We start from the raw sequence: 57,671 nt of genomic DNA, 5'->3' as shown, positions 1-57,671 counted from the left end.
TCGTCTTAGGAAGCGCAAATGCAACTTTAGAGGCTTACGGAATAAGTAATAGAGCGTTTAAAAATGATGAAGCTGTTATTACGATACGAACTAAAAAAGCCCAAGACTTTATAAAAAAATTGGGTATTCAAATACCCAAAAAAGGAACGCTTGACATTAAAAACACTGTAAATGCAGAGTCAGAAAATGTTGAAATCACAATAGACTTATTGAAAATTAAACACATAGAGTTAAGTGATAGCATCGTTACTATTTCCTTGGGCAAAAGCTTTACCAGTGAATGTGTATTAAAAACGTTTGATAGTAATAATGCTTTACTTGAAAATATAGATGTTTCAGTAAACTCTAAAAAAATCCAGACACCACTTAAGGTAACTGAAAGTATTTTTAAAGTTGCCTTATATAGTTCAGCTACAGAAGAACGTATCTCAACCTTTGGATTGATTCAAAATGTAAACGTACTTAAAAAATCAAATCCTGACGAACGATTAGCTAAACTCCAAAGCTTTGAACATCTTGACATATTCAATTCTTTAAACTATGAAATGGTATTAGATTTCTTAGAGCAAGAACAAGTTTTTAAAGATAGTGGGGGATCACAAGCTCCTTTATTGGCAAACAATGAAGTTGCCGAAGATGAAGGCGAAGTGATTTCTGAAAATGAATACAATAAAAATGCAGGCCTAACTCTTAAAGAAAACGTTACAAGCGACAACATAGCATCAATGGTTGAAGAGTTTTTAGACGTTTTAAAAATTAGAGAGAATCCAGAAGAACTTTCTGATAATGCAGAAGAGTTAGCTACTGAAGCTGGCGATGATGGTATGGACGAAGAAACAAGTTTAAAACATTCTCAATCATTTATCAATGCTAGGGAAGGTCAACGAATAGCTCGTAAGATTGAGAAAACAATTAAAGCGGTTTCTACTTTAATTAATAATAGATTTATCAACCAAATACCACAGGACACAAAGAGTCTTAATGCGCTCTTTGTTGGCTTTCATATTCTGTTGCATTTTTGGGAAGAAGTCTATGTTGAAGAACTATCTCAAGTTAAAGTTCACTATAAACAGCTAGATGAACTGCGCAAATTGGAACGTAAATTTGGATTGAAACGATTGGAATCTCAAATTAACTCATCAAATTATGAGGTAAGTTATTATGTCGATCACGCGCTACTAAACACATTTATCCTATTCGTAGAAAACAGTAATAAAGCCTTTAGATTAGTTGATAATCCATCAGAGCCTATAACTTTTAAACATCCAATAATATTAAATAAATATATTCAAGACTATACATCTAAGAATTGGTTGTTTGATTTTATAGATTTAGGCTTGAGCCAAATTATAATTTCATTGAAATCTTTGGAATTTACTATTGATGATTCTCAAAAATTAAAGCTTATGATCCTTAGTAACCAATTAATTAATAAGCTAGTATGGAATAGTAAGTTTAATTACTGGAAAGAATTGGTATTACTCAATATCTATGACACTCTTAATCTGTCTACATTACAAATTGAGGATAAAGGCCTACCTAACAAATTGTTAGACTGGAGTTTTTGCAATGACTATTTAAAATTTAAGCAAGGTTTAATTGAAACCTCAATAAAGGGGACACAAGTAAATGCCCAATTAGTTAATAGCATTATTTTCAGTAAAGTAATGGGCTTCGGAATGATTCGTAAAGTCCTAAAAAATGGGAAATTGGAATTTTATTCGTCTATCTTAAATAGGGACTTAAAAGAAGATGACGGAGGTGTTTATAAAACTGTATACATATCAAAACAGGTGAAAGTCTTCTAGTTAAAATTGGAAGCTATTTACACATATTACTCGTATTGCGGTTCTGTCGCATTAATTCTACTATTTCAAATATACTTAAGTTTGATGTTTTTAAAGTAGTTCCATGTACAAACACCATCGATATCCTTACATCATCATACAACAAGCGGTATATTTCAAATTTCGATTTAGTTTAAGTTACCGTGATATTGAAGAATTGATGGTTATTCGGGGTGTCAAAGTTGATCATTCCAAAATCCAGCGTTGGGTGTTTAAGTTTTCTAAAGGCATAGAGAAAAATATGAACATTCGTAAGAAGTTAGTCATCGATAGTTGGAGACTTGATGAAACGTATATCAAGGTAGCAGGTAAGGATAGGTATTTATACCGAGCGGTGGATAAGCAAGGAAATACGATAGATTTCTTACTGACCAAACGAAGAATGAAGGGTTCTTCCCAAAAGTTCTTGAATAAAGCTATAGGCAACAACGGAAAACCTCGTATTATTAATATTTATAAGAGTGGAGCAAATACGGCTGGGATACGAACTTGGAACAAAAGGAATCTGACTTCAAAAAAGATAAAGATTCGGCGAGTCAAGTATCTAAACAACGTCGTAGAATAAGATCATTGAAGTATAAAAAGGAGAATTACTATTACCACAGGATTTAAAGAATTCGAATCAGCACAAAGAACACTAGCAGGAATAGAAATTGTACATTATTAGAAAAGGGCAAATATTGATTCCTAAAACTTCAACATTTAAAACGTTTTGTTCACTGGCTGCTTAATCTTTATGTTTCTTTTCAAAATTATATAGTCGTCGAAATAATGCGACAGAACCTGCTTTTTACCCTATCCATTTTCTCATCGACCATTACTCAAAAATGATTCTTGGGTATCAAATAGAGAAAGGCTCATCTGCAATTGCTATCAAATCTTTAATCCAAAAAGCGTGTTTAGAACGCCAACCCTCAACATTTCAGTTTCTTACCGATGGTGGAAGTGAGAATGTGAATAGTATTTTTTCTGAATTTATTAACTCTTCTGATATCCCAATCCAACATATTATTGCTCAAAAAGATGTGGTCTTCTCAAATTCTATGGTGGAAGCTCTGAACAAAGTCATTAAACACCAATTTATGTATCACAAAGAAATTAATAATGAGAATCAGCTTATAAGTGTAATGGCAGATACGATCCCCATATATAATATGATACGTCCACAAATGATCCTTGGTGGAAATACACCTGAAGAAACTTTTAGTGGATTATCTATTGATATTTCCAGATATACTCACAATTTTAAAGATCAAAAACAACTAAGATTAACTCATAACAAGAAAAACAGCTGTAAAGTATGCTTCTAAAATCAATCAAGTTTTAAAAACGTTAAAAGTAAAGCTAATAAAATAACTTAGCTTCTAATTTAAATTCTAGTTTTTAAAGACTATTTACAACTATTTCATTTTGTGGCGAATCCCATATATGGGACACATTATTGTAAAATGATCGTAGGGATAGCATCTCACAGCAAAATACCTTTTTCAATCTATTTATCAAAATTTAAAATCTTACGTTAGATATATTACATTTTTAAAAAAGAAGCTGAAACTACTGAATACTAAAACCTACAATTTTGTTAGACCTAACTTTTAAGGTTACTATTGTACTTTCTTTCATAATAGTAGTTCTTTTCAATCATGAAGGTTTCTGAAGAACTAACTAGCTATTTTTAATTAAGGGTTAGTCACATACGCTGTGATTGACCCTTTTTTGCTATTTTAATACACTCCCAATTTCAAACATAGGCAAGTACATCGCGATTAAAATAATACCTATCATAATTCCTACAACCAGAATAATGAAAGGTTCTAAAATGGTAGAAAACGTTTTTGATTTTTGTAAAACCTCTTGATTATATTGTTCACTCAGTCTTTCAAAGACATATTCTGTTTTATTAGTTTCTTCTGCAACGCGAACAAGGGCAATCATCTTACGATCAAAAAAAGAATGCTCCTTTAAACTTTCGCTCAGGCTTTTTCCTTTTTGAATATCCGCTTCTACTTTTTCTAATACGTTTTCTAGTGGGTAAAAGTCAATCATTTCTTTCGCTAGATGAATACTTTGAACAATCGATACTTTAGTACTTACTAGCAGAGAAACCGCCTGTGTAAAACGAGCTATATTCGATACTTTTATAAAAGAACCTATCAGTGGAAGCTTTACTAAAAAAGCATCTTTTCTAGCCCTGTACCATTTTCTTTTATTGAGTTGTTTCTGAAAAATGATAAATAGGAGTAAGGAGGCAAAAACTAGCCAACCATAGGTTCCTAACCAATTAGACACCCCAATCACAGATTGTGTAATGACAGGCAGCTCTATATCGTTTTGTCTAAACATATCTTGAAACATCGGCACCACAAATCTGAGCATAAAGGTAACGGCTAAGAGTGCTGTAATTAATAAGATCACGGGGTAGGTTAGTGCGTTTACAATATTACGTCGCTGCTCATTTTTACGTCTGTAAAATTCGGCTAATGATTTTGTGACTCTTTCTAATGCCCCACTTTCTTCTCCTATTCTTACAGAATGCTCTTCATAGGTAGTAAAGTGTTTATGTTCTTTCAAGATTTTAGAAAAATCATCCCCCGCTACAATACGATCTCCAATTTTTTGAAACAACTCAATATCTTCTTTCTTTTTCTGGGATTCCGCGATAAGAAATAAAGCATCTTTCAAACGAATACCTGAGGTGAGTAATACACTTAATTCGGTATAAAACTGTTCTTTCTTTTTAGACCCAAAAGAACTTCCAAAAAGAGTTATTTCCTTTTTTAGAATACTCTCCAGAGAAGATGGTTCTTCTTTGCGCTCTTTTCCTTTTTTAAGATCGTTTATCTTTAGTCCCATACCTCCTTGATTGTTTGTTGGGCATCTACTTTCCTAGACACAAAAAAGACAACAGGACGATTTGAGATCATCAGAGTTAGTTCAAGCCCATCGGTAACTCCTTCTTCTATTTCATCTCCTTGGTAATAAAAGCGTGTATTTTGAACTGTAAAAGGAATCGTATCACGATCTCGTAGAACATAATCTGGTGCTATTTCATATTGAATAGTTTCGTCTTGAACGGTAATAGCTAACTGTTGTTGTTTTTCATTCCAAAGCGCAGTAGATCCTTTTTCAAAATCAAAAAGTAAGCGCTGTTTAAACTTTGTTACTTCCGTATGCTCTTCGTAGCGTGCGCGCATGGTTGTAAATTGTTTGGTTACGAGACGTAACACTGTAAATGCAATGGCAATGACAATACTAGTAATAGCCAAAACCACTAAGATTTCACTTAAGGTAAAAGCGGGTATTTTGTGTTTTTGTGTCATTGGATTTCTCGCAAAATTAAAGGTGTTTTTTGACCTGCTTTTTTTGCTTTGTAGATCGTGTACTGTATGTCCTCTTCTTCTACGCTTTCTATCGTTATTTCATACGCTTCAAAGGTTTCATCATAAGGGAGTGTGATTTTTTCATGTGTGTTGAGGTATTGCAAGACTTCCAATCTGTTTTGTACGGAGAAGGTATCCCTTTGTACAACGGACTTGAAGGTATTCATTAAAATTAAAGAAGCCACGACAAACACAATAAGAATGATGCTCGTAGCCACCAAGGTTTCCATGAGAGTCGATGCGGATATTTTCTTTTTTAATACACCCATTGCACAAGATTCGTTTGAGTTTGGGTGGTTTCTATACCACAAAAGGCTACTGGAAAATTTCTCGTATCTATGATCGCATCAAAAAGATGGTTTTTATATACCGAGCCTCTGGTTTCTATAGCAAACTGACGCGTATATATTGAGCCTTTTACATTTCCTTCTAGTTGTACAATATGATCGCTATAGACCTCGCCTTGTACGATAGCATTTTCTTTAATCGTGACCAGCGCTTTTTGATAATTATCACTAGGACTTTCTAGATGTATCACGCTCCCTGAAACGATACTCCCTTCTTCCAAAGTAATACCTCTTCGTAGTTCTCCATTGGAGGTCTGTACTTGGTTTTCTTTTTCCTGAAAAACTAGTGCAGAGGGATAGGTCAGCCGTGCATTCTTTCCAACAGTAATACTTTTAGAAGCAAATGCTTGGAAAGCCCCTATCGCGTTATCAGCTATTTCAATATGTGGTGCTATGAGTATGATATTTTCCGCTTTCGCGAAAGCGGACACACGAATAAGTGTATCTGATTTTATAATGATATTTTGAGAGATCGATTGATCATCGATCTGTATGACATCTGGACTATAGATCCACTTAGGAGCTGTCTCAAACGTAGAAGAAATCTCTGAAGCAAGCGAACGAATGAACAAAGAATCTTCTTGTGGCAGATTACCAAAGAGTAAGGTTTTTATATACTCTTTTTTCTCATTTGATATCTGGGGCTTTGCAGAATTGTTTTGATTGATATTTCCATTCACGAGCGTTTTGCCTTGATAATAATTCCCTGCAATGTTTCCTGGCTTGATGCCTTGTCTTGGTAGTGATACATCGCCATAAATACTCGTTTCCCCAACAACAACCAAAGGGGAGTTACTATCTTCTAAAAAGATAGCAGGTCGTTCTTTTTCGGGGGTTTGCCCTCCTAATAGGGCTATTTTTTGGGTTTTAAAGTTTCTGCTTTTTCCTATGGAAACCATCTTATCAAAGATGCCCCAATGTGTTTTGAAAATGATGACTTCTTCTTGAATTCCCTCCTCTAGGTTGATGCTAATACTATCCCCATAAGGAATTGATTTTTGTTTAGCATAACCAATGCCATCGTGACTCAGTTTTATGGTGTTGGTAGAGCGCTCTAGTTGTTTTGCAAATTGTAAATGGGAATAACTAATAAGAATAAAAGCACTAAGGATTACAGCAATCACTACGCTTATCAGAATAGCAAATTGCAAGGCTCCCGCTTTTATTTTTGTACCTACTGCTAACATCAACCTGAAATATTGATATTTTTACGTTTTCCTTTGTAAGAAACGGAAATGTTTTTTAGATTTCCTGAAATAATCTGAACGCTATCAATCACACTTCCTTCTTTGGCAATATATTCTTTTGTATTGATTTCCAAAGAGAGTACTTTTTTACCAGAACCTGTGTCAGAAATAAGTCCTAAATATTTAATTGCTGGAAAATAAGCATCTTCTTGATTGGATGCATTTTGCCTTGATATATTTTTTTTGCGAGTTTGATTCCTGTTGACTATCGTTCCTAAAAAAGGATCTCTATAGTTATTATCAATGGTAAAACTTTCTTTCACGGTATAGCTAGCAGGTTTAAAAGAAGTGATGGGTTCTGAAGTTATCATAGCATCTACACCATCGTCACTAAGCATAAAAAAACGAACAACTACAGCGCCGTATATTAATATAACTGCTAGTAATAAGTATCGGGTTCGTTTCTTCTTATTCATGGATTATAGAATGGTAATGGTTTGTTCTGTATAGGGTGTGTTTTGCGTATCGTTTTCTGCACGTACCGCCCAAGAGTACATTCCTGAAACAAACTCAATGGTAATATCTGTCGTGGTTACCGTTTGCTCTAAGAAAATACTATTATCTGATAGATCGGTAATGATGATTCTGTAGAGTGTGGCTTGTTCTATTGCTTGCCATGATAAATTCACCATCGTTTCTGAGGTTTCAAAACCATCTTCTGGAGCTATGATTTCGACTATCTGATCTGATAAATTTACCATATCGTCTATAACAGAGAGGCTTTGTGTGGTATAAGCTGTTTCATAAGAAATATTCATCGCTTTCACGCGCCACTGATAGTCATTACTTTCTAGGGTAGTGGTGTATAAAGGTGTTGTAATCAAAGTATCTCTTACGATCTGAATAGGCGACTGAAAATTTGGATAGGCAATTTGCAGTTGATACATGGTTGCATTTGCCACAGCTTCCCAATTAAAGTTAATATTTCCTGCGGTGATCTCAGCATTATCAACAGGTGCTATGGCCGTTACTAATTGATCTGATATATCTACATCGGTTTGCAGCGTATCTATCTTGAAACTTTGTGTGGTGTAGTCCGTTTGAAAATTATCATTAAAACCTCTTACACGCCATTGATACATATTGGGAGCTAATGTGGTGCTAAAGCTTCTAAAACTCTGCACAGAGTCGCCTAAAATCGTATCGAGCACCACTTGATTGGCATTTGTAAAATTAGGCTGTGCCACCTGAATTTGATACTCTTCTGCAAATTCTATTTCTTCCCAAGAAAATGTAACGTCTATATCCTCCAAGACCGTACCATCTGCGGGTGCGATTAATACAATAAAATCTTCTGATATATCGGGTACACTTATAATCTCTTCACAGCTATAAATAAGTGCCATGGCGAAAATGAGTATGATGAATTTTTTCATAACATCTATTTTAATAATCTACTAGTTTTTTAATCTTTAGGAGCTTTTGTGCTTTTCGCTCTAAAGGTCGTTTGCAGGCTTTCCCCTCCTCGGTGATATCCATGACGACTACTTGATTCCGCTGATTTTTACCATAGCAGAAAAATGAGGTTTGATAGTCAAAGACCACCATCTCAGAAAAAGGAATCGTCGTTAAAAGTTCCTTCTCGTTATAGAGCGTTAGCGCATACGTCTGATTTCCTATCGGCTCTAAAAAGGCAGTGGTCATTTTAGTCATATCAATCACTTTTTCTGGCACTACAGCAATCTTACTGATAACCCCCGCTTTTTTAGAGTTTCTAATGTATTCTCTAGTGGTACTATCTTCATTAATAGCTTGTGCATATCCGATATCATCTATTAATTCTACTTCAAGATAGATAGGCTTTTTGGCAATCGTATCGTTGTAAGAGAATTTAGGCTTTTTGGGATTAAATACCGCTGAGTATTGAGTAAAAGATGCTTTTGTAAATTCTTTTTCAAGAATGTTGACACGGAGCTTTTGATCCAGTAAAGGCATCCCTTTTACTTCTATATTATTTTTTAAGGTGCCTTCTTTTTTTACAATAGCGCCTAATGCTATCGCATTGGTATTTTCCTTGGTCAGTTGGAACTGTTTTGTAGCACTACATCCTATAAAAAGAAGTGTACACGCTATGCATACAATCCTTGGATTTATTCTATGTAAATACTGTTTTATATTCTTCATGGCAAGTATACGTTATTGAACTAATTGCAATACAAACGCTCCTTCTAAGGATGTTCGTCCTGTACGATAGTTTTTAAGTTTTTCAAATTGTAAGGATGCGATCATCCCAAATTTACTGCGTTGTTCTAATTGATATGCTAATCCTAAAATTGAATTAAAATCTCCTGAAACTCTAAAGGCATAGGAATTGGTTTTCTTCCCTTTTTGAATAACACTGTGAGGCTCATCAAAGGAAATGATTTTAATGTTATGATTGATGGTATATCGGTCTATGGTCTTTAGCAGATTGTTCTGCAAAGACGTTTCTGTAATCTGATAATGTTGTAAAAGAGAATCATAGTATTTCTCTTTTTGACTCAATACTTGTAATCGTTTCGGGATATTGGAATAGATCTGTTCTTGCGTTTTTAGGTTATCGTAATTATTTTTTAGCGAAAGCGTCATAGAAATAGACAAAAAATACCCCAAGAGTAGCATTCCAAAAAAGCTGATCACTAAGGTGGTATTTTTTTGTTTTATGGTCATTCTATGCTTTGATTAAAATTGCGATGCTAAAACGTATGTTTCTTCCTTTTTCTTCTAGGTTGTCAATAGACACGCTATCTGTAAATTCTAGATTTTCCAGTGATGAAATCCAAGAGGATAGATCAGAATTTTCCGAGGTTTCTCCTGTAATAACAATCATATTTTCTTCGACTTCAACGACTTTATTTTTGCGAATTTTCTTTTGTAAAGGATGGTATTGAAGCCCTTCTAAAAGAATGGTCTCTGGCATTTCTTGGATAACCTCATCTATAAAATAGGAAGCAGAAGAAGATGCCGATGCAATGACATCTTCAAACAGTTTTTGTTTTTGGTTAACAATGGAGTCTTTTTTTACCAATAGCTTTTTTTGTAGTGTGTTGGTACTGCCTATTTCTTGTAAAACAGCCACTTCATCATAATAGTGACTATAGAATAAAAAGTTGACTAAAAAGATCACAAACAAGACCGCTATGGCAAGGGGTAATCCAATGGCAAATAATCTGTGTTGTTTAAAATAGGATTGTCGTTCTTTTTCTTTGGTCTCAAAATTATTTGACACGTGTTTTTCATCTATCCCTGCGATTGTTTTTATAATACTTCCTAAGCCGTTTATATGTTCTCCATCTATTTGCAATCCTGCTACATCATACGTCTCATTTGAATAGCTTTCTGATGCCATGTGATCTATAGAGGTAATCTCTCCCTCTTTAAGCTCTAGGGTAGTGGTAGGGGTTTGAATATGAGATGTATCTTTTAGAAAAGGAAGTAAGGATACTATAGGCGTATGTCCTAAACTCCAATGGGTGATAAAAATAGATTGTGATTCGTATTCCTTGATCAATTCCTCTACGTAGGATTTTCTACAGATATACACAAACGCTTTTTCTTTAGAACGAATGACTTCATAATAAAAAACATCTAGGTCAATATCTGAAAATGTTTGATTCAGTAAGACTTGATCCGAAAGACTGTTTACATTTTCGATTGTTTTCTGAAGCACTTGGTTATTGTTAATGACCAAGTGAGCATATCTTAGTTTTGAAAAAGAGGCTCGTACGTCACTAATAGTCGAAGCTTTCGTTTTGTCTACTAGCGTGAGTTCTCCTTTATGCTGTTTGCAGGCAAGAACAGTAATCGTAGCCAGCGTATCCGTTCCTGTATGTTCGAGCGAACAATAGGTGTTGCCGTAGATGATATTTCGCGAAAGCGTGTCTAACATTAGTAAATAACTGTAGGTTTTATTAACACAGTGAGTTTTGATTTTGAGGCGGTACGAACCCGTTTGCTAAAAAGCCATTTGATAATAGGGACACGTGCCAAAAACGGTACTCCTGATCCTGAATTGCTCTTACGATTCTCTTCCAATCCTCCCAATACCACAATATCATTGTTACGTGATTTGATAATGGAGGTGAATTCGCGAGAACTAATTTCTGGTGGTCCTGTGTCTGTAACACGTTCTCCAGTGAAACTGGATTGTATGACTTTAATATCCATAGTTACTTCTCCATCGGCAGATACGAATGGAAGGACTTCAAGCGACAATTCGGCATCTATGGGAATGAAATTTGTGCTTTCGCTCAATATTGGATTTTGAGTGCCTACAAATTGGTTTTGAGTGACCTCAAAATAACTGGTTCTTCCATTTGAAAAATAGGCGCGATGCCCATTTAAGGTCGTAATACGAGGAGAGGATTTTATCTCAAAATTTCCATTAGACTCAGATGCTCTAATATTAGCAAAGAAATTAGGCCCCACTTGTCCAATATTAAAAAAACTTGATCCGTCGATCCGTCCTAAAATTCGATTTACTGTATTAGCACCCAATGAAATATTGGTTTCTGGAAATATACCCCCTTGTGTGGTTGTGGGTTCTGAAGCAATACCCCATTCAATCCCTGCATCTAGCGTTGAGTTTTTATTTACTTCTAAGATCATCACTTCGATAATCACAATAGGTACTTTTTTATCAATCTCTTTGACAAAGCGTTTGAAACGCTCAATATCAGAACTAGCGCCACTTACGATAAAACTATTGAGCTCTTTATCTGCAATGATATTTAGGTCTTGTTTTATATCATCAGGAATAAGCGTGCTTATATCTGATCGTTTATCGTCTTCATTTCTTTGGGTTGATTGCGTGCTTGTCTGATTTTGGTTAAAATCCCTTGAGTTATTTCCAAGGCTATTATTTGCCCCAAATCCAGTATTAAACCCAAAACTTGTATTAGATCTCCCTGCACTTCTGCCTGATCGTTCAGGATCTGTTAACACCCCTATAGATCTATATCGTAAAGGAACTATTTCTGCTGAACGTAATGTGAGTTGTTTAAAAGTTCCAAAATAATAGACGTCCTCTTCCTTCTTAAACGTAAAACGATTCGATGGATTTGTTAGAGTTATATCTTGACCTTGACCTGCTGCTAATCTAGAAGATTGACTGGCTGTGATATTAGGGCTTGCAAAAGTAGTATTCTCAAAAATCTTAGTAAGTAGTTGATCAAATGAAATATTTTTTGCAGTCACTGTAGCGTAGCCAGCACTTTCTAGAGGGGAAGCAGTAAAAATATCTAGTTGAAGTTCATCTCCAATACTATAGATAATATCTGAGATAGCTACGTTTTGAATATCAACATCAAGTAATTTTGATTCTTGATCTAATACTTTAAAAAAGAAATTAGCGCTTCTTGACCTAATAGGTCGTACCACCGCAGCTTGTCTATCTAATGCATTAGCATTTTGTGAAATGGCAGGTTCAAACTCAAAAGAACCCTCTTTTGTTTTAGAGACTAAAAGATTATTTGAAAATGCTATTTTCTCCATAGCAATATCAAAAGGGAGTTCTTTGATAAAGGCAGAAATTCTATTTGTACTCAAACCTGGAGTGTAAAATATACCTTTACCTGTTTGGTCTGAAATCAATCTAAAAGCTTCCGAAAGAATATCATCTTTTAAATCGACAGAGAGTTTCTGATCACTTGGATCATAGGTAATATCAATGGTGTGTTCTTCAGGGACAACTTCTTTTTGATACGGTTTTATGTATAAAATAGTTCCTGTAAAATCAATGGTTGTGTTATGCGTTTTACAAACGTACAAGAGGACATCAGAAACGGATACATCTTTAAAATTATTGAAAATTTGTATAGCACTTAACTCAGGATTTACCTCAATATTAATCTTATGCACCTCTGATATCGCCAAAAGAAATGTAGGCAAATTGGCTTGTTGTATGGTGATGTCTATTTTTTCTAAAAGACCAGGGACATCGGTGGAAATAGCGGTTAATTTATTTTCTAATTGTCGTATTCGCTCTTCATCATACTCCTGTGCTATGATGCTTTGTGTCATAAAGACACACATCCATATAAATATTATCCTTTTTATCATGAATTATTGATTTGCTAATAATGCAAATACATCATCTACAGATGTTTCTCCTGTTTGAATTAAATGTATCGCCTGATCGCTTAATTTTTTTATGTGTTTTTTTTCCAGATACGCATCGATCTGGGTTTCATTATTCTTGATATGAACTGATAACTCCTTGGTTACAGGAAGGAGTTCATAAATGGCTTTTCTTCCCGAATATCCTGTGTGATAGCAATGAGAACAGCCTTGTGCAATGTAATGTTTTTTAAGCTCTTTAGGGACACTATAGTGTATTGGGAAGGTGTCTTTTTCTATATGAACTTCCTTTTTACAGTGAACACAGAGTTTACGCACTAAACGTTGGGCTACGCTTAAGTTTAAAGTACTTGCAATTAAATGAGCAGGCACTCCCATATCAATAAGTCGAGAAATCGTTCCCCATGCAGAATTGGTATGAATGGTTGATAACACTAAATGCCCCGTCAATGCAGCACGGATTGCCATATTGGCGGTTTTTACATCGCGTATTTCCCCTACCATGATAATATCAGGGTCTTGACGTAAAAAGGTTTTGAGTGCTGTTTCAAAATCGAGTCCTAAATCCTCCCTCAATTGCATTTGCATCACCCCTTCTAGAGTGTATTCAATAGGATCTTCAATCGTTAAGATTTTGGTATCTATTTTATTTAAGAGTTTAAGAGTTGCATAGAGTGTGGTGGTTTTTCCTGATCCTGTGGGTCCAGATATTAATACAATCCCATTAGGATTGCGTACGCCTTCTTTATAAATCAAGAGTTCTTCTTCGGTAAACCCTAATTGATCCAGTTGTATGTTTGAGGTGTCTTTGCTCAGAATACGCAATACAATACTCTCCCCATCCATCGTAGGTAATGTAGAGACACGAATATCAAACTCGTCTATTTGTGTTTTGACAGTAATTCGACCATCTTGTGGTAAACGAGTTTGAGAAATATCTAAGCCTGCTTGATTCTTGATCTTATTGATGATCACAGGATATTCTTCTTTTGGGATACTGTATTGCTCTTTTAATTTCCCATCTAAACGAAAACGAATACGACAGGTATTTTCAAAGGGTTCAAAATGAATATCACTACTCCCTATGGATTTAGCCGTTAATAGTATTTTTTCTAAAAAGTCTTGGGTGTAGGTGAGGAGCTGTTTTTCTGTACCAAAGGCTTTTCTGAAATTAGTGCTTAAATAGATATCGAGTTTTTCTGTATCTATCTGCTTTATCTCTACTGCATACCCTAAGAAGATGAAGAGTTCTTGCGCTAAGGTCTCGGGCGTATCGGTATCTGAATAAAAAACAACGGTAGCACCTTGCTCTTCAATAGGCACAATACGATATTGATAGGCTTGTTCTGCACTTATGCGTTGTTGTAATGCAACAGGGATGGTATACGTTCTTGTGTCTCCCATTACATTAGATATAACTCATCATAAAAACCTAACCAATGCACTAACAAAACACCTGCAAAAAATAGTGCTAAATAGCCTGCTAGGGGTATGGTATCTCTACTATGCTTTAGTTCGTTTTGAGTAGGCTCCTGCCTTCTCGGCAGGCTGGTTCGCGAAATGTCATACTGAGCCTGTCGAAGTAGCGTATACTCAGAATTCTGAATGGTGACTTTAGATTTCATCTTTTTTAGTACGAAATGTAGAAGCAAAGAAAATAAAAGTCCAAATACTAACAAGGTGATGAAAGATACAGTTGTAAATCCTAGCGATAGTGCAATTAAAAACAGCATATCACCAAGACCAAATACGCTTTGTAAGTCAAAGGTTTGAAAGCGTAGTTTTACATACCCAACTAAAAGTAATAACATACATCCTACCATCCCTATGTTGAAAGCACTATGAATACCAAATTGTAACCAACCGACTTCAACGATGTGTAGTACCGAGAATCCTATAGCTCCTATTAGAAACATCCACCAGTACACCATACGCTCTTTTTGATCTTGATAAAAAATGACTAGTAAACTAGTCATTAAAATTATTTTTATGAGCATGGAAATGATCAATCTTTAATGATTTGTTTAGGGTTTCCATTTTCATCAATTTCCCATACATTAAAGATACCATCTCTATCAAAATCTGTAATCGCAGTAGCTCTTGCCTTAAAGCCGTCGCCATCAACGGAGATGATGGTATATTCATAATTTGCTGTGCCGCCATCTTTTACTGTTTTTGGAGCTTCAAAATCAATTTCATTAAAATCGCCCGAAAATTTAGAATACGAATAACTATACAACGTCTGCATATTATGGATTTGCTTTAACTGAGCTTGCGCTTCTATACTCTTGGCTTTGGAAATTAAAGGCATTAGTCTAGGCATGGATAGCAAAAGTAATATCCCAATAATCGCTAATACAATAAGTGTTTCTTGTAAATTATATGCAGCGACTTTATGTATAGAAGTTCGTTTCAATTTATTTTTTTTTGCATCAATAAATATACTAGAAAATGTTTACTTAAAAATTCATCACTCTCCTTAATTTATTAGATTAAAATCTTAATTCTTATTTGGGTGAGTATGAATTCTAGCATCCACATGATTTGATAACTTAATAAAGTTATCATTAGTGAATTTATAATCCCATCTTTCAAACTTTATATGTCGATTAATCTCATTCATTTTCAAGCTATCAGGGATAATTGATATAATAGATTTATCATTCAGTATTTCTTTAAATAAATTACCCTCATCAAAAAATACCAATGGATACTTTTCTTTATACATATAATATCCTTTAGATTTTATAGACTTGTATATAAAATCTTCTTTACCTATTTTTTCCTCATCTAATGCTAACTCATTTAAGTGAGGTGATAAAACTATAGAAATAATTGTATCATTTATTTTCTCAGATACATATAAGTGATAAGAAGGATATGAAAGGCCATCTTTAACGACGTTAATTGATGGGACTATTAAGGGGTTATCATCTATATAGTCATCAATCATTACAAAAAACGATTGATTTAAGGCTTCGTTGCTAAATAGTGGTTCTTGATTTTTCGAACAACTAATTAAACATAGAACTAACAATACTAAAAGTTTTTTAATCATTTTTTAATCATTTTTTAAAATTTAAAATTGCGTAGCCCTCGTTTAACAGTCGCTCCTTTTGATTGGGAGTTTTTTGGAAGACCTATTCTTGATGTTGTATTATTATCTGGAAAATAAATTAAATAAGGATTATTTGCACCGTATTTATTTAAATAATTTCTCCCAGCTCCTCGATCCCCAAAAAGACTTTCTTCCCTAGCAGTTGCTGTAGGTTGTCCAGGATGTGAGTGAACAATTCCTAGGGGAGCCGACCCATTAGGTAGGCTTTCAGTTCCTGGAGAGAATGCACCAGCTCTTGAGTTTTCATTTAAATTATATGTTCCTATCTGATAATTTATATTTCCGTCACCATCTGCGAATTTATTTACACTCCATTCTACATTAGAATTATCTGCTGCAAATTGAAACACATTGAATATATCATCTTTACTACTTTCATCAGCTATCGCTGCATTCAAATTTACATCAACTGTTGTGCCTTCAGAATCAACACCCCACTGTTTTGTACTACTAACTTCGGATAGATCTTTCAATATACTTCCTCCATCAGCATCTTTACTAACATTAACAGAACCATTTTCTGTATTAATTTTAGGTTCACAATCTCCAGTGCAAACAAGACTTCCGTCATTATTTGTTGTAACAGATACTAATGTATCAAAATCATCATCAGTCTTTTGCAATAAACTGATTTGACCGTTTTGATCTATCCCATATATATCTTCAGGACCCATTCCTGTAGGATCAATAAAACTAAGTGGATTATTGTACACAAAGTTATATGGTGACCAACGATAAAAACTATCTGCTAGAGGATCAATGTTCATCCACCTGCCTATTGCAGGATCATAATTACGTGCGTTAAAATCATACCAATCTAATCCAAATACTTCATCAAATTCCTTGCCATTATATTTGTAACCTTCTATTAGATTACTATTTGAGCTTATAAGATTATTGTACCCTTTATGCTCAAGTCCAAATGGGTAGTAGTTATTTTCGTCTAATATTTCTGATGCTTCTTCAATAGTCCCATTTCCATTAATATCTGAATATACAACTCTATTATTCCCTAGATGATCTCTATGAATAAACTTATATCTAAAATTAGTGTATGAACCATTAAGAGGTGTTATAGCTCCTTCTGGATGTATAATATCCTCTAAGATATTTTCTTTATAATATATTCCTCTATCATATAAAAATGTCGTCGTCGTCCCTGCTTCAGAATCTTCCACTCTTTTTTCAATTTTTTCTCCAGTTGCATCATACATATAATAAATAATACCAGAGATAGTACTACTTGATTTAGATGTTCTAGTCGTATTTTCTCTTGCTTCATTATCTTGAATTAAAAAGTCGTCTATTCTTAGGTAAAAATTATCATTCTGACCATATCCACTTTGATTAGATGTAAACCGTATAAAATGATTTACTGCTGACCCTGTCGTAAAAGTAAAAGTATGAACTCCATTGGTATTAATTACATATTCATGCTCTGACTTTGTTTGATCTTGACGAACTTCAAGAATTGCTGTATATCCACTTGGTAAATTTTCAACATTAAATGAAATAGTATGCTCTCGTTTTCCTTCTAAAAAAAGTTCGGTATACGCACCTGGATATGCAACTCCTCTTACTAAATTCACTTGCATTTGATTATTCTGAATAGAAGGTGCTTGCATCCCGCTATATGCTTGCCAAGGATCTATCGAATCGTCTGAAAAATCATCAATATATAAAGCCTGTGAATATTTACTTCCGGTACCTGTTGACTCTACAAAGCCATCTTCCCCATTAAAATGAATCTCTGTAGGCAAATCCAAATAATTATATTCAATATTAGTAATTTGTTTATTTCTATCTAATTTCAGATTACCATTAGCATCATAAAAATAGTCATTCCCGAAGGTATTCCCGTCTTTAAAACCTTCATCTAAAAAAGAACTATAATCATTCATTGCATTTCCTAGTGGTAGGTCATCTATTGATTTTAGCTGATTTCCATCATAATAATAATCTGTGTTATCCCATAGTTTTACAAAATTGTTATCATCTGTTTCTTCTCCTGATCTGAATATTCCCAATATATTACCATTTTTGTCATATCCTTTTATACGCTCTTCAAACCTCAAATCTTCTGTAAAACTACTTCCCTCGGTTAACCTCTGATGAAAAGTACTTTGTTTTATCCTATTTAAATCATCATAAGAATGAGAGTACCCTTTTACATTACTCTCATCTACATTTTTAGTACGCCATATAGTTTCTGCTATATTTCCATCATATAGTGGTATTGAGTTTGATGAGCTTGTTAAATCAGTTTGATTATAATTTATTTTTAAACTAAAAAGATCTTCGGTATTTACTGTTGGCGTATTTATATCATTAATACTTTTTAACCAACCTCTGACGTTATAACCATAATCAACTTCTTGAAGTGCATTGGTGCTAGACTCAAGTCCTCCAACTTCTTTTTGAGTTAATTGACCAAGATCATCATATTGATTTTCATTAATAAGCTGTAAAGAACTGTTGTTGATACTTTGTGTATGCTTAATAGGTCTATTTTGGTTATCATACGTAAAGTAATCTCTGACATTTATTTCTGGTTTTCCAGTTTTTCTATGAATATTTTGATTCTCTTCTACAATCCCATTGAAAGAAAGTTTTGAAATGTTAATATTTGTCGTTTGAAGGTATTTATTATGTGACCCAGTCCAAATATTTCTTGATTTCTTATCATATACAGTAAAAGTAACGATCCAATCGTTTGTATTTAACACTCGTGTTTTTATTCCCGTAAGTAATCCTTTTGTATTGGTTAACTTCTCTTGACCATAGGAGTCTACACTTAATGGATCGTAAATAAACCCATTGTTATAATCAGTATCAAAATTATAATTATCATAATAGTTTATCTTATATAATTTCTCTACCGCCCCTACAGGGAATGTCTGGTTAGTATAATATACCGTTCCTGTATCTCCAACGGTATGCGGATTAGTTAGTTTTTCCTCATAACTTTTAGGGTACGCTACTGTATCATATGCTGTCGTTTGACACCAAGAACGAGTTTGATTTATATCTGCAATTCCTGTATAAACAACTCTTCCAAAAATATCATATTTCGTAAAAAGCCATTTATTATCCGCTCTGAGATTTGCATCTTGATTTAATATAGGTCTATCAAGTTTATCATAAACGATGTATTGCCATCCTCTTTGAGGCACTTTTTTCTCTATCAGACGGTTTCTTGTGTCATATACATATTGATAACAAAGCTTATCTAAAATCTCTTGGTTAATTGACACTCCAGTATTTACAGCAACTGAAAAGTTTTGAAACACATTTTGAACAGAACCACTGCCTGTGATAGTAAGATAATTATCGTCAATACTAAGGGTATAACCACTTCCAGTTGTACCTACATTTATAGTACCTATTTGAACATCAGGCACAGCGAATGGTATCCTTACAACATGTCCTGTATTTAACGCGGGACCATAGCCGCCTCCAGCAGTAATATTCATAGTGATTTGAAGAACATTTTGAGATATCTCCATAGTAACATAACCATTGTCTATGACTGGTGGTCTCGTGAAATTAGGAGCATATATCTCCTTTCCATCTGCTGTAAAAACACCACTTGTTATAATAGCATCACTAGCTTTTGGGGGAATCACGTATGTTAAATTTCCTAAATCATCATAGATATAATTGGTGTCATGTGGTATCCCATCATCGTATGTCCTTTTTAAGATAAGTTGCCCATATTTATCAGTATAATCTTCTATAGTATGATTTTTTCCAGAAGTAGGTGTCCAATTTTCATCCTTATAAACAACTTTATATAATTCATTGGGCAAGTAAAAGTTACTATAGGTAAGTTCAGGCTTTTCAATATCACCGTTAATATAATCCACTGTAAATTTAATTACTTGATCACTAACTTCATTTACTAAATAATCGTATTTGATTGTATGGTCATTAGCATTTGTTGTGTTGATTGCCCAATCTGACCCTGCCGATCCTTGCTTAGAAACTCTATTTAAAGGAGAATTTTCATATAGATTTTCTTGATAAGTGTTATTTATTCCAGAGGTAAAATCATCTGGATATTTATTAAGAATAAAACTTTGTTGTGCTGATGCAGCCGTTGTTGAAGGAATGAAATTCAGATACCCAGAAGTAACTTCACCTGAAGTAGCATAAGGCAGATAATTCTTTGTAGTTCTTCCTAGACCATCATATGAGTAATAAGTGATTATATTTTCCTTATCTCCCCCTGCTTTTGCTCGTACAGTCTCAGAAGGTCTACCAAGTCCATCGAAATAGGAAATTTCTTCAATTTTATCTTCTATTGGTACTGAACCATTAGTAGTAGCAACATTATATGTAGTACTATGAACATGGTTTTCAGTAGTAGTTTGTCCATTTACAGAACTGCTATAAGAAATTAATACCAATGTAGTTATGATGTATATAATATTTTTCATAGTTCTAGAAGTATGAGCGTGTTATATTAATTGAACTTGGGCTTGCTGTTTGACCAATACTTGTTGTGGTCAATGTTACATTGACTGATGATACTCCAGAGTTTGAGCCACCCCCATAATTATTAATAACACAATTAGCAGTTCCATTTGTAAGTGTTATTTGTCCCGAAAAACTTTGTCCCGTTGTTGTATTAAAAGCTTGTCCACCAATAGAAACAAATCCTGTATGATTTCCAGTATTATCACCTCCATGTACAATTGAATAGGAAACTACTGATCCTACGTCTCCTGTTAAGGTAGCTGTTTTTTGACTCTCACTTTGTGTTACAATATTATCAAAGAAAACGTCTCCTCCAGGAATCGCTCCATTATAAACTCTCACATTTATATTCCCCGATAATACCTGTCCATTACTATGATATGTGAAGATTCGAATAGGTTTTAATCCTGTACTGTGAAAAGTATAGTTAAACGAAGATGGGGGAGCTCCAGACCCTTTATCTATATAATCATCTCCATAATATACTATCCATTTTGAGATAGAAGACTGACCAGAAGGAATAGAAAGCGAAAAAATTATATTTTGATTTACATAAGCTTCATATCCTACGTTTGACGATACATCTAGAGTAGGTAAACAATCTAAACAAATATTTTCATTATTTGTATTGTTATATGAATATTCTTGAAGAAGATTCCCTTGATAATCCCTTACTTTTTGTAATCGTTCATTAGGGTCATATTCATAAAACATATTCTCCTCTCGCTCATTTCGTATTTTATTTACTCCAATACCAGAGATATAATTATAGTCTGTTATAAAGCTATTTGAATAATCTTGATGATCACGAATTTTGTCAATTTCCTCTCTAATTAAAGTTTCATTAGAAGAAGGATTGTCCATTACCATTTGGTCAACTATCATTTCAGGCTCAACGGAGTTACTATCATAATTTACAATACGAGCTAATACATTTGAATATTCGTTACCCCATACATATCTAGAGGTGATACCATCTTCTATAGTATATTCTTTCAATCGTCCATATGGATTGTAAGACAGATAGATAATTTCTGTATCCATCTGATTAAAAGAACCATCTGTGTTTGAATATTTAAGGGTATTAGGGAGTATTTTTGACCCAAAATTACTGAATGTATAAAGGCTATGATCAACAAAACGTCCGTTTCTATAGCGTCTCTGATATACAGGACTCCCTATCCTATTTCTATCAACTAATGCTGACATTCTACTGAGTTGATCAACCCCAAATTCAATCGAATTAGGATAATACAGTAATTCTTTTGACTCAAAATTTGGATCTTGGGCTGAAGTCAATACCCTTTCTTGTAATTGATGTTTATTGGTATAAGAATAAGAAGTGATTCGCTCCATAACTCCATTATTATCAAAATGATCTCTAACAACTGACTCCGTAAGTAATGAATATGTTCGCTTTGTATCGTAACGAAAATAATCGAAAACCTTAGCAAATTGTACAGCAGTACCATAATTTGAAAGAGTAAGGTTAAGAACTGAATAATAGGGTTTCCATGCCCAACCTGCATGGCTACTAACATTTTGATAGGTGTTAATCGTTTCTTTGACTAGCTTAGGTGTGGTATCACCATCATAAACATATTCTTTAAGGAGTTGTCCATTTCCTTCTTCAAAAATTACAGGTGCTGCATCTGTTGCATTGAGGTTCTGAGAAGTCGACTGTTGCCTTATATTTGGTTTATTTATAAATTCATGTATAACTTTCCCATTGTTCTGGCCGTTAACTAAGTCAAATCTAGCCGTCTCAACTCTTGAATAACCGATATGACTCCCTAATGCACTATTTACTGGATATACTTTATTTGAGCTAGATATATTTAAATGAGACTGGATATAATCATTTTGAATCCAATCTTCTAAAGTATAATAAAAGAGTAAATCATTCATTAATACTCCGCTGGACTCTAAATTTTGACCATTAGCCACTTCATAAGAAAAATCAGTTTTAGTTACCAATTGATTATTTTTATCATAATTATTTATGGATTGAACTCTTAAGCCACCTACCGCATAAGTCTCACTTCCTTGAGAAATTGCATTTTTAGGGTATCCTATTTCATTATTATTCGTTTCTAAATACATCGAAGTGTATTGTCTATACTCAGCATTAGAAGAATTAGAAGCAATAGTAATCGTATTAGGTTCATAATCGAAAGTTGTATATCCTGAGGTTGGGTATGTAATTCTAGTCAAAGAACCTATTTTTCCATATGAAAACAAACTCCCTTTATGCCCTCCACTATAAGCAAAACTAGAGGGTAAACTTCCATTACAATTAGCCCAAGCTGACATTGTTTGATCCCATACCATGCTGGGATTACGTATATCGTTATCTCTACCATTATAAAAACCCCAGAAATCACTTCCTGTAGTTGTTTTTATTGGTAAATCATTGGGGCTATCATATTGAAAATTATAATTCTGGTTGTCGATAGATACTTTGTCCAATTTCAATCTTAAATAATTGTCTTTATACACCTCATTAGCATCATCTTGGTTGAAATAACTAGTATGAAAATCTATATGTTTGATAATATCCCCAGTATTAGAATAGTGTTCTATAGCATTGATTTGTTTTGCTCTATTGTCTGCTCCAATAGGAATATTAGGTATTTCCGTATTTTGAGCATATAGATGTTTTGTCTTGTCATAGGCAACTATATCATCTCTATCTCCTAGTTTAAAGCCTATACGTTCTCCAGTACTTAAATTAATAATTTCTTGTAAATATTTAACTTCAAGAATACTTCTACTCCATTGTTTAGAAACATTTGGAACAGGGTTTAAATCAGCCCCACCTTCATCACAGATCGCTAGTTGACTCATGGTGTATTCATTTGAAGTACTTAGTATAAGATGAGGAGTATAATTATTTAGGAATTCACGCATTGGATCATACTTTTCTCCTGAATAATTAAACTTAACTTCTATGCCATTTGGAGAGGTAATCTTTGTGATATACCAACTTGTTATAGTATTAATATCTTGGCCTAGAATCCAAGAAAAATCACCGCTATGTCCTTCAAAATTCCAATACCCACTAGATAATGGTACTTGAAGATTGGCATAAGAAAAGTTTGATGCGTATTCTTTATCTTCAAAAAGATATATATACCCACTATCGTCTGTAATTGTAAAATTCTTTAACTGATTATCAAACTCAATAACAGCTCTACTTTCATCAAGTAGTATTCCTGTGAAATCATCCAACGGACCCCCTCTGGATAGCTGAAATTTAACAGATCCGTTAAGTAAATTGGCCGTAAAAATGTCTGGTTGAGTGTCGACAAACATACCTGCGGCTCTTAAAGGAGAATCCTCAAGATATTGAATAAAACTTGGGCTAGGATACCCAGGAATATTTGCTTGGTTTTGAGCATATCCTTGTGTTGTTGGTTGTGTTTTTTTTGAACCTATATCACTACTACCATTAATTGTTCTTGTAACAATAGGCACACCCGTCATATTCCAGCCAAGACCTACCCAACTTGCCTCTTGATCGGTACGTACTCCACCTGAATCATAGTTAAGACTTAAATTAATAGACGTGAAGTCAAACGGAAGTGAAACTAACGGAATATTAATATTAGCTTTCCCTGTATACTCGTTGATACTTTGATTATCAAATCTTGGCATGGAAGCAACTTCAGGGCTTTTAGGACTAAACTCTGTATTACGACTTAGTCCTTGTGCAAATAATGAAGCAGAGAAAAGTAACAAAAAGAGAATAATGGTATTACGAGTGTTCATAAGTAACTGCGGTTAATTAAAATTTTACATACTAATTTATTAGCCAACTCATAGTTTTGTATCATAACATTATGATATATAACTATGTGCAGACGTATCTGTTATTAAAAAATAGGGGGTGTGGTGCTTTTTAAATGTATTGAAATAATCGTTAGCTTGACAATTATTTCAATTTTACAAGTACAAACATAGATAATTATTTTAAGTAATTTATCTAAAATAGCTGATATTGAACAATATATTGATGTCAATTTTACTTAAAAAATTAATAGTCAAATTTTTAAGTTCCGATATTTTTTTAAAATAAACATTCATATAAATGACTTTGTTTTAATTCAGAACAAGACAGTATATTTACTCTATTTCAGTCTCTAGGTTTTGATTTACCATTTTTTTATTTTTTTAACCCATAGTAGTATTTTATGAAATTAAACAAGTTTTAAAAACATTAAAAGCAAAGCTGATAAAATAACTTTACCTCTAATTTAAATTCTAGTTTTTAAATACTATTTGCTACGATCTCATTTTTGGCGAATCCCACAAATGGGAAACATTATTGTAAAATGGTCATTGCAACAGCAGTGCGAAACTCGTTAACAGGCAGATAATTAAATTATAAAAATTGTGCAGATGATAGCCATTATTTATTAACGGCCCTGTACCTATAATCTTTTAATGAGTCCAACTCCTTTGCTATACTATCTATCCATTCTTTCTGTTTTATTTCATTAAAATAAACTTCTGAATCATATTGAGAATTCACCTCATTTGCTTTATTAATCAACTTAGATGCTTCTTCTACATAAATTCTATAATCCTCAATTAAATTATTATTTAAACTGTCAAAAATTTTTCTAATTTTTCTTGCATATAATTCCGAAATATCAAAATGAACTTGCTCATGTTTGAGAGTGATTGAATCTTTTACAGTCGTCCAAGATTTTTTTGTGAAAAAATAAGAGCCAATTCTATATTTTGGAATTCTACCATCTAGATACCTATCTATTATTCTAATATTACTGTAGGTTCGTGCTATCGTATTATAGGGTGATTTTTCAGGATAACCTTTAAAATCAGACCATTTAAGAGGTCTGTCATGTTGCCAAAGTATACTGTCGCTTACTACTTTTTCTTGGCTATAGCAAGAAATAGAGCTATTTAAAAATATAAAAACAGTGATTATTTTATATAAAATAATATTGTTACTAATCTTTCTTTTTACCATTGTTTCTAATTTCAAAATTTTGATTATCTATTCTTGATCTATCTGTTCTGTCAGAAAATATTTGTTGGTTATCAAAATCCCATTTAATTCTATTAGCATCTATCCCTTGATCTATTAAATAGGTCATTATTGAGGCAGCTCTTTCCGATATAATTCGTCTTCTTCGATTGTCATCGAATCCTGATCTAGTAATAGGATCATCACTAGCTAATCTATTTATATACATGAACAAACTCATTTCAGGATACTGTCTTAATGTTGCAATAATTTGATTTAAAGTAGTATTAGTTGCTGCATCTTCTCTATCTATTATAGATGTCTCTCTAAATTTAATTGCAGTAGGAACATTTAATCTATCTCCAGGATCAATGTCACCAAAACCTCCTGGTGGTTCATAGGTTACAACCCCTAAATTAGGAATTGAATTTTCAGGAAGTTTAATAAGAGAGACATCTATGTCAGTTGGTATATCTGGTATGCTAGGTCTTGTTGGGTTTGTAGGTGAGGGAGGGGTAGGTTTTGGTTTTGGTTTTTTTTCATCTAGCCTTTCTCCTGTACCTCTTGATTCTTTAATAGATCTATTACCATTTGGATTAAGAACTGCATTAGGATTAATAATACTATGATATAGCTTTTTAATCTTACACCAAAGACTTTCGCATTTGCTAGCAAGCCCATAAAAATCAATATTTTGAATAGGATTGTTATCAGCCATTACATATGGAGATTGATATGTGATAAAATCTGCCATTGGATCAACTGTAAAAAACCTTCCTAAAGCAGGGTCATAATGCCTAGCGCCTAAATCATACGTATTCATATTAAATACTTCATCAAATTCCTTGCCATTATATTTGTAACCTTCTATTAGATTACTATTTGAGCTTATAAGATTATTGTACCCTTTATGCTCAAGTCCAAATGGGTAGTAGTTATTTTCGTCTAATATTTCTGATGCTTCTTCAATAGTCCCATTTCCATTAATATCTGAATATACAACTCTATTATTCCCTAGATGATCTCTATGAATAAACTTATATCTAAAATTAGTGTATGAACCATTAAGAGGTGTTATAGCTCCTTCTGGATGTATAATATCCTCTAAGATATTTTCTTTATAATATATTCCTCTATCATATAAAAATGTCGTCGTCGTCCCTGCTTCAGAATCTTCCACTCTTTTTTCAATTTTTTCTCCAGTTGCATCATACATATAATAAATAATACCAGAGATAGTACTACTTGATTTAGATGTTCTAGTCGTATTTTCTCTTGCTTCATTATCTTGAATTAAAAAGTCGTCTATTCTTAGGTAAAAATTATCATTCTGACCATATCCACTTTGATTAGATGTAAACCGTATAAAATGATTTACTGCTGACCCTGTCGTAAAAGTAAAAGTATGAACTCCATTGGTATTAATTACATATTCATGCTCTGACTTTGTTTGATCTTGACGAACTTCAAGAATTGCTGTATATCCACTTGGTAAATTTTCAACATTAAATGAAATAGTATGCTCTCGTTTTCCTTCTAAAAAAAGTTCGGTATACGCACCTGGATATGCAACTCCTCTTACTAAATTCACTTGCATTTGATTATTCTGAATAGAAGGTGCTTGCATCCCGCTATATGCTTGCCAAGGATCTATCGAATCGTCTGAAAAATCATCAATATATAAAGCCTGTGAATATTTACTTCCGGTACCTGTTGACTCTACAAAGCCATCTTCCCCATTAAAATGAATCTCTGTAGGCAAATCCAAATAATTATATTCAATATTAGTAATTTGTTTATTTCTATCTAATTTCAGATTACCATTAGCATCATAAAAATAGTCATTCCCGAAGGTATTCCCGTCTTTAAAACCTTCATCTAAAAAAGAACTATAATCATTCATTGCATTTCCTAGTGGTAGGTCATCTATTGATTTTAGCTGATTTCCATCATAATAATAATCTGTGTTATCCCATAGTTTTACAAAATTGTTATCATCTGTTTCTTCTCCTGATCTGAATATTCCCAATATATTACCATTTTTGTCATATCCTTTTATACGCTCTTCAAACCTCAAATCTTCTGTAAAACTACTTCCCTCGGTTAACCTCTGATGAAAAGTACTTTGTTTTATCCTATTTAAATCATCATAAGAATGAGAGTACCCTTTTACATTACTCTCATCTACATTTTTAGTACGCCATATAGTTTCTGCTATATTTCCATCATATAGTGGTATTGAGTTTGATGAGCTTGTTAAATCAGTTTGATTATAATTTATTTTTAAACTAAAAAGATCTTCGGTATTTACTGTTGGCGTATTTATATCATTAATACTTTTTAACCAACCTCTGACGTTATAACCATAATCAACTTCTTGAAGTGCATTGGTGCTAGACTCAAGTCCTCCAACTTCTTTTTGAGTTAATTGACCAAGATCATCATATTGATTTTCATTAATAAGCTGTAAAGAACTGTTGTTGATACTTTGTGTATGCTTAATAGGTCTATTTTGGTTATCATACGTAAAGTAATCTCTGACATTTATTTCTGGTTTTCCAGTTTTTCTATGAATATTTTGATTCTCTTCTACAATCCCATTGAAAGAAAGTTTTGAAATGTTAATATTTGTCGTTTGAAGGTATTTATTATGTGACCCAGTCCAAATATTTCTTGATTTCTTATCATATACAGTAAAAGTAACGATCCAATCGTTTGTATTTAACACTCGTGTTTTTATTCCCGTAAGTAATCCTTTTGTATTGGTTAACTTCTCTTGACCATAGGAGTCTACACTTAATGGATCGTAAATAAACCCATTGTTATAATCAGTATCAAAATTATAATTATCATAATAGTTTATCTTATATAATTTCTCTACCGCCCCTACAGGGAATGTCTGGTTAGTATAATATACCGTTCCTGTATCTCCAACGGTATGCGGATTAGTTAGTTTTTCCTCATAACTTTTAGGGTACGCTACTGTATCATATGCTGTCGTTTGACACCAAGAACGAGTTTGATTTATATCTGCAATTCCTGTATAAACAACTCTTCCAAAAATATCATATTTCGTAAAAAGCCATTTATTATCCGCTCTGAGATTTGCATCTTGATTTAATATAGGTCTATCAAGTTTATCATAAACGATGTATTGCCATCCTCTTTGAGGCACTTTTTTCTCTATCAGACGGTTTCTTGTGTCATATACATATTGATAACAAAGCTTATCTAAAATCTCTTGGTTAATTGACACTCCAGTATTTACAGCAACTGAAAAGTTTTGAAACACATTTTGAACAGAACCACTGCCTGTGATAGTAAGATAATTATCGTCAATACTAAGGGTATAACCACTTCCAGTTGTACCTACATTTATAGTACCTATTTGAACATCAGGCACAGCGAATGGTATCCTTACAACATGTCCTGTATTTAACGCGGGACCATAGCCGCCTCCAGCAGTAATATTCATAGTGATTTGAAGAACATTTTGAGATATCTCCATAGTAACATAACCATTGTCTATGACTGGTGGTCTCGTGAAATTAGGAGCATATATCTCCTTTCCATCTGCTGTAAAAACACCACTTGTTATAATAGCATCACTAGCTTTTGGGGGAATCACGTATGTTAAATTTCCTAAATCATCATAGATATAATTGGTGTCATGTGGTATCCCATCATCGTATGTCCTTTTTAAGATAAGTTGCCCATATTTATCAGTATAATCTTCTATAGTATGATTTTTTCCAGAAGTAGGTGTCCAATTTTCATCCTTATAAACAACTTTATATAATTCATTGGGCAAGTAAAAGTTACTATAGGTAAGTTCAGGCTTTTCAATATCACCGTTAATATAATCCACTGTAAATTTAATTACTTGATCACTAACTTCATTTACTAAATAATCGTATTTGATTGTATGGTCATTAGCATTTGTTGTGTTGATTGCCCAATCTGACCCTGCCGATCCTTGCTTAGAAACTCTATTTAAAGGAGAATTTTCATATAGATTTTCTTGATAAGTGTTATTTATTCCAGAGGTAAAATCATCTGGATATTTATTAAGAATAAAACTTTGTTGTGCTGATGCAGCCGTTGTTGAAGGAATGAAATTCAGATACCCAGAAGTAACTTCACCTGAAGTAGCATAAGGCAGATAATTCTTTGTAGTTCTTCCTAGACCATCATATGAGTAATAAGTGATTATATTTTCCTTATCTCCCCCTGCTTTTGCTCGTACAGTCTCAGAAGGTCTACCAAGTCCATCGAAATAGGAAATTTCTTCAATTTTATCTTCTATTGGTACTGAACCATTAGTAGTAGCAACATTATATGTAGTACTATGAACATGGTTTTCAGTAGTAGTTTGTCCATTTACAGAACTGCTATAAGAAATTAATACCAATGTAGTTATGATGTATATAATATTTTTCATAGTTCTAGAAGTATGAGCGTGTTATATTAATTGAACTTGGGCTTGCTGTTTGACCAATACTTGTTGTGGTCAATGTTACATTGACTGATGATACTCCAGAGTTTGAGCCACCCCCATAATTATTAATAACACAATTAGCAGTTCCATTTGTAAGTGTTATTTGTCCCGAAAAACTTTGTCCCGTTGTTGTATTAAAAGCTTGTCCACCAATAGAAACAAATCCTGTATGATTTCCAGTATTATCACCTCCATGTACAATTGAATAGGAAACTACTGATCCTACGTCTCCTGTTAAGGTAGCTGTTTTTTGACTCTCACTTTGTGTTACAATATTATCAAAGAAAACGTCTCCTCCAGGAATCGCTCCATTATAAACTCTCACATTTATATTCCCCGATAATACCTGTCCATTACTATGATATGTGAAGATTCGAATAGGTTTTAATCCTGTACTGTGAAAAGTATAGTTAAACGAAGATGGGGGAGCTCCAGACCCTTTATCTATATAATCATCTCCATAATATACTATCCATTTTGAGATAGAAGACTGACCAGAAGGAATAGAAAGCGAAAAAATTATATTTTGATTTACATAAGCTTCATATCCTACGTTTGACGATACATCTAGAGTAGGTAAACAATCTAAACAAATATTTTCATTATTTGTATTGTTATATGAATATTCTTGAAGAAGATTCCCTTGATAATCCCTTACTTTTTGTAATCGTTCATTAGGGTCATATTCATAAAACATATTCTCCTCTCGCTCATTTCGTATTTTATTTACTCCAATACCAGAGATATAATTATAGTCTGTTATAAAGCTATTTGAATAATCTTGATGATCACGAATTTTGTCAATTTCCTCTCTAATTAAAGTTTCATTAGAAGAAGGATTGTCCATTACCATTTGGTCAACTATCATTTCAGGCTCAACGGAGTTACTATCATAATTTACAATACGAGCTAATACATTTGAATATTCGTTACCCCATACATATCTAGAGGTGATACCATCTTCTATAGTATATTCTTTCAATCGTCCATATGGATTGTAAGACAGATAGATAATTTCTGTATCCATCTGATTAAAAGAACCATCTGTGTTTGAATATTTAAGGGTATTAGGGAGTATTTTTGACCCAAAATTACTGAATGTATAAAGGCTATGATCAACAAAACGTCCGTTTCTATAGCGTCTCTGATATACAGGACTCCCTATCCTATTTCTATCAACTAATGCTGACATTCTACTGAGTTGATCAACCCCAAATTCAATCGAATTAGGATAATACAGTAATTCTTTTGACTCAAAATTTGGATCTTGGGCTGAAGTCAATACCCTTTCTTGTAATTGATGTTTATTGGTATAAGAATAAGAAGTGATTCGCTCCATAACTCCATTATTATCAAAATGATCTCTAACAACTGACTCCGTAAGTAATGAATATGTTCGCTTTGTATCGTAACGAAAATAATCGAAAACCTTAGCAAATTGTACAGCAGTACCATAATTTGAAAGAGTAAGGTTAAGAACTGAATAATAGGGTTTCCATGCCCAACCTGCATGGCTACTAACATTTTGATAGGTGTTAATCGTTTCTTTGACTAGCTTAGGTGTGGTATCACCATCATAAACATATTCTTTAAGGAGTTGTCCATTTCCTTCTTCAAAAATTACAGGTGCTGCATCTGTTGCATTGAGGTTCTGAGAAGTCGACTGTTGCCTTATATTTGGTTTATTTATAAATTCATGTATAACTTTCCCATTGTTCTGGCCGTTAACTAAGTCAAATCTAGCCGTCTCAACTCTTGAATAACCGATATGACTCCCTAATGCACTATTTACTGGATATACTTTATTTGAGCTAGATATATTTAAATGAGACTGGATATAATCATTTTGAATCCAATCTTCTAAAGTATAATAAAAGAGTAAATCATTCATTAATACTCCGCTGGACTCTAAATTTTGACCATTAGCCACTTCATAAGAAAAATCAGTTTTAGTTACCAATTGATTATTTTTATCATAATTATTTATGGATTGAACTCTTAAGCCACCTACCGCATAAGTCTCACTTCCTTGAGAAATTGCATTTTTAGGGTATCCTATTTCATTATTATTCGTTTCTAAATACATCGAAGTGTATTGTCTATACTCAGCATTAGAAGAATTAGAAGCAATAGTAATCGTATTAGGTTCATAATCGAAAGTTGTATATCCTGAGGTTGGGTATGTAATTCTAGTCAAAGAACCTATTTTTCCATATGAAAACAAACTCCCTTTATGCCCTCCACTATAAGCAAAACTAGAGGGTAAACTTCCATTACAATTAGCCCAAGCTGACATTGTTTGATCCCATACCATGCTGGGATTACGTATATCGTTATCTCTACCATTATAAAAACCCCAGAAATCACTTCCTGTAGTTGTTTTTATTGGTAAATCATTGGGGCTATCATATTGAAAATTATAATTCTGGTTGTCGATAGATACTTTGTCCAATTTCAATCTTAAATAATTGTCTTTATACACCTCATTAGCATCATCTTGGTTGAAATAACTAGTATGAAAATCTATATGTTTGATAATATCCCCAGTATTAGAATAGTGTTCTATAGCATTGATTTGTTTTGCTCTATTGTCTGCTCCAATAGGAATATTAGGTATTTCCGTATTTTGAGCATATAGATGTTTTGTCTTGTCATAGGCAACTATATCATCTCTATCTCCTAGTTTAAAGCCTATACGTTCTCCAGTACTTAAATTAATAATTTCTTGTAAATATTTAACTTCAAGAATACTTCTACTCCATTGTTTAGAAACATTTGGAACAGGGTTTAAATCAGCCCCACCTTCATCACAGATCGCTAGTTGACTCATGGTGTATTCATTTGAAGTACTTAGTATAAGATGAGGAGTATAATTATTTAGGAATTCACGCATTGGATCATACTTTTCTCCTGAATAATTAAACTTAACTTCTATGCCATTTGGAGAGGTAATCTTTGTGATATACCAACTTGTTATAGTATTAATATCTTGGCCTAGAATCCAAGAAAAATCACCGCTATGTCCTTCAAAATTCCAATACCCACTAGATAATGGTACTTGAAGATTGGCATAAGAAAAGTTTGATGCGTATTCTTTATCTTCAAAAAGATATATATACCCACTATCGTCTGTAATTGTAAAATTCTTTAACTGATTATCAAACTCAATAACAGCTCTACTTTCATCAAGTAGTATTCCTGTGAAATCATCCAACGGACCCCCTCTGGATAGCTGAAATTTAACAGATCCGTTAAGTAAATTGGCCGTAAAAATGTCTGGTTGAGTGTCGACAAACATACCTGCGGCTCTTAAAGGAGAATCCTCAAGATATTGAATAAAACTTGGGCTAGGATACCCAGGAATATTTGCTTGGTTTTGAGCATATCCTTGTGTTGTTGGTTGTGTTTTTTTTGAACCTATATCACTACTACCATTAATTGTTCTTGTAACAATAGGCACACCCGTCATATTCCAGCCAAGACCTACCCAACTTGCCTCTTGATCGGTACGTACTCCACCTGAATCATAGTTAAGACTTAAATTAATAGACGTGAAGTCAAACGGAAGTGAAACTAACGGAATATTAATATTAGCTTTCCCTGTATACTCGTTGATACTTTGATTATCAAATCTTGGCATGGAAGCAACTTCAGGGCTTTTAGGACTAAACTCTGTATTACGACTTAGTCCTTGTGCAAATAATGAAGCAGAGAAAAGTAACAAAAAGAGAATAATGGTATTACGAGTGTTCATAAGTAACTGCGGTTAATTAAAATTTTACATACTAATTTATTAGCCAACTCATAGTTTTGTATCATAACATTATGATATATAACTATGTGCAGACGTATCTGTTATTAAAAAATAGGGGGTGTGGTGCTTTTTAAATGTATTGAAATAATCGTTAGCTTGACAATTATTTCAATTTTACAAGTACAAACATAGATAATTATTTTAAGTAATTTATCTAAAATAGCTGATATTGAACAATATATTGATGTCAATTTTACTTAAAAAATTAATAGTCAAATTTTTAAGTTCCGATATTTTTTTAAAATAAACATTCATATAAATGACTTTGTTTTAATTCAGAACAAGACAATATTCTTACTCTATTTTCAGTCTCTTGGTTTTGATTTACAATTTTTTTTACCCCTAATAGTATTTTATGAAATTAAACTTTCTTTAATTTTTTTGATGAAATTCTGAAATCAAAACTATGTCAAAATAAAATATAAAAGGTGGTCTAAAACCGTAAAAAATGAGGGGTTTTCGACCACTTATAATACATTGTTTTTTTGTAAAATTGTAAAATAAAAAATATTGTAACTAAAAGATAGTTAAATATATAACCATAAAATTTTTACGGTTATACCATAATAAAAAGTAAAATTAAAAATGTAAGTTTAAGGTTGCTTTCACAATAAGAATCGGTTAATAAAATTTGATAACTACGCAAACTATATTTATGTAAATAAATCATCATTCATTTATCTTCTAAGATGTTTAATCTTAAAATAAATAGAATCATGAAAAAAGTATTAAAAGTTGTGTTTGTAGTATCAGTATTAGCCGTATTTACACCGTTATTTAACTCATGCACACCTGTATCACTAGATGAAGAACAAGAATTATCACAATCAGACAAAGACGAAGAACCAGACGAAAAGCCCGACGCTTAAGAAAGTTATTAATACAGTAATAATGGTTACAGGCGCAATATTGATATTTATTGCGCCTTTGTTACATATATATTTTCCAAAGAAAAATAAAAAGGTAGTAGCTTACGAGCTAAATTTGAATCAAAAAATTGCAGACATAGATAATCAGTTAGCGGATAATTTTTGTGATTTTGAAAATAATTTAATAGATAAAGGTGATTATCTATTAAATCTACATCAATTAAATAACAAAAAAGAACTAACGATAACACATAATGATCAAGCCTTTCAACAATTTGCTAAACAACATAGAGTTTTTGGATGGAATACTCTAAGAGCTTTTTTAATAGGCTTTGGCGTTAGATTACCATATCTTCTCCTATCCGTTATCATTAGTTTTCTAGTTTTTAAAATTAATACTAGAGATAAATACCTTAAAAATTGGTTTTTTTGGATACAAATATCCTGTTACACTATAAGTTTTTATTTTATGTTTTGGGTCTTTTGGACTTCCCAAGATTTCCCCCTCAAAACATATCCTCTGTTCTTTATTCTATTTTCCTTATTAGCATCTTTGGCTACTGTGTCATTTATAACGTATAAAGAAATATTTAGGTTGAAAGCATCAAAAAGAATAGAAAAACTTATTGTACTTCTAATCACTAACAATAAGTACATAGAGTCTAGGAAAAACTCAAAGAAAAATGTGATGGAGAATATGGAAGAAATTGAGAAAATTATTACTTAAATAGATGACATAAGGGGAAAAATGCAAATAAAAAGGGGAGAAGAGTTTTTAGAAAATTTAATATCAGCAAATGCAGTAACTAATGAAGAAAATCTGAAAGTTATCGCAAGCGAGGTTGATTTTGAAATAGATGAGATTACGAAGGATTTAAAAGTATTAATTATTGAAGACCACAACCTAATTATAGAATCGTATGAATTAATATTCAACAATACTTCAGATTCATTTCCTAATTATAGTTTCACCATTCATATTGCTAAATCATGCAAAGAGGCAATTCTTAAACTAAAAGGAGAAAATGTTTACGATATTATTTTATTAGATATCCGTTTGCCCCCGTATCCTGAAGCTAATATTTATTCTGGAGAAGACATCAGCCTATGGATTGATAAAAAACTCTCTATACGACCTAAAATAATTATAAATACAACATTTGATGATGATTATAGGCTTTATAATTTATATAAAAATATTAATCCAGATGGTTTTTTAACTAAGTATGATGCTAACTCTAAGCTATTATCAGAAGCTATCCTAACTGTTTTAGACTCTACTACACCGTTCTACAGCAATAAAGTCCTTGAAATGATCCGAAAGAATTTCACTAACAAAGAAATTTTAGATGATATAGATAGAAAAATGTTATATCTACTGTCATTAGGGGCAACAGTGAACTATTTAGTTTCACAATTACCTTATGGCAAAACTAGCGTAGAAAAAAAGAAAAAAGCACTCTTTGAATTTTTAGATGTACCAGATAAAGATTTAAGAGCGCTTATTGAAGAAGCTAGAAGAAGAGGATTCATTTAAATCTGTTCAAAACACCCATATAATGAGAGGGTTTTGATCACTACTTATTACTATTATTAATTTAATTTTGTCGTTGATTAGTAATTTAAACACTCAATTCAGTGATTGATACTATATCCTTTAAGTCTGCCTTTTTAGGGGAAGAAAAAGCGCTTATTGGGTATAGTTTCTTATCGAGTTTTTCACCCCGAAAAGTAGGACTATCCGCCCATCACATCCAAAGTCATTGCATCACATTTTCTATTGGAGTTTTGGGTATAGTTCTATGATATTTTAAAGAAAAATAAACATGACAATACAGTATTACGCACAACAATTAGAAGCCATCAATTATAAAGCATTGTGGGTTGGTCAAAACGTGATGGAAAAGATAGATGGTATCTCTGATCATACTGCATTTATACGCCCCATACCAGAGCTTCACAGTGTTGCAGAAATTATAGGACATCTAATAGCTTTACAGATAGAAGTTATTAATAAACTAAGAGTGCATTTTAATTTACAACAAAGATATCAACCCTTACATTGGCGATCTAACGAAGAGCTTAAAACGATTGGATGGAAACAATTAAAAGAAGACTATGAGAAAAGTATTCTATCTATCATTGTTCTTATTGGAGATAAGGATGATTCTCTGTTAGAAAAGACATATAGAGAAGAAAACTATAAAAGCATCTACCCTTTTGAATTTGCCCTAGAGGGCGTAATTCATCACGCTATATACCATTTAGGACAGATAAGTATTACTATCAAGTTGCTCATTAAGAAAGAGCTTCATGTTCAACCTTAAACAAACGGATTGATTTCAGGGGAAGTTCCTGAAGGATATCCCCAAGCCACATATTGCGCTTTAGACATATCTACATCCAGATGTACAAAGGTTTTACCAACCCCAATACGAGTAAAACCAAGATTATATGCTTGAACTACCAACAGATTACGAATGGTTTGCGTGGGGGCGTGAATATCAACAGCTTTACATTTCGTGATCAAATGGGCGGAATTACTCACTCCGCCCACTTTTTTATTCCAAAAATGACTCCGTACTGCTGAATTGATATTTTTAAGCACTGGATAGCCTGTTCTCTTTTCTAGGAGTTGTAATCGCTTCAAAAGTGACCTATCAATGCAGCGCCCAGAGCCAATGATATCCTTGCTGTCAAAAACAGAAAAGTCAACTGTTCTTGTCACTCTCTTTGTTTTTGATCTAGTTAGATAACGTACTAAAACAGCACCACCCACTAGGAGTGCTACTGTTCCAATACCTACATAAATATGTTTATAAGAAGATATCATATTTATTCTTTCTTTAGACCGTCATTGCGTTTTTTAAATTTCTCACATACATCCATACTTACCTTTACAATGCTAGCAATCATAAAAAGCCCAAAAATGGCATTAAGAAAAGTGTTTCCTTTTTTATCATTCATCTGTAGTGGTTCTATAAGGTTTGATTTCTTCTTCTAATTGATCTACATATTTTTCTAGTTTTTCAATTTTTTTTCGCTGTTCTGTAATTATTTCAGTCATTTCTGTATTCTTATCTTCTAGCTCTTTTAATCGTTTTTCCATATTCTCCGACCACATCTTATAATTTTCGATGATTAGGCTATTGCCCTGTACTTGTAAATTATGTATCTCTGCATCTTTTAAGCGATTTTGACCTTTAAACTGTACTAACAGTTCTATGAGCTTCCAAAACCCCGTAGCGCTAAATATGACAATAATGATTTTTGCAATATCCATATTGTGTATTTTTAAATTCTATCGGCGATGACTCACCTAATTGCTTTAAAATAATTCGGGATTCCCAAAGGTTTTAAACCGAAGCGGAAGCTCTACGATGTATGGGTTTATATTTAAAATCAATTCATCTTGTTCATTTACAAATGTTCCGCTTATAGTGACTCTTCCATCTATATCTATAGAATAGAAAAATTGACTTCCCTGTACACTAAACAATGTTCCTGTATAAACACCTTGATCTACTAATGGGGCAGGCAGGCTTACAAGCCAATCCCCAATTTCTAGTTCAGGCGAATTAGGAAGTAATCGAATGTCTTTAGCGACAATCAAATTTTCGTTAATAAGACTATAGGTATTTTGTGAAGGTAAATGTGTAAGACTTGGGCTTAAATGCTCTGGTGAAATTTGTTGTAGTGTTACAGTATTACGTGATGTTTGAGTGCCTGAATTTTGAGCTACATCACTTTGATATCCTGAAATTGACATAGGCTTTTATTTAATGATTAATACTCCCACCAAGACGAGAATCGCCCCACCAAAGACGGTGTTTGTAAATCCTTGTCTTTTTACTTTTTTAGTGAGTGCTTTATTATCTATTACAAGCGCCTTATAGGCTAAATTCTTATTGTCAATCACTAGGGATTGATTGGTATTTTTCTTTTCTAAAAATAGAATGGTGGAGTCTTTTACTTCTTGCAAAAGGAGTAACTCTTTTTTTTGATCTTCTAATAGGTTGATAATTCCTTGCTGAAGTTTTGCTTTTTCAAAAGTCTTCGCAATGTATTTGGATTGCCACAGGGTAAAGCAAAAATAGGACTCCCCATCAATGGGGTAGACTATCGGTTTTAAGCCTTGCGAAAAACTGCTCCAACTCAGTAGTAGAATAGTTATTAATACGATTAATGTTTTCATCTAACGTTATTTTTAAATGATAGATCTGCTGATCTTTCTCGTTAATGATTTCTTGTAGGTTCTCTGCTCGCTGTTTCAAGTCTTGCACCTTGGAATCTAGTTGGATATTGCGAGCAAATAGCTCTTTATTCTCTTGTTCTAATAGGTAAGGGAATATTGTTTTGGCTTGTATTCTATTATCCGAAAACAAATAGGTGCTGACTAGCACAATAACAAGGACGATTCCTATGAGTAGTTTCCAATTATTCTTCACTATAGTCATCATACTGTGTATCTACAGGGTTTAACTTTAGTACCGCGAAGAGTCTTTCTACAACGAGCTTATGGAAAACCATCGCAAAGACAAAGGACTCAAATAAGCTTTCTATGTTAGATAGGGTATAGCCCCTTAAAAGGTAGACCATGACTCCATAACAAAATCCAATAAGTAGCACTCTGTATCGGGTGCGTATTTTTACGTTAGTGACCTTATAAAACCAAGCGGTTATTTTTGTTTGGTTCACTAGATGTGAGATTAATATAAATGTGATGATATAGCCCCAATCAAGGCTCGATAAATAGTTTATGAGATATTCAATACTTGTGATCATCATAGTATCTGTGTTTAATTATTCATAGTGTTTTTTAATTCACGTAAGTCCGATCCAATCGCTTCAAGCTGTTTATTTGGAAACACCTCTTTTAGTAATCTTTTGATAACAATAAGACTTACTCCAGAGATAAGCAACGTAAGGGCTATTTTTGTAGCGGTTGTATTGGTAATGGTAAGAGTCACTTCCGTTTTAATCCCATCTTTATCAATAAGCGCATTTAAAATACCCCCGCTTAGTCTTCTATTTTCAGACATTACCTTCTTCTTTTGTTTCTGCTCATTAATTTGTTAAATAGTCTTTTGTCTACCTCATTTACTTTTAAAAGGTGCAAGACTCTATCTGCTAGTTTTTGGTCATACTGATCCGTTACATTACCACTCCAACCGTGATACTTTAATAAATACTTTTGTAAGGCAAATACTCTTTCGCCTTTACTGCCTAATTGGAGTGGAAAATCATCAGAGACCGTGGGTAGTTCAGGCGTAATTTTATCTGAAGTATCAGACATAGTTACTTCGTCTATTTCTGTTTCTTGTTCTAGTGTTCCTACTACTTTTGCTTTTCCTTCTTTTATCTTAACCTCTTTTACTTCGGAATCAATAATCGCTTCTTTTTGAATAGCCATCATTGGAGGGTCAACTATTTCTGTAGCTTGTTTTGGTTTTGAAATAGGCTCATTTTCAGGAACAATCTTCATTTGAACGACAGGGGTGGTATCCTTTTTAGAACTTGATTTTTCAGGAGCCTGTTTTATGGCAATAGTCTTATTTTCACATAAAGCCGATATACATCCAATGACAAGTCCGCTTCCAAGGATCAAAAGACCACTAATTCCTATTTCTTTGCTAGTTATTTTCATATTCCTAAAAGTTTTAAAGTGTTTTTCATGGACTGAATATCAGACCGTGTGAAGCTTGTTTTTCCTAATTGTTTTTGAGCGCCTTTAGCGGTTAGATTACCAAAAATACCATCTACCCCGTCTCTTTTTGGTCCACTACGTCCTAATGGCTCTTTATAGTATTTTAAATAGCGTTGCAGAATCTTTACATCTGGATGCCTACTTCCTTTTTTAATGTAAATAGAAGAAGATGATGACGAACTTGAACTTGAATTTGAAGATGTGTTACTGTTTGAAATGGGTCTAAAGGGCGGGGTGCTAAATACGTCGGCATCTAAAATGTCGTCATCTAAACTTGGAGTACTCTCTTTCTTCTTCTTTGAGAAGTAGTACCACGTAAAACCTCCCACTGCTAGTACCAGAATAATACCGCCTACCACTAAAAGCTGTGTTGAACTGTTAGGCGGGGTCTGTGTTTCATTAATTTGCTCTTTCATAGTCCTCAAGATTGATAGTTAGGGAGTTTTCGTATGGGGCTAGTCACTAGGGTTTGCATCTCTTTTCCGCTTAAAAAGCTATCGAGGTGTTGCCATAAATCCTTTTTGTAGGTGTCGTAAAAAGCACGAGAGACACTACATACTTGGGTTTTATCTCTAAGTTGTTTGCCAAAGACATTACCAACGGCTTTTTCATCATCGTTAAAAGTACCTTTCGCATCTTTCAAGACTTTGGCTAATTCCACTGATTTCGCTCTTGGTAATTCCTTTATAGCTCTAGGGGCTACCCACGCTTTTACATCATCGATATATCCATAATTAAAAGGCTTGTTCCAATTCGGCTCTTCTTTAACCGTTGCTTTTTGAGTGACCGATTGTGGGGTGCTTTGTTTTGGAGAGACTCCGCCTGTCATAGTCATCGATCCTTTTTCAGAGAACTTCTTTTTTTTAGAAAGTAAAAGGTAAATCCCAATACCTGAAACAGCTAATACACTGCCCCCAATCATCCACCAAGTTGTTTTTGATAATTTCATTATATCTTGTTTTATAAGGTTCTATAGGGAGGTAACTTTGCTACAATCCCCATAATAATTTTAATTTCAGAAGTGCTTAAACGATCTTTTAATACATCAATTAAGTTGCTTCCGTATTCCTCTTGATATGCGAAAACAAGTTGTGATACTTGCACTTTATCTTTAAGGCTTCTAAAAACACCATAGATTTTTTCTTCATCGTCATTTAGATACCAAGGGTTTAAAGCACTATAGATTTGAGACGCATACCCTATAGCGGTTTGTGTCTTCAGGGTAATCACTGTTTGAGATACGCTTTGTAAAACCCTGTTTTTATATTGCAAATCAAAAGCTTGACTTGCATCAAGTCCTCCTTCTATATTGGCTAATACCCCTGAGATCGCTTCTAAGAATTGGGCATATCGGGTGTCCCTTTTCTTAGCTCTTACACTCACAAACCCTATAGTGATCACTATAATTCCTAATGCGCTTGCTACGGTTATTTTATGTGCTTTTGTAAATCTCATTTGGATAGTAATTTGCTTGCTCTTCCAATAGGAGTCAGCATTTTTAAATCCTCTACATCTGTACTATCCACTGCTTTTTTACCAATAACAAGGATTCCTATGATAAGGGCAATTAAAAGTATTGGAATACCTATGGCTATAGCTTTAGTTAGATTCTTTCCAAGTCCAAAAAGGTTGCCCTGAATTTCAGAGAGATCAGAGATCGTGCGTGTTGCGATATTGGATACATCTAGGCCTTGTTTGTCCATCCAAGTGGTAAAGGCAGGACGTGTGGTGCAACTCACAGCACCATTACTTTTCCAAGTAATGAGCCACAAGGTTTTGGCATGAGCGCTTCCCACCGCTTTTTTCAAGGCATCAAAATAGCTGATCCATAAATCGCACGGATCATCCTTTTCAGGGATCACAAAGGAGTAGGTATTTACAGTGAGAGCTTTAGACATTTTTAAAAGGATATGAGCTTATTAAACAGTTCTAACTAATGGTCTTTTTTGATATTGATTTTGGATGGGTATTCCAATGGATTCCAACCACCCTTGCATATCAAAAGCAGGGTTTTTAGATTCCTCTGTGCGGATAGGATCATCAAATCCTAAGACTATTATCTTTGGAAAACGAAGGGTATAAAACCTGATAATCGCTTCTAGGGTTTTGGTTTGTTCTATGGTTCGTGTATCCTTCCAAAAGGTTTCTTTGAGCGTTCGTCCCCCAACATACCCAATGTGCTTTACCCGTCCTAAAATGGGATGCTTTCCGCCAGAGATTCCCCATAGATCAACATCGGTGGGACTCTTTTCATTCACTAAAGTTTCGAGTGTTCCATCTTGTAAAACGAGGTAATCAAATCCTGGTCTATTAAATCCTAAACCTCCACTTGAGATAGGGCGGGTATGATGGGTTACAATATCTTGACTACTCAGATTCTTAGCCTCTGAGCTGTCGGTAGAATGTAGTACCAAATAATTGAGTGTTTCTATAATTTCTATGTTCCTTGTTATCTATTATCTATTTTAAATGCTGTCCGTTATAGATTTTATAATCTTCTGAAACCGAGCAATCGGTAGACTGGGTAGGCTTTGATATTTATCTGATTGTTTTGATTGCCTCCTAAACAATAGATTTTTGTTCGATCCTCAGAATACCCGATAAAAAAGCCAACGTGACCTTTCCATGAGTTTTTTGACTCTCTCCAAAAGACCACTACATCTCCCACAGTGGGGGTTATGACTTTTTTCCCAACATCTAGCCAAGAGCGTGCATTTAGCTTTGCGCTCCCTTGCTTATTCGCTTTTAATGCCACCCAATTTGCAAAGGCACTGCACCAAGCTGTTTCATCATCTTTTACCCACTGATGTCCGATCTCTTTAAAATAATTGACAATAGCAGGGCTATGTAAACGCCCTACCTTTTCGGTAATTCCATATTGACTAAGGGCTATAGTGATAAGTGTATTCATTTGTTTAAGGGATTAAAATGTTTGTATAATTTGAGGTATTTCTAGGAACGATCTAGCTCATTTTCTAAAAGGTCAAACCAATCTAGTTTGGTGTAATAAATAAGTAATGTGATCGTGGTTTGTGCAGGAATGGTAAAGTACCATCTGTGAAGTCCGTCAATGACGGTTCCCTCTATTTCGTGGACTTCTGCTACATTTAAAAAGTTTTGAGGGCTGTTATAATTTCCAATGCTTAGAGAGCGACGATCACTTTTCCCACTGACTGAAATATCTTCGAGTTCCAAAGTATTCATAAGCCGATCACTACTAATGATTTTTAAATGTTTTACTTGTGCTGGATTAAATTGAAACTCCTGACGATACTCATCATAACCTTCTTTTATGCTTACCTCTTGATTAGTAACCCGTCCAAGGGTTACACTATTGAGCGTTGCTTTTGAAACAGCTACCAAACCGCTAGTGGGATGGATCGCAATACCCGTTTCAAAATCTGCTATAGGGTAAGGAGTGATAAACTCATTATCTGCATTTAATCTCAACACCTGATTATTGGTGGTCTCCCCGATATATAAAAGTCCTTCCGATTCGCTATAAGCGATACTACCGCCCACACCTTCTAAGGGAATTTGACTGGCTACAAATGATGTGGTATCAATAGCAAGTAAAGAAGCGTCGTCTGCAAGGATACCATAGATGTGTTTTGCTAGAGGATAATATGCCCATGAGGTAATATGCTTTGTTATCTGATCTATAAGTCCTACACGATTATGTGCAGTATCATAAATGAATACCTCTCGTGAAAGAGGAATATAGATATATACATTTCCTGTATCGCTATCAAGTCCAATGCTTAAAGGAATACCCTCAATAGATCGCTGTTCTACCACTCTAGTTGGGGTATCGATCACAAACATATTGGCTTCTGTAATTCCAATCACATAAAGTGAATCATCGATAGGGTTATAGACAAAGCCCGTAGGGCGTTTGATAACCGATAATTCCTCACTAATGGTAAAATCCAATGCAATAACACTTATACTATCTCGAATGGAACTCAGTACATACACCTCTCCATAATTTGGACTATCTGCTCTGGTATGTACCGTTATAGCAATAGGAGAATAAGAGATGGTAAAGGGAATGCTAGAAAGGGCGATGGTATGCAAGACCATTCCTTCGCTATTAAATACGCTCACATTATCAGAGAGCTGATTGACCACATAAAACAAATTATTGGCAGGGTTATAGACCATCCCTTGTGGATAACTCCCAACAGCAATGGTTTGAGTATCGTTAAAACGATTGGTAAATTTCTCGGTGGTAGTGAGCGATAAATCGCTATTTGCGCCCCATAAACGCACCCGCTCAGAAGTATCAGTCGAATTACAAATAACAAATTGAACAGACTGAAACTCTTTTGTAAGAGTCTTATAGAAATTTCTATAGGTATAGTACGAATCTAAAGGGTGTGTCATGACTGTTTTTGTTTTATGTGTAACGAATCGATTCTTTCTCATGGGTATAACTTTCTATAAAGTCAAGAACCTCACGGGTGCGTTCTAACTGTGCCTGCCCAATAAGCTGTGGATAGCTTCCAAATATTTTTGTCATCGCATAGACCGCTTCGATCTTTGGAAAGCCATAATCTAAATACTGCTTGATCCCACATACATCGGCGGTGGTTTGGCTTCTCGTATTTAAAAACCAATGGCATCCTTCATGTGCTAAAATCGCTACGCGAATAGGAATGCTATAACCTACAAACAAGCGCTTTGAGATTTGAACTCTCGGCATTAATCGGTGGGTTCTCGCTGGGGTAATGAGTTCTTTTCCCAAGGGATCGGTAATAGAGGCCACGTAATGAAATAAAAACTCTTGGTTTTGGCTATCATAAAAACCCGTTGGGGTATGTCCTGCCTTTTGAGCAAATTCAATGGCAAATTTCAAGAATCGATGTTGTGACTCAGATGCCCATACTAGGGCAGGTTCCATCTCTGCTACTTTAAATGAGATTACCGAAAAATGCTGATCGTGTACTGCGTTTTTATCAAAAAGAAACAGCTCCATTTTTTTTGAAGACACAGGAAATTTGAGTTCAAAATCACGCTGTTGTGAAGGGTTTAAAAACCGAGCTTTACGACGCAAGTAATACGTATGAGGGTATCTAGGATCATAGGCTTGAATTCCTAACTCCATAGCTCGGTGCGCCCTAATCCGCAAGTGGATCACAAATCGCTTCTTATTTGTTGGAATTGGAATAATCATATCGTTAGTGTGATTGTCTTTTTTTATAAATAACCACCCCAATGATCCCAACAACCAAAACACCACCGATGACAAAAAACAGCACAGGAATACCACTTTTTTCATCCGAGGTGTTATCCTGTTCTTGCCCAAAGGAGAGTCCCAATTCAAAATCACTTGAAGACTCTAGGCTATCGGTTTGAACAGGGTTTAACAAAGTATCTACCGCTTGTCCGATAGCTGTAGCGCCCCCTATATCACGATATACATTCCCTATTTTTTTTGCAAATACTTTTTGACGTGCCTTTCTAGCAATCACTTTAGGGTTTGCATTTCGCACGGCGCGACGTGCCTTTCGAGCTTGACGACGTGCTTTTCGTTTTTTCTTACTACCAAAAAAAGCATCTTCTTGGAAGTCCTGTTCTATATAAGCATCTATCATTTGTTATAGAATGTGTAAGATTCGTAAAGTGCTGTCTACCGCATCATAAGCAATGGCATTATAGGCTTTGCCAACAAAGGGATACCCCTTGGCTTCTCCAGGGGGCAAGATCACGCCATTGACTGTGGCATCTGTGATACCCGTATTTTTAAAAGACGCAAATAAAAAACCCGCCTCTAACTGTCCTTGTCCGTCAGTTTCAATCTCTATTGGATTTGCTTGTGTATTCATAGTCTATCTTTTTTTTGCCCTTTCCATACGACATACCCTACAATAGCGGTAGTGGTTATAACAAGGGCAACAATGAGTATTTTTTTCTTTGAACCCTTCCCACTTTCAGGCTTTTGAGTTTCATCTTCTTTTTGAGCGACTTCCTCTTTAAGGGCTTTTACTTTTTCCTTGGTGACTCGTCTTGCAGAGGCTCTCTGAGAAGGTGCTACCTTCTTTTTAATTTCAAGTGACTTCTCAGTGGTGGTCGCCATTTTTACTAATGGCGATCTCTTTAAAGGGGTTTGTCTTGGCTTACCAAATTGAATTGCTTGCTTTCTTGATAATAGAATTTGTGGTTTTGCTCTGCCTTGTGTTTGCCAACTAGGCAATGAATAGGGGCGACCTATACCTCGTATCACTCTTGGCAAGGTTCTACTTCTTTTTTTAGGACGATATCGCTGAGCAATCCCACGATTAGTCCTTATGGGTCGCATAGGAAGTCTATACAGATTAAAATCATCGTATAACTCCTCTTGTTCTAAAAAATCTTCTTTATATATAGGGATCATAATTTCTATGGTATCGAAACATTATACTTGGGTTGGACGTGGACGAGACATAAACAGGACAACCCCAATAAGACTTACCAAGACAACCGCTCCACCTACCATGAGCATGGTTTGTGAGCGTTTCTTAGCTTTTTCTTCTCGCTCTCTACGCTCACGCTCTTCTCGCTCTCTGCGAAGTTGTTCTTCTCTTTGGCGCTGTTGTTCCTGCATCCGCTGGATTTGCAGTTCTAAATCTCGTTTCGCCTGTAAAGCTTGGGATGAGGAGGCATTATTATTACTGTTATTATTATTGCCTTTTTTCTTTTTTAAAAGCCCCCCAATAGCGCCTATCGCACCTTTGATTAATCCGCCAAAAAAAGCATCTTCCGCCTCGGGTAGATCAAATCCAACTTTGCGAAGCCATAACATAGAATTCCCCGCCACATCTATGTGACGATCTACTAGCTTGGAAAGTTCATCAGTAAAATTACTAGGGTCATTTTTTAAAAGCTCCACAGTGGCATCAATGAGTTGCCTTTTAGTGGGGGGATTTTCAAAGCCCACTCCATAACGGGCTATTAATTCGGTTAGAGAACCACTAGCGGTAAGGATTAAATGTCCTATTAAATTAATGGCTTCATTATATTGCTGCTGTGTCATGGTTAACTGTTTTTAGAAAATGAAAACACCCAACCCATAAACATACCTACACCAAAGATGCTAGCATAAATACCAAGCTCCCTTTTAGTGAGTAAGGCATAAGAAGTTTCTGTTTTGAGTTCTTCTTTTAAAGGGGGTGTTGGCGCATCTGAGCGCAAAGAGTTCCAAAGCGCTTCAATTTCCTTTTCTAGTTCGCTATCATTAGGAGTGGCTCTGTGTTTTTTAATCAACGCTTCCAAACGAGTGTTGCGATCTGTTTCGCCACTCTCTGAAATAAAGTTATCTTGAGGTAAAGCAGACGCTTTTTTACAAGAACCACAACCACTTTTTTTAGTATCGTCAAGTTTGGTTTTACAGTTCTCGCATACCTTTGGAGGGCTTACCATAGAGAGAATCGCTTTTTTATCTGGGTGTATTTTTAAAAGCGCTTCAATAATCTTGCGCCCTTTTTCGCGAACAAGCTCTTTGATAGCATCTACAAGGTCTTCAGGGTCTTCTACAGATTCAAAACCTTCATCGTATAAAAGCTTTTGAGCTTCCAATATATTGTGATACACAATGTAATCGATCCGATTTTGTCCCAATTCAGTATATCGGGTAGTCTTCATAAAGTAACATGAGTTTAATAAGTCAGTATAGCGTTATAAACCCGCTATACTGACTAAGGTTACAGATAGATTTCAAGCCCTTCTAACGTCTTCGGCGAATCAGTTGAGTGCTAGGACGTCTTTTTGTGCGTCTTCTGGTAACACGTTTTCGACTACTAGGGCGTAGAGGTCTACGACGTGTTCTACTCGGACGTCTACGTGGGGGAAGCCCTAATGCCGTAGGTCGTTTACGTCTTACTAAATCTAATTGAGGAAGTCCTGTTGTTCTAGGTGCGTGAGAGAGTTCTGCCACGTTTTGACCACGAAGTAGGTTTCCTAGATTCGCACGCGCTTTTACTGTAAAGGTAAAGACCGCCTTGCTGTTGGCATTGATCGTAAAACGAAGTGCATCCTGTCCTGTCACATCCATTTCAAAATTGTCATCATCAATAAGGGTATTGTTGAAATTTTGAGGAGAGGTCGCATTACGAGGTTGATATACCCGATTGGTTTGCGTTCCCGATGCAGTGCGCCTTTGAATACGAAGTACATTATCAAACTGTATCGGTGCGCTAACAGAGTATTTCATTCCCGCAATCTTAAAAGGATGCGCTTTACTCTCTTCACGTACTTCTTTATGAGAAGATTCCTCAACCACCACAGTAACCCCATTGGGTTGTGCTTCTTCCGCATTCGCCCCAAAAAGAATAGCTATTGCCGATTCCGTAGAGGTATTGGTAACAGAAATGGTCAGGGTACGATCATTAGGATTGATACGTCCTATGCTCTGTTTGGTATAATCATCATACCCTCCTAAAGCCTCAATATATCCGTCCTCTTCATAAGGATCATCAAATTCGTCATCGAACTCATCATCATAACCATCATAAAGGTCTTCTTGGTCATCATATCCCTCTAATCCTGTGTCAAATTCGTCTTCATCAAATTCTCCCCCGTAAAAATCATCATAGCGATCCTCCGCTTCTTCTTCGTATCGCATTAATTCATCATTATATGGATTCATAAGTGTTTGTTTTTTTTAGTTTAAAATCTTTTTTAGAAATAGCCTCTTTTAAAAAAGACTTAAAAGCTGTTTTACTTCTTAGCTGCAACAGCTTGTTGTTTTTCTTTTTCTAATTTTTTAGCCTTGGCTTTTGCCATCATAGGAGCTATCAAAAAAGCGCCTAATAATACTCCTGCAATACCAGCTCCTGCGATATAAGCAACCGCTTTCATATCAATGTTTGATTCTTGTGCCATCAATGTGTTTTTTTTAAATGTTAATTCTTGTTTTATTCACGTCAAGTGATCTTATGTTCTTACTTGGGTGCAAGTTCCCATCAAACGTTCTCAATTCCTTGGCGCGACTTTGGTAAAGTGACAATCCGAGGGTTTTTAAAAATTGTAAATACCTTACTTAGTGATATTTATAGTTTTTGTAAACACCTCCAAAACGACCAAAGTCTGTAAAAAAGGGCTTTTTAATTCTCCTTAAAGTGGCGTAAATAGCCTGAAATAAGATGGATCATTACGGCATTTCGATCCTTATAAATCGCATTACCACCAAAATCACGCTCTTGTAATAGCATTCGTATTTTCTTGGTTTCTTCTTGATCTATAAATCGTTTTACAGCTTTGATATAGCTCTTTTTACTGCATCCTATAATCTGTTGTTCTCGCATATTGACATACACGAAAAAACTCTTTAATACCTGATATCTCTTTTCAGATATTTGACCTAAAGAAAAAGCCCTTGAAGACAATTCATAATGATCATCCACAATTAGTTGAGCAATACGTACCAAATTGTATTTGGGAATACGATCCCGATACCGAGTCACATCATCCACTTGATGATGTAGTCTAAGCCACGTACAGTTTTGCCATTCTGAAGTGGTAATCTTAGCGACTGATTGATGAGTAAGTAACACATCAATCCCTTTGTGTCTGACCGTACATAAAGCACCAATCATATTCTGACCTTTAGCCCCTGCCATGTAATGATCGATATCATCCAAGACCACCATCCCATTTTTATAATGCTTCATAATCTTTTCAATGACCTCTCGCTTTTGAGAAGTGTCCATCGGACTGCCATCAGGATTAAAAGGACGGATACGCCGTGCATGAATCTTGGAAAGTGATTTGATATGATTAGGGTCTACCGTTGTAAATTCTGGATAATCATCATCATTGGTATCAAAAGCTAATACTTTTCGTCCCTTTTTACCAACGGCTAAATGCTGTTGCATATACTGATAGATCTCTAATTTATTCCGATAGGTTTTTCCAACACCCGTCTCCCCACAAACAAGCATAATCATAGGTTGGCGCTTAGTGGTTATCTTCATAGCCCATAGGTTTTTAATTTTTTTTACGTGATTGTTTTTTTCAAAAAAGAGATGAGTGATCCCTGCCATCCTACTTTATAAGCAGATGGAATACCCTCTCTTTAAAAAAAAGAGATGTTAATCTACCTCCTTAAAAAGAAGTAGATCGGTTACTATTTAGATGTCAGCTAGGAAGTGTCATCGGAGTCTTGAAAATCCCCGTCTTGATCTTGGAGCGTCGTCTTTGTCGCTTGCCTTTTTTTCTGGCTTGACTTAGAACTAGAAGAAGTAATCCCTTGCTTTTGATTTACCTCTGGAGTACTTACCTCTTCATAGACTAAGTGCATTTCATCCATTACACTAGTGGGGGTATAGGCTGTATTATGAAATGCCTGCTCATCACTTTCTAGCTCATCATAACTAGGGGCAACAACCTGCTCTTTTATAAAAACTTCTTCTTGCGCTGTATCTGTTGTAGCTTCTTCTTGCGCTTGTTGCGCTTGTTGTGAATTTGTAGCCTCTGGGAGTTTTGCCTCACGTACAATCTGTAAGATGCGCCCTTCTAGGGATTTGTTTTCATTTCGCACCTCCATGACTGTCTGCGCTTTTTTGACAATCACTGAAATAATAGCTCCTAAGAGTTGCTGTTCAGGGGTGAGTTGCTTGGTTTTGCTTTTTATTACCTGCGCCAACAAAGGGGTTAGAAGTGCTTTATCATCCTGATCCAAACGAATACGTTTAATATTCTTTTCGTTTTGGGTATCAATCACTTCAACAAGTTCCTCAAATTCAAAGAACTCTTCGTGCTTAGTAATCTTAACAAAAAAGCCCCCACCAACGGCTAAAAAGTTATCTGCCATACCCAAGAGCGCCTCTGCTGTTTGAGTAGCTTGTTTATCAGATATGATCGCCTGTGGAGTCTCTTTTTCTTGTGAATTACTAGATTCTTCTCCAATATGTTGTTGTGGAGCATCTGCTATGATTTGCTGCGTTTTTTCATGAGCGTGCGCATCTTCAGCAGTTTTACGAAAACTAGCGTTATCGGATGTTCCTTTTTCAGAAACATCAGCAATATCGCCTGTTTTGACCGCCTGATTCAGCGGACTTTGTGCCTCTGAAATCGGCACCTCCAAAATGCGATCTTGATTTGTATCATCAAGTGCCTCTTGAATCTCTTTTTCTAATTCGTCATCCATTACTTTGTTTTTAATTCTAATAAATAGGTTATAAATGAAGCTTCTAGCGCATCAAATCGCTTAAAGAAGTCTTTGTAAAAAGGTTTAATCACTACTATTTCTTCAAGTTTTTTATAATTATAGCGTATGTTTCTTCTTTTTTGTCTGTAATAATGAGCGATGGTCTGATAGTTCATATCTACGTGTTTAATCAGTAAATAGTAACAACACATACGGGCGTCTCTAGCATTTTGATCCTGAGATTCTAAAAAGTCGTCACCCGAAAAACCAAAGTGCTTTTTAGCACGAACAGTTAGAAAATTAATGATCAGCGTTTCTTTTTCTGAATCATCTAAAACCGTTTTGCCAGATGTTATTCCATCTAACATCACAATGGCTCTGGTAATCCCAAATTTGGAAACTAATTCTTGTACCCGCGTATCAAGCAAACCATAAATGGTCAGATTCTCTTTCGATATGTCCTTTTGCTCGTTCATAGTATCAAACTACATCTTTATGATATCCGATGGTAAATCAAGCGCAATTACTACTTGGTTAATTCTTAAACACCTAGCTACCTAGTAATGCGTCATTCAAGTAGTCAGTAAATGGTCAGTAAAAACACACCTAAGTAGTCATTACTGATATACTGTATCGATAGGTGAAAAAACAAGTTCTTGTAATACAGTACTTTCCAATAATTGTCACCTTTGAGAGAGGCAAAGCAATACCCAATTCTCTTAGGGTAGAGCGCAAAATATTTTTATGCTTTTTTTGATCAATTAGCCCTTGTAAGGTGTCTTCGTACTGACTCTTTTTCTGCGCATCAGGCTTTGGTCTTGTTTCTTTTGCTATTGATTGATCAGCGTTATGCTCCTTATGGAGCTTTTTAACTTGTTTGATATCCAATAGGATTTCAGTGTCTAATTCTTGTAATTGACGATCTAATTCTTGAGCATCTTGCCCTTCTAGGTCTTTCTCTAATCCTAGCATTTTACCAAAAACACCTATCTTATCTTGAATATCGCTAGGCAAGTGTGCTACTTCTAATGAGTGCTTATCTAAGTAATGCTCATGTGTGATCTTTTTCATAAGTTTAAAAGGGATTATACAATTTGTAATTGTTGTTTGTTTAATAGGCTTTCAACACCGTTGGATAATAATGCAGTGGCTAGCGAAGTGGCTAAGACAATCCCGAGGGTTTTGCCAAGTTCTGCCCCTTTAGGAATTCCAAACTGAAAACCTTCCTTAGTATCAGAATTCCTTCCAAGGTTATAATACAAAAGCGCTTCGGCAAGCCCAATGGCGAGTCCAGCTCCTGTGATAATGAGCATTTTTTTATTTGTTGTCATTTGCTTCTATTCTTTTAGTAATGTCTTTAAATTTCTGTTTCAGTGCGACCTTTCCTTTTTCTGCCAGGGTTTCGTTCATCTGAAAAACACCGACCACTTTTTTATGAATATGTAAACTCATTCTTTTTACCTCTGCTATTTTTTGCTTGTCATCTCTAAAGCGCTCTGGCACTAAATTCGCAATAGCATTGATGTGGTTATACACCTTTTCATACATAGTCTTAGGGATGGTGGTGGTTTTCTTTTTAGGGTTTTTTCGTGTCGCACCTCTTTTTCGGCATTCCTCTACCTCTTTCTGCAATGCCTCTAACTTACTTAGGGCGGGTGTTGCAGGTTTGTTTTTTTTATTTGTAGACTTCTTTTTAACTTGTTTTGACTTTACCTCTTGCTTTTTAGGCGTATGAATTTTAGAATTTTCCTTTTTAGATGATGGTGCTTTCCTTTGTTTAACGACCTTTTTTTTAAGCGTTGTTTGTTTTGGCTTGGCAACCTCTTTTTTGACAGCTACTTGTGTTGGTTTAACAACTTCTTTTGAAGAAACCACCACTTCCACACATGGTTTTTCCTTTTCAGCTATAGCCTCTGGATATACATCTTGCACCATTTCTAAAATGAGCGTCGCACTTTCTTTAGTGGCTTCTATAAAGTCCTGTTTGTCTTCTGCTGTGCTATACTCCTGAATGAGTTTTTGAATTTCATTTTTAATATCCTCGTTGATGATTTTGGTCAAATCAAGGGCTTCTATCTGTGCTATTTGTGTCATAATTATGCGCTTTTTGAGTTTAGGCTAAGTTTCAGCTTTACTAATTTTAATATTCGCAAACGCTCGTTTTCACGAATCCGAATAGCCTCTTTAGTTAAAAGAGGAATTTCTTTGATCTCTGGTTGTTTAATTTCTGATTCTTTGACAGTCTGTTTACGATGCTTCTCTAGGATTTCAAATAGCAAGCTGTCTGCTTGTTTTGACGTGGGATCATCGATGGTAAAATGTTGGGTATGCTTTTTTATTAGTGCATATCCATGGGTAAGTACTAATGGGCTTCCTGTTTGATGTATAATTTCTTGTTGATGGGAAATAGCAATATCCTTTAGCTCGTTTGGTTTTATATCTTTTAATCTATACATAGCGCTTGTTTTTATAATTAGTAAACTCTTGGGTAGGATAGGCTCTTAAACTCTTGAAAAAAGCATTTGCTTCTGCTTGATCTGCGTAATGAATAGAGCAGTTTTGAGCGCTTCCGTCTACATTAAAACAGCGATAGCGGTAGTATTGAATAGGGCGCTCAACATCACGAATATCTACTTCTACCCATCGAAGAATGAGGGTCTCTTTATGAAAATTTGAGGTCATTATTTGAAAGTCAAAGCACGACTCTTTACATCCCTGATTAATTAAAACGGCCTGATCCATTATTTTTTTAATACTGTCTTTTTGTAAATTTTCCATGTTCATAATTTGGTTATATCCTTTTGAAATGAGAATGGTATAAAATGACCATTATGGGCTGTATTCCATCAGAATACGTGATACTTCTCTTACGGCACTATCTATGGAATAGCTTTGATTAAACAGTAGTACATCGGGGGTATGATCCATATAGGCATCAGTAATTCGCTCATCGATTTTCCCTAATCCACTAGGGATATTCAGTCCGCAATAATCAGCTAAAGCAATAATCCCTTTAAAGCCATTGAACCTGAAATAACGAGGGTCACTTCCCATCACTAAAAGTTGATTGATATCAAGTGGTTCTTCAAAGGGTTTTACCCTAATGACCGATACAATGGTATGTACCCCGAAAGAAGTGCCTAATAGCACGTCAATAGCAACTCCTATATGACAGCTCTCTAAATACTCGGTTAATAAAGCAACCACGATGCCCACATAATACAAGGCATCGCCTTGTATATTGGCATTTGCCCCAGCTAATAGGGTAAGGGTCAGGGTGGGTTTGGATGCCGATGTATTCTCAAAATAAAGGTGGGTGTTTTTAACCGTAGTAGCTTTGTCTTTTCCTAGTTCAATTTTAAGTTGATGATGAAATCTCTCTAACTCGCTACTCCCTTTTGTAAAGGGGATTTTATACAAGCCCATCATCGCACGATCAAAAGAAAATACGCCTAAACCTTTACTGTTGGCACTTAATTGAGGGCGCTTTAGTAATTCATCTTCCACAAGCTCGGTATAACGATCAAGTTCCTTTTGGATTTTAGGGGCGATGACCTCTAAAAGTTCCATTTTCCCAAAGTAGCGATGCGCTTCTAAATCCTTCATAGATGTTGGCGGGGGATTTCCATACCAATCACTTGACTTAACAATACGCGTTTGCGCATTTTTAATAATCACTTCTAGTGTTTGTGCATTGCCCATAAATAGGGACTTGCATTGTTTTTCTACAAAATCATGATACGCTGTAGGACTCCCAAAAGGGATGTATTGAAAGCGTTGCTTCTTATAAGAATGGGTATGTATGATAGGAGCTTTAGACACGGCGAGCATATTCTTTTGAAAATTCTGTTTTAGCCTCGGCAGATTTATAGGTATTTATAAAGCCATCATAGCCGATTTCTACTTTGATCTTTTTAGCTTTTTCGCTATTCATTACCCAGAAATAACTCTCTAGGGCATCGTGCAATGTTTTACCATGATCATATCTGTTAAATCGATGATCATCGTCATCCGTGATACCCATTTCGCGAATCATTTCAAGGACGTATGAACGTTGCAAGTTCAGCATGGTACGAAGGGTCATAATATCTTCAGTAGTGTCATCCCCAGCATCTTTCGCCTCATAGCGTAAAATGGCTGTACGAATGGCTTGACAATGTGATACAAGGGTTGGGTAAATCAGAGCTTTTTCTAAACGTTCATTAAAACCTACATGATAAATACATCCGCTAAAGCGGTCAATAAGGGAGGCATCTTGCTTACTATTGCCTACATAATGTTTACTAAAGCCTTTACCCGTCGTATTCCCTGTAGCAATACACCCAAAATGGGGGTGTTTTACAATCGGCTCATTCAGCCCATTAAAAATAACCGCCTCTTCACTCGCGCTTTTGGCTAAGGCATCATTGAGTAAACTTGCCGTATTTGGATCAAGCTTGGGCATCTCATCTAGGATAAGAATTTTACCATCTTGCCATGCCTCTATGAGTCCTCCTTCTTTATAGCCCGTCATGGTTTGTCCACCTTTAATCTCGGTAGGGGAAGTCCACTGACTGCAATTAATCGTGATGTAGGGAAGCTCTTTTTTATCCCTTTCGTGACGACCAAAAAGAGAATAACTCACTTTTTCTGCAAGGGTGGTTTTTCCTGTTCCTGCCGATCCCACTAGAAAGACATTATTCCCCCAAATCAAATCATCCAAAATCTTCATAAAATTGGGAACCTGATCCATCTCGGGAATATCGATTTTTAACTGTTTATATCGCTGATTTGTTGTCATAGTATTTGTTCTAATTCTTGATGTAATTGGAGTTTTGCCACAAATTCTGTTAAGGGAGTAACCCTACTAATCTCCTCACTATACGATGCTTTTCCTAATTCCAAAGCGCTGTATCTACCAAAGACAAATTCTGTATTCCCACTCTCATGGGGATGGTTAAAGATGAAATACCCCAGGGTTTCAATGGCTTTAAATAATGGAGTATCACTAAGGATCTCTACAAGGGCTAAAAAGTCAGCGTATACCTTAGTATCACTACTCGCATTTTTCCATAGTGTATAGGATTCCGTAGCATTTCTAAAAACAGGGATGAGCGTGAAATTATACCGCTCCTTATCAGAAAGCCGTCTGTTATACACCACACGCCCTAATGGGTACTGACCATCTCCTTCAAAGAAGTTTTCAAAGCCTGCACTTGGATGACTTGATTTGCCATACGCTGTTCCCAATTCATACACATAACGCTCCTTAGATCGCTCGGTCCGCGACCGCCAGTCTTTTTCGTTTTCTTCTTTTAATTCTTTGACCTGTTTTGTGCCATCAAAGTAATAGATACCATACTCATTGAGTTTGTTTAAAAAAGAAGGGAGGTGAGACAGGGAAATAACCCCTGTCATTTCATTTCCGTTTTGCACGAAATCTGGTAACTCGTTTGAGTCAGCTCCCATTCTTGGGATTAAGAGTTTTTGCAGTTCAGGATCAATAATCGCCTTGTAGAGTTCCTTCTTTTCAAGGAACACACTAAAGGTCGTAGCGCTTATTTTTTCAAATCGTACCGAGTCCTTATTTGCTTTAAAATAACCCCCAATAGCCAAATCTGTAATCTTAGATAGTGCCTCACTAATGGGATAGCTACTTTGGCTATAAAAAGAAGCATCCGTATCTCTTGATAGTAGAATACCACTTTGAATTGCTCCATTTTTGGTATTGTATTTAATCAATCTGTTTTTTCCATCAATATACCCAGCCGAGGCTAGAATATTTTCTGTTAGGATTTGGCGCTGTTCACGCTTGACAGAGGCCTCTTTAATACGATTATTCCATAGGGTAAGTACTTCTTCTTGCTCTCTTTCGGTAATAGCAGTAGATTTACTTTCTTTAAAAATAGCACTTAGAAGATCATTATCTCCTCCTTCATTTAAGGAAACACTCAGCGCTTTACGGCTATCTGTAACTGCGAAGTTTAATCGAATATTTCCAAGGGTATAGGGATTTTTGGCGCTGTTGCCAATACTAACCCCCAAGAACACGCCCCATGAAGGTGCAATCGAAGCGCTATAGCTTGATGGGACTTTGACTGCATCCCCAATCTGCCACAAGCCAATGTGGGATTCGATTCGTTTACGGGTGGTCTCTAATTGGCGTAAGTATTTGTCAAGACTCTGCTGTTTTTCATCTATGATTTCT

60 protein-coding genes and 1 pseudogene (1 of these 61 running past the window's edge) are annotated in these 57,671 nt (G+C 34.9%); 7 read left to right on the top strand and 54 right to left on the bottom strand.

Annotated features, from left to right (window positions below; translation table 11 throughout):
- From Q0505_RS13670 to Q0505_RS13660, 3 genes are all read left to right on the top strand, one after another.
- Window positions 1-1,808 carry the 3' portion of a hypothetical protein gene (locus tag Q0505_RS13670; RefSeq protein WP_299213796.1) on the top strand. Its footprint begins 886 nt before the window's first position, so 1,808 of the gene's 2,694 nt are visible here — the last part of the coding sequence; its start codon lies off the left edge, out of view; its stop codon occupies window positions 1,806-1,808.
- 103 nt (window positions 1,809-1,911) lie between these two features.
- Complete coding sequence (locus tag Q0505_RS13665) at window positions 1,912-2,412, top strand: IS6 family transposase (RefSeq protein WP_299213794.1); 501 nt, start codon at window positions 1,912-1,914, stop codon at window positions 2,410-2,412.
- 262 nt (window positions 2,413-2,674) lie between these two features.
- Window positions 2,675-3,157 (top strand): hypothetical protein, encoded by a 483-nt coding sequence (locus Q0505_RS13660; RefSeq protein WP_299213792.1) that lies wholly within the window; start codon window positions 2,675-2,677, stop codon window positions 3,155-3,157.
- A 409-nt stretch (window positions 3,158-3,566) separates the two neighbouring features.
- On the opposite strand, the gene Q0505_RS13655 is transcribed toward Q0505_RS13660, so the two are convergent.
- The 19 genes from Q0505_RS13655 to Q0505_RS13565 all read right to left on the bottom strand — a co-directional run bounded on the left by Q0505_RS13655 (window position 3,567) and on the right by Q0505_RS13565 (window position 33,720).
- A complete protein-coding gene (locus tag Q0505_RS13655; protein ID WP_299213790.1) occupies window positions 3,567-4,700 on the bottom strand; it encodes a type II secretion system F family protein in 1,134 nt (377 codons plus the stop codon).
- Window positions 4,691-5,167: a prepilin-type N-terminal cleavage/methylation domain-containing protein gene (locus tag Q0505_RS13650; RefSeq protein WP_299213789.1), complete on the bottom strand. Its 477-nt coding sequence runs from the start codon at window positions 5,165-5,167 to the stop codon at window positions 4,691-4,693. Before Q0505_RS13650 ends, Q0505_RS13655 begins: the two co-directional genes overlap by 10 nt.
- Entirely contained in the window at window positions 5,164-5,457 is a 294-nt protein-coding gene (locus Q0505_RS13645) for a hypothetical protein (protein WP_299213788.1), read from the bottom strand. The genes Q0505_RS13650 and Q0505_RS13645 overlap by 4 nt, the downstream gene beginning before the upstream one ends.
- 26 nt (window positions 5,458-5,483) lie before the next feature.
- Window positions 5,484-6,761 (bottom strand): hypothetical protein, encoded by a 1,278-nt coding sequence (locus Q0505_RS13640; protein ID WP_299213786.1) that lies wholly within the window; start codon window positions 6,759-6,761, stop codon window positions 5,484-5,486.
- Window positions 6,761-7,237, bottom strand: coding sequence for a hypothetical protein (locus tag Q0505_RS13635; RefSeq protein WP_299213784.1), 477 nt, complete (start codon window positions 7,235-7,237; stop codon window positions 6,761-6,763). Before Q0505_RS13635 ends, Q0505_RS13640 begins: the two co-directional genes overlap by 1 nt.
- 3 nt (window positions 7,238-7,240) lie before the next feature.
- Complete coding sequence (locus Q0505_RS13630) at window positions 7,241-8,197, bottom strand: hypothetical protein (RefSeq protein ID WP_299213782.1); 957 nt, start codon at window positions 8,195-8,197, stop codon at window positions 7,241-7,243.
- A gap of 10 nt (window positions 8,198-8,207) precedes the next feature.
- Window positions 8,208-8,945 (bottom strand): hypothetical protein, encoded by a 738-nt coding sequence (locus tag Q0505_RS13625; RefSeq protein ID WP_299213780.1) that lies wholly within the window; start codon window positions 8,943-8,945, stop codon window positions 8,208-8,210.
- A 12-nt stretch (window positions 8,946-8,957) separates the two neighbouring features.
- Window positions 8,958-9,470 (bottom strand): hypothetical protein, encoded by a 513-nt coding sequence (locus Q0505_RS13620; protein WP_299213778.1) that lies wholly within the window; start codon window positions 9,468-9,470, stop codon window positions 8,958-8,960.
- 1 nt (window position 9,471) lies between these two features.
- Window positions 9,472-10,689: a hypothetical protein gene (locus Q0505_RS13615; protein WP_299213776.1), complete on the bottom strand. Its 1,218-nt coding sequence runs from the start codon at window positions 10,687-10,689 to the stop codon at window positions 9,472-9,474.
- The gene (locus tag Q0505_RS13610) at window positions 10,689-12,860 is read right to left on the bottom strand and encodes a general secretion pathway protein GspD (RefSeq protein WP_299213774.1); all 2,172 of its coding nucleotides are present in this window, start codon (window positions 12,858-12,860) and stop codon (window positions 10,689-10,691) included. The genes Q0505_RS13615 and Q0505_RS13610 overlap by 1 nt, the downstream gene beginning before the upstream one ends.
- A gap of 3 nt (window positions 12,861-12,863) precedes the next feature.
- On the bottom strand, window positions 12,864-14,282 hold the full coding sequence (locus tag Q0505_RS13605) for a GspE/PulE family protein (protein ID WP_299213772.1): 1,419 nt from the start codon (window positions 14,280-14,282) through the stop codon (window positions 12,864-12,866).
- A complete protein-coding gene (locus tag Q0505_RS13600) occupies window positions 14,282-14,854 on the bottom strand; it encodes a hypothetical protein (protein ID WP_299213770.1) in 573 nt (190 codons plus the stop codon). Before Q0505_RS13600 ends, Q0505_RS13605 begins: the two co-directional genes overlap by 1 nt.
- Window positions 14,855-14,883: 29 nt before the next feature.
- Window positions 14,884-15,294, bottom strand: coding sequence for a general secretion pathway protein GspG (locus tag Q0505_RS13595; RefSeq protein WP_299213768.1), 411 nt, complete (start codon window positions 15,292-15,294; stop codon window positions 14,884-14,886).
- Between the two features lie 84 nt (window positions 15,295-15,378).
- On the bottom strand, window positions 15,379-15,936 hold the full coding sequence (locus tag Q0505_RS13590; protein ID WP_299213766.1) for a hypothetical protein: 558 nt from the start codon (window positions 15,934-15,936) through the stop codon (window positions 15,379-15,381).
- 14 nt (window positions 15,937-15,950) lie between these two features.
- Window positions 15,951-20,435: a DUF6443 domain-containing protein gene (locus Q0505_RS13585; RefSeq protein WP_299213764.1), complete on the bottom strand. Its 4,485-nt coding sequence runs from the start codon at window positions 20,433-20,435 to the stop codon at window positions 15,951-15,953.
- Between the two features lie 4 nt (window positions 20,436-20,439).
- Window positions 20,440-24,246, bottom strand: a complete 3,807-nt coding sequence (locus Q0505_RS13580) for a hypothetical protein (protein ID WP_299213759.1) — start codon at window positions 24,244-24,246, stop codon at window positions 20,440-20,442.
- 640 nt (window positions 24,247-24,886) lie between these two features.
- The gene (locus tag Q0505_RS13575; RefSeq protein WP_299213762.1) at window positions 24,887-25,486 is read right to left on the bottom strand and encodes a hypothetical protein; all 600 of its coding nucleotides are present in this window, start codon (window positions 25,484-25,486) and stop codon (window positions 24,887-24,889) included.
- Window positions 25,452-29,909 (bottom strand): DUF6443 domain-containing protein, encoded by a 4,458-nt coding sequence (locus Q0505_RS13570; protein WP_299213760.1) that lies wholly within the window; start codon window positions 29,907-29,909, stop codon window positions 25,452-25,454. Before Q0505_RS13570 ends, Q0505_RS13575 begins: the two co-directional genes overlap by 35 nt.
- A 4-nt stretch (window positions 29,910-29,913) precedes the next feature.
- A complete protein-coding gene (locus tag Q0505_RS13565) occupies window positions 29,914-33,720 on the bottom strand; it encodes a hypothetical protein (protein ID WP_299213759.1) in 3,807 nt (1,268 codons plus the stop codon).
- 776 nt (window positions 33,721-34,496) lie between these two features.
- On the opposite strand from Q0505_RS13565, the gene Q0505_RS13560 reads away from it, so the two are divergent.
- The 4 genes from Q0505_RS13560 (at window position 34,497) to Q0505_RS13545 (ending at window position 36,976) form a co-directional block, all read left to right on the top strand.
- A complete protein-coding gene (locus Q0505_RS13560; RefSeq protein ID WP_299213756.1) occupies window positions 34,497-34,649 on the top strand; it encodes a hypothetical protein in 153 nt (50 codons plus the stop codon).
- A 22-nt stretch (window positions 34,650-34,671) separates the two neighbouring features.
- Window positions 34,672-35,376, top strand: a complete 705-nt coding sequence (locus Q0505_RS13555) for a hypothetical protein (protein WP_299213754.1) — start codon at window positions 34,672-34,674, stop codon at window positions 35,374-35,376.
- Between the two features lie 21 nt (window positions 35,377-35,397).
- Window positions 35,398-36,186, top strand: a complete 789-nt coding sequence (locus tag Q0505_RS13550) for a hypothetical protein (RefSeq protein WP_299213752.1) — start codon at window positions 35,398-35,400, stop codon at window positions 36,184-36,186.
- A gap of 289 nt (window positions 36,187-36,475) precedes the next feature.
- A complete protein-coding gene (locus Q0505_RS13545; protein WP_299213750.1) occupies window positions 36,476-36,976 on the top strand; it encodes a DinB family protein in 501 nt (166 codons plus the stop codon).
- Here Q0505_RS13545 and Q0505_RS13540 read toward each other — a convergent pair.
- The 35 genes and pseudogenes from Q0505_RS13540 to Q0505_RS13370 form a co-directional block, all read right to left on the bottom strand.
- Complete coding sequence (locus Q0505_RS13540; RefSeq protein ID WP_299213748.1) at window positions 36,973-37,482, bottom strand: D-Ala-D-Ala carboxypeptidase family metallohydrolase; 510 nt, start codon at window positions 37,480-37,482, stop codon at window positions 36,973-36,975. The two genes, Q0505_RS13545 and Q0505_RS13540, sit on opposite strands and share 4 nt — an antisense overlap.
- Before the next feature lie 2 nt (window positions 37,483-37,484).
- On the bottom strand, window positions 37,485-37,616 hold the full coding sequence (locus Q0505_RS13535; RefSeq protein ID WP_299213746.1) for a hypothetical protein: 132 nt from the start codon (window positions 37,614-37,616) through the stop codon (window positions 37,485-37,487).
- Complete coding sequence (locus Q0505_RS13530) at window positions 37,609-37,932, bottom strand: hypothetical protein (protein WP_299213744.1); 324 nt, start codon at window positions 37,930-37,932, stop codon at window positions 37,609-37,611. The genes Q0505_RS13535 and Q0505_RS13530 overlap by 8 nt, the downstream gene beginning before the upstream one ends.
- 45 nt (window positions 37,933-37,977) lie before the next feature.
- Complete coding sequence (locus tag Q0505_RS13525) at window positions 37,978-38,418, bottom strand: hypothetical protein (protein WP_299213742.1); 441 nt, start codon at window positions 38,416-38,418, stop codon at window positions 37,978-37,980.
- A gap of 6 nt (window positions 38,419-38,424) precedes the next feature.
- Entirely contained in the window at window positions 38,425-38,844 is a 420-nt protein-coding gene (locus Q0505_RS13520; RefSeq protein WP_299213740.1) for a hypothetical protein, read from the bottom strand.
- The gene (locus Q0505_RS13515; RefSeq protein WP_299213738.1) at window positions 38,756-39,109 is read right to left on the bottom strand and encodes a hypothetical protein; all 354 of its coding nucleotides are present in this window, start codon (window positions 39,107-39,109) and stop codon (window positions 38,756-38,758) included. The genes Q0505_RS13520 and Q0505_RS13515 overlap by 89 nt, the downstream gene beginning before the upstream one ends.
- Entirely contained in the window at window positions 39,087-39,437 is a 351-nt protein-coding gene (locus tag Q0505_RS13510) for a hypothetical protein (RefSeq protein WP_299213736.1), read from the bottom strand. The genes Q0505_RS13515 and Q0505_RS13510 overlap by 23 nt, the downstream gene beginning before the upstream one ends.
- Before the next feature lie 11 nt (window positions 39,438-39,448).
- A complete protein-coding gene (locus Q0505_RS13505) occupies window positions 39,449-39,691 on the bottom strand; it encodes a hypothetical protein (protein WP_299213734.1) in 243 nt (80 codons plus the stop codon).
- Complete coding sequence (locus Q0505_RS13500) at window positions 39,691-40,296, bottom strand: hypothetical protein (RefSeq protein WP_299213732.1); 606 nt, start codon at window positions 40,294-40,296, stop codon at window positions 39,691-39,693. Before Q0505_RS13500 ends, Q0505_RS13505 begins: the two co-directional genes overlap by 1 nt.
- Window positions 40,293-40,772 (bottom strand): peptidoglycan-binding domain-containing protein, encoded by a 480-nt coding sequence (locus Q0505_RS13495; protein ID WP_299213730.1) that lies wholly within the window; start codon window positions 40,770-40,772, stop codon window positions 40,293-40,295. Before Q0505_RS13495 ends, Q0505_RS13500 begins: the two co-directional genes overlap by 4 nt.
- Window positions 40,773-40,777: 5 nt before the next feature.
- On the bottom strand, window positions 40,778-41,305 hold the full coding sequence (locus tag Q0505_RS13490; protein WP_299213728.1) for a hypothetical protein: 528 nt from the start codon (window positions 41,303-41,305) through the stop codon (window positions 40,778-40,780).
- A gap of 11 nt (window positions 41,306-41,316) precedes the next feature.
- Window positions 41,317-41,811 (bottom strand): hypothetical protein, encoded by a 495-nt coding sequence (locus tag Q0505_RS13485; RefSeq protein WP_299213726.1) that lies wholly within the window; start codon window positions 41,809-41,811, stop codon window positions 41,317-41,319.
- Window positions 41,808-42,254 carry a hypothetical protein gene (locus Q0505_RS13480; RefSeq protein WP_299213724.1) on the bottom strand — a complete coding sequence of 149 codons (447 nt, stop codon included), beginning with the start codon at window positions 42,252-42,254 and terminating at the stop codon, window positions 41,808-41,810. Before Q0505_RS13480 ends, Q0505_RS13485 begins: the two co-directional genes overlap by 4 nt.
- Window positions 42,255-42,275: 21 nt before the next feature.
- Window positions 42,276-42,770, bottom strand: coding sequence for an N-acetylmuramoyl-L-alanine amidase (locus Q0505_RS13475; protein WP_299213722.1), 495 nt, complete (start codon window positions 42,768-42,770; stop codon window positions 42,276-42,278).
- Between the two features lie 74 nt (window positions 42,771-42,844).
- A complete protein-coding gene (locus Q0505_RS13470; RefSeq protein ID WP_299213720.1) occupies window positions 42,845-43,267 on the bottom strand; it encodes a TIGR02594 family protein in 423 nt (140 codons plus the stop codon).
- A 41-nt stretch (window positions 43,268-43,308) separates the two neighbouring features.
- A complete protein-coding gene (locus tag Q0505_RS13465) occupies window positions 43,309-44,742 on the bottom strand; it encodes a YncE family protein (RefSeq protein ID WP_299213718.1) in 1,434 nt (477 codons plus the stop codon).
- Between the two features lie 13 nt (window positions 44,743-44,755).
- On the bottom strand, window positions 44,756-45,532 hold the full coding sequence (locus Q0505_RS13460; RefSeq protein ID WP_299213716.1) for a hypothetical protein: 777 nt from the start codon (window positions 45,530-45,532) through the stop codon (window positions 44,756-44,758).
- Window positions 45,533-45,536: 4 nt separating this feature from the next.
- On the bottom strand, window positions 45,537-45,953 hold the full coding sequence (locus tag Q0505_RS13455; RefSeq protein WP_299213714.1) for a hypothetical protein: 417 nt from the start codon (window positions 45,951-45,953) through the stop codon (window positions 45,537-45,539).
- Window positions 45,954-45,956: 3 nt separating this feature from the next.
- Entirely contained in the window at window positions 45,957-46,184 is a 228-nt protein-coding gene (locus tag Q0505_RS13450) for a hypothetical protein (protein WP_299213711.1), read from the bottom strand.
- Window positions 46,181-46,732 (bottom strand): hypothetical protein, encoded by a 552-nt coding sequence (locus tag Q0505_RS13445; protein WP_299213709.1) that lies wholly within the window; start codon window positions 46,730-46,732, stop codon window positions 46,181-46,183. The genes Q0505_RS13450 and Q0505_RS13445 overlap by 4 nt, the downstream gene beginning before the upstream one ends.
- Before the next feature lie 21 nt (window positions 46,733-46,753).
- Window positions 46,754-47,371: a hypothetical protein gene (locus Q0505_RS13440; protein ID WP_299213708.1), complete on the bottom strand. Its 618-nt coding sequence runs from the start codon at window positions 47,369-47,371 to the stop codon at window positions 46,754-46,756.
- 2 nt (window positions 47,372-47,373) lie between these two features.
- Window positions 47,374-47,979, bottom strand: a complete 606-nt coding sequence (locus Q0505_RS13435) for a hypothetical protein (RefSeq protein ID WP_299213706.1) — start codon at window positions 47,977-47,979, stop codon at window positions 47,374-47,376.
- An 82-nt stretch (window positions 47,980-48,061) separates the two neighbouring features.
- A complete protein-coding gene (locus tag Q0505_RS13430; RefSeq protein ID WP_299213704.1) occupies window positions 48,062-48,982 on the bottom strand; it encodes a hypothetical protein in 921 nt (306 codons plus the stop codon).
- A 71-nt stretch (window positions 48,983-49,053) separates the two neighbouring features.
- Window positions 49,054-49,218, bottom strand: a complete 165-nt coding sequence (locus tag Q0505_RS13425; RefSeq protein ID WP_299213702.1) for a hypothetical protein — start codon at window positions 49,216-49,218, stop codon at window positions 49,054-49,056.
- A gap of 221 nt (window positions 49,219-49,439) precedes the next feature.
- The gene (locus tag Q0505_RS13420; RefSeq protein ID WP_299213700.1) at window positions 49,440-50,309 is read right to left on the bottom strand and encodes a hypothetical protein; all 870 of its coding nucleotides are present in this window, start codon (window positions 50,307-50,309) and stop codon (window positions 49,440-49,442) included.
- 167 nt (window positions 50,310-50,476) lie between these two features.
- A complete protein-coding gene (locus tag Q0505_RS13415; RefSeq protein ID WP_299213698.1) occupies window positions 50,477-51,484 on the bottom strand; it encodes a hypothetical protein in 1,008 nt (335 codons plus the stop codon).
- Window positions 51,484-51,960, bottom strand: coding sequence for a hypothetical protein (locus Q0505_RS13410; protein ID WP_299213696.1), 477 nt, complete (start codon window positions 51,958-51,960; stop codon window positions 51,484-51,486). The genes Q0505_RS13415 and Q0505_RS13410 overlap by 1 nt, the downstream gene beginning before the upstream one ends.
- A gap of 130 nt (window positions 51,961-52,090) precedes the next feature.
- Window positions 52,091-52,555: a hypothetical protein gene (locus tag Q0505_RS13405; protein WP_299213694.1), complete on the bottom strand. Its 465-nt coding sequence runs from the start codon at window positions 52,553-52,555 to the stop codon at window positions 52,091-52,093.
- A 14-nt stretch (window positions 52,556-52,569) separates the two neighbouring features.
- Window positions 52,570-52,815, bottom strand: a complete 246-nt coding sequence (locus tag Q0505_RS13400; RefSeq protein ID WP_299213692.1) for a hypothetical protein — start codon at window positions 52,813-52,815, stop codon at window positions 52,570-52,572.
- Entirely contained in the window at window positions 52,802-53,578 is a 777-nt protein-coding gene (locus Q0505_RS13395; protein ID WP_299213690.1) for a hypothetical protein, read from the bottom strand. Before Q0505_RS13395 ends, Q0505_RS13400 begins: the two co-directional genes overlap by 14 nt.
- Window positions 53,579-53,580: 2 nt before the next feature.
- Window positions 53,581-53,940, bottom strand: a complete 360-nt coding sequence (locus Q0505_RS13390; RefSeq protein ID WP_299213688.1) for a hypothetical protein — start codon at window positions 53,938-53,940, stop codon at window positions 53,581-53,583.
- Window positions 53,933-54,262, bottom strand: a complete 330-nt coding sequence (locus tag Q0505_RS13385) for a hypothetical protein (protein WP_299213686.1) — start codon at window positions 54,260-54,262, stop codon at window positions 53,933-53,935. The genes Q0505_RS13390 and Q0505_RS13385 overlap by 8 nt, the downstream gene beginning before the upstream one ends.
- Before the next feature lie 51 nt (window positions 54,263-54,313).
- Window positions 54,314-55,306, bottom strand: coding sequence for a hypothetical protein (locus Q0505_RS13380; RefSeq protein WP_299213684.1), 993 nt, complete (start codon window positions 55,304-55,306; stop codon window positions 54,314-54,316).
- Complete coding sequence (locus tag Q0505_RS13375; RefSeq protein ID WP_299213681.1) at window positions 55,299-56,264, bottom strand: AAA family ATPase; 966 nt, start codon at window positions 56,262-56,264, stop codon at window positions 55,299-55,301. Before Q0505_RS13375 ends, Q0505_RS13380 begins: the two co-directional genes overlap by 8 nt.
- Window positions 56,261-57,671 (bottom strand): annotated as a pseudogene (locus tag Q0505_RS13370) (helicase); the annotation flags it as partial. The gene Q0505_RS13375 and the pseudogene Q0505_RS13370, both read right to left, overlap by 4 nt.

Source organism: uncultured Dokdonia sp., from assembly GCF_937910895.1.
Classification (GTDB): Bacteria; Bacteroidota; Bacteroidia; order Flavobacteriales; family Flavobacteriaceae; genus Dokdonia.
This window is presented reverse-complemented; position numbering and strand designations above follow the sequence as displayed.

Excerpts from the sequence above, each read along its gene's own strand:
- Q0505_RS13660 (WP_299213792.1), top strand. The coding sequence starts at position 2,675 with ATGATTCTTGGGTATCAAATAGAGAAAGGCTCATCTGCAATTGCTATC.
- Q0505_RS13570 (WP_299213760.1), bottom strand. The coding sequence starts at position 29,909 with ATGAAAAATATTATATACATCATAACTACATTGGTATTAATTTCTTAT.
- Q0505_RS13590 (WP_299213766.1), bottom strand. The coding sequence starts at position 15,936 with ATGATTAAAAAACTTTTAGTATTGTTAGTTCTATGTTTAATTAGTTGT.
- Q0505_RS13630 (WP_299213782.1), bottom strand. The coding sequence starts at position 8,197 with ATGAAAAAATTCATCATACTCATTTTCGCCATGGCACTTATTTATAGC.
- Q0505_RS13580 (WP_299213759.1), bottom strand. The coding sequence starts at position 24,246 with ATGAACACTCGTAATACCATTATTCTCTTTTTGTTACTTTTCTCTGCT.
- Q0505_RS13505 (WP_299213734.1), bottom strand. The coding sequence starts at position 39,691 with ATGTCTGAAAATAGAAGACTAAGCGGGGGTATTTTAAATGCGCTTATT.
- Q0505_RS13385 (WP_299213686.1), bottom strand. The coding sequence starts at position 54,262 with ATGGAAAATTTACAAAAAGACAGTATTAAAAAAATAATGGATCAGGCC.
- Q0505_RS13410 (WP_299213696.1), bottom strand. The coding sequence starts at position 51,960 with ATGAACGAGCAAAAGGACATATCGAAAGAGAATCTGACCATTTATGGT.
- Q0505_RS13585 (WP_299213764.1), bottom strand. The coding sequence starts at position 20,435 with ATGAAAAATATTATATACATCATAACTACATTGGTATTAATTTCTTAT.
- Q0505_RS13605 (WP_299213772.1), bottom strand. The coding sequence starts at position 14,282 with ATGGGAGACACAAGAACGTATACCATCCCTGTTGCATTACAACAACGC.
- Q0505_RS13445 (WP_299213709.1), bottom strand. The coding sequence starts at position 46,732 with ATGATCCCTATATATAAAGAAGATTTTTTAGAACAAGAGGAGTTATAC.
- Q0505_RS13440 (WP_299213708.1), bottom strand. The coding sequence starts at position 47,371 with ATGACACAGCAGCAATATAATGAAGCCATTAATTTAATAGGACATTTA.
- Q0505_RS13510 (WP_299213736.1), bottom strand. The coding sequence starts at position 39,437 with ATGATGATCACAAGTATTGAATATCTCATAAACTATTTATCGAGCCTT.
- Q0505_RS13395 (WP_299213690.1), bottom strand. The coding sequence starts at position 53,578 with ATGACACAAATAGCACAGATAGAAGCCCTTGATTTGACCAAAATCATC.
- Q0505_RS13615 (WP_299213776.1), bottom strand. The coding sequence starts at position 10,689 with ATGTTAGACACGCTTTCGCGAAATATCATCTACGGCAACACCTATTGT.
- Q0505_RS13420 (WP_299213700.1), bottom strand. The coding sequence starts at position 50,309 with ATGAAGATAACCACTAAGCGCCAACCTATGATTATGCTTGTTTGTGGG.
- Q0505_RS13620 (WP_299213778.1), bottom strand. The coding sequence starts at position 9,470 with ATGACCATAAAACAAAAAAATACCACCTTAGTGATCAGCTTTTTTGGA.
- Q0505_RS13425 (WP_299213702.1), bottom strand. The coding sequence starts at position 49,218 with ATGGCACAAGAATCAAACATTGATATGAAAGCGGTTGCTTATATCGCA.
- Q0505_RS13480 (WP_299213724.1), bottom strand. The coding sequence starts at position 42,254 with ATGTCTAAAGCTCTCACTGTAAATACCTACTCCTTTGTGATCCCTGAA.
- Q0505_RS13460 (WP_299213716.1), bottom strand. The coding sequence starts at position 45,532 with ATGATTATTCCAATTCCAACAAATAAGAAGCGATTTGTGATCCACTTG.
- Q0505_RS13495 (WP_299213730.1), bottom strand. The coding sequence starts at position 40,772 with ATGAAAGAGCAAATTAATGAAACACAGACCCCGCCTAACAGTTCAACA.
- Q0505_RS13485 (WP_299213726.1), bottom strand. The coding sequence starts at position 41,811 with ATGAGATTTACAAAAGCACATAAAATAACCGTAGCAAGCGCATTAGGA.
- Q0505_RS13640 (WP_299213786.1), bottom strand. The coding sequence starts at position 6,761 with ATGTTAGCAGTAGGTACAAAAATAAAAGCGGGAGCCTTGCAATTTGCT.
- Q0505_RS13405 (WP_299213694.1), bottom strand. The coding sequence starts at position 52,555 with ATGAAAAAGATCACACATGAGCATTACTTAGATAAGCACTCATTAGAA.
- Q0505_RS13525 (WP_299213742.1), bottom strand. The coding sequence starts at position 38,418 with ATGTCAATTTCAGGATATCAAAGTGATGTAGCTCAAAATTCAGGCACT.
- Q0505_RS13455 (WP_299213714.1), bottom strand. The coding sequence starts at position 45,953 with ATGATAGATGCTTATATAGAACAGGACTTCCAAGAAGATGCTTTTTTT.
- Q0505_RS13545 (WP_299213750.1), top strand. The coding sequence starts at position 36,476 with ATGACAATACAGTATTACGCACAACAATTAGAAGCCATCAATTATAAA.
- Q0505_RS13645 (WP_299213788.1), bottom strand. The coding sequence starts at position 5,457 with ATGGAAACCTTGGTGGCTACGAGCATCATTCTTATTGTGTTTGTCGTG.
- Q0505_RS13610 (WP_299213774.1), bottom strand. The coding sequence starts at position 12,860 with ATGATAAAAAGGATAATATTTATATGGATGTGTGTCTTTATGACACAA.
- Q0505_RS13540 (WP_299213748.1), bottom strand. The coding sequence starts at position 37,482 with ATGATATCTTCTTATAAACATATTTATGTAGGTATTGGAACAGTAGCA.
- Q0505_RS13530 (WP_299213744.1), bottom strand. The coding sequence starts at position 37,932 with ATGGATATTGCAAAAATCATTATTGTCATATTTAGCGCTACGGGGTTT.
- Q0505_RS13450 (WP_299213711.1), bottom strand. The coding sequence starts at position 46,184 with ATGAATACACAAGCAAATCCAATAGAGATTGAAACTGACGGACAAGGA.
- Q0505_RS13535 (WP_299213746.1), bottom strand. The coding sequence starts at position 37,616 with ATGAATGATAAAAAAGGAAACACTTTTCTTAATGCCATTTTTGGGCTT.
- Q0505_RS13415 (WP_299213698.1), bottom strand. The coding sequence starts at position 51,484 with ATGGATGACGAATTAGAAAAAGAGATTCAAGAGGCACTTGATGATACA.
- Q0505_RS13375 (WP_299213681.1), bottom strand. The coding sequence starts at position 56,264 with ATGACAACAAATCAGCGATATAAACAGTTAAAAATCGATATTCCCGAG.
- Q0505_RS13435 (WP_299213706.1), bottom strand. The coding sequence starts at position 47,979 with ATGAAGACTACCCGATATACTGAATTGGGACAAAATCGGATCGATTAC.
- Q0505_RS13520 (WP_299213740.1), bottom strand. The coding sequence starts at position 38,844 with ATGAAAACATTAATCGTATTAATAACTATTCTACTACTGAGTTGGAGC.
- Q0505_RS13555 (WP_299213754.1), top strand. The coding sequence starts at position 34,672 with ATGGTTACAGGCGCAATATTGATATTTATTGCGCCTTTGTTACATATA.
- Q0505_RS13650 (WP_299213789.1), bottom strand. The coding sequence starts at position 5,167 with ATGACACAAAAACACAAAATACCCGCTTTTACCTTAAGTGAAATCTTA.
- Q0505_RS13470 (WP_299213720.1), bottom strand. The coding sequence starts at position 43,267 with ATGAATACACTTATCACTATAGCCCTTAGTCAATATGGAATTACCGAA.
- Q0505_RS13515 (WP_299213738.1), bottom strand. The coding sequence starts at position 39,109 with ATGATGACTATAGTGAAGAATAATTGGAAACTACTCATAGGAATCGTC.
- Q0505_RS13500 (WP_299213732.1), bottom strand. The coding sequence starts at position 40,296 with ATGAAAATAACTAGCAAAGAAATAGGAATTAGTGGTCTTTTGATCCTT.
- Q0505_RS13560 (WP_299213756.1), top strand. The coding sequence starts at position 34,497 with ATGAAAAAAGTATTAAAAGTTGTGTTTGTAGTATCAGTATTAGCCGTA.
- Q0505_RS13655 (WP_299213790.1), bottom strand. The coding sequence starts at position 4,700 with ATGGGACTAAAGATAAACGATCTTAAAAAAGGAAAAGAGCGCAAAGAA.
- Q0505_RS13490 (WP_299213728.1), bottom strand. The coding sequence starts at position 41,305 with ATGAAATTATCAAAAACAACTTGGTGGATGATTGGGGGCAGTGTATTA.
- Q0505_RS13430 (WP_299213704.1), bottom strand. The coding sequence starts at position 48,982 with ATGAATCCATATAATGATGAATTAATGCGATACGAAGAAGAAGCGGAG.
- Q0505_RS13565 (WP_299213759.1), bottom strand. The coding sequence starts at position 33,720 with ATGAACACTCGTAATACCATTATTCTCTTTTTGTTACTTTTCTCTGCT.
- Q0505_RS13625 (WP_299213780.1), bottom strand. The coding sequence starts at position 8,945 with ATGAAGAATATAAAACAGTATTTACATAGAATAAATCCAAGGATTGTA.
- Q0505_RS13400 (WP_299213692.1), bottom strand. The coding sequence starts at position 52,815 with ATGACAACAAATAAAAAAATGCTCATTATCACAGGAGCTGGACTCGCC.
- Q0505_RS13550 (WP_299213752.1), top strand. The coding sequence starts at position 35,398 with ATGCAAATAAAAAGGGGAGAAGAGTTTTTAGAAAATTTAATATCAGCA.
- Q0505_RS13635 (WP_299213784.1), bottom strand. The coding sequence starts at position 7,237 with ATGAATAAGAAGAAACGAACCCGATACTTATTACTAGCAGTTATATTA.
- Q0505_RS13390 (WP_299213688.1), bottom strand. The coding sequence starts at position 53,940 with ATGTATAGATTAAAAGATATAAAACCAAACGAGCTAAAGGATATTGCT.
- Q0505_RS13465 (WP_299213718.1), bottom strand. The coding sequence starts at position 44,742 with ATGACACACCCTTTAGATTCGTACTATACCTATAGAAATTTCTATAAG.
- Q0505_RS13665 (WP_299213794.1), top strand. The coding sequence starts at position 1,912 with ATGTACAAACACCATCGATATCCTTACATCATCATACAACAAGCGGTA.
- Q0505_RS13600 (WP_299213770.1), bottom strand. The coding sequence starts at position 14,854 with ATGACTAGTTTACTAGTCATTTTTTATCAAGATCAAAAAGAGCGTATG.